Genomic DNA, 55602 nt, shown 5'->3' on the forward strand with positions numbered 1-55602 from the left:
TCAATAACCTTAATATGTTTTATATTTTTTTTTAAGAATAATTATTCAAATATTTTTAATATCTTAAATTCTAATAAAAGCTTTTATAAAATAACAAAAATTGATGATAAAGAATTTTTAGATAATGATTATCATAATTTTCTTGAGACTTACAAAAATTTAGTTAAAGATGAAAATTGTGTTCAACAGTTTACTGATGATAATGCAATACCTTACTTAGTTAACAAACCTACTTGCACAAAATATTATGTAAATGCTCATATAATCAAAAATTGGACAGAAAATAACTTTATCAACGAATTAAAATATTTTAATCCAACTTATGTTCTTTATTCATCCAAAGTTAATTGGTTCAAAAGTAGAGGTAATGCACCAAATGCCGATAAATTTATATTAAATAATTATTTTTTATATGAAGATCTTTCGCCTTGGATAATTTATAAAAAAAGATAATTTAAAATTAAATATGCTTTCAAATAAAGAAATTATTGTTCCAAATAATCTATTAAATGCTACTCTAAAGAATAAAGGAGTTAAAGCTGGAATTGTAAATGCTGGGAAACCATTACCAATGTTATCAGTTCGAGATGCAGTCAAAGAAAATTTAATTGATCCGATTTTTATAGGAGATGAAAAAGAAATTCTAAAATGTGCAAAAGACTTAAAGTGGGATATTTCTAAATATAAAATTATTAATGAACCAGTTGAAAATAATACTGCAGGTATAGCTGCAAAACTCGCTAGCGAAGGAAAAATAAGAATTATAGTCAAAGGACATATACATACAGATATTTTAATGAAAGAGGTTTTAAAAAGAGAATATAACTTGTTGGGAAAAACAAGGTTAAGTCATATCTGGCATATGACGTTAGGAAAAGACGATAAACCTCTTATAATTACTGATGGTGCTTTAAATGTGTTACCAAATGTAAAAACCAAAATGCATATCTTAAAAAATGTAATTAATTTTTCTCATAGAATTGGAATTGAAAGACCAAAAATTGCAGTATTGTCTGCCACAGAAGAAATTTTGGATAGTGTGCCAAGTTCTAAAGAAGCTGAAGAAATTACAAATCTTGCAAAAAAAGAAAATTTAAATGCCGATGTATTTGGGCCTTTGGCTTTTGACAATAGCATATCAAAAAAATCTGCAACTATTAAAGGTATCAAAAACGATGTTGCTGGAATTGCTGATGTTTTATTAGTGCCCAGTGTTGAGACAGGTAATGCATTGGTTAAGATGTTAATATATTTTAGTGGTGCATGTGCTGCAGGAGTAGTTGTAGGTGGCAAAGTGCCTGTGGTAATTACTAGCCGCTCTGATGAAGCACCTGCTAGACTAGCATCAATAGCTGCAGCTGTTGTTGCACTAGATTAAATGTTTGTTTGCAATAAAATTGAATTTGTCTTAAATAATTCATCAATTATAAAAATATATTAATGGCTATTACTTATTTAAAAAAGTCTCCAAAAACTTCGTCCACTGACGATAATAAGACAACAGGAATAGTTCAAGATTTGTTAAAAAATATCGAAACAACAAAAGAAAAAGGCTGCATCGATTTAACTAAAAAATTCGACATGTATGATGGGGAAATCATAGTATCAAAAGATAAAATTGAGGAAATTAAAAAAACGTTAGATCAAAAAACCAAAGATGATATTCAATTTTCATTTGAAAGGGTTAGAAAATTTGCTGAAGCACAACTTAAAAATTATGGTAAAGATTTTGAGGTAGAACTTTCTGATGGTTTGTATGCAGGTCAAAAATTAGTGCCTGTTAATACAGCAGGTTGCTACATCCCAGGTGGAAGATATGCTCACATTGCTTCTGCTGTAATGAGTGTAACGACAGCGAAAGTTGCTGGTGTTAAAAATATTATTGCATGTAGTCCTCCTAAAGAAGGTATAGGTGCCCATCCTACTATTATATATACAGCTGATCTTTGCGGTGCTGATGTTATTTTAAATTTAGGTGGAGTTCCTGCAATTGCAGCAATGACTAATGGATTATTTAAAAATCCTCCAGCAGATATTATAGTTGGACCAGGAAATCAATTTGTAGCTGAGGCTAAAAGAATTTTGTATGGAAAAGTTGGTATTGATTTATTTGCTGGACCAACTGAAATTGGAATTATAGCTGATGCTAAAGCTGATCCAGAAATTGTTGCGGTAGATTTAGTAGGACAAGCAGAGCATGGATATAACTCACCATGTTGGCTTTATACAACTAGTAAAGAATTAGCTGAAAAAGTGATGAAAAGAGTTCCAGAATTAATTGCAGAACTTCCAGAAGTTCCGAGAACAAGTGCTGAAGCAGCCTGGAGAGATTATGGTGAAGTAATTCTTTGTGACACTGATGAAGAAATAGTGAAAATTAGTGACGAATATGCACCTGAACATTTAGAAGTACAGACCGAAAACCTAGAATGGTTTCATGAAAGATTAACAAATTATGGATCATTGTTTGTGGGTGAAGAAACAACTGTTGCATACGGAGACAAATGTTCTGGTACAAATCATATCTTACCAACTAAAGGTGCAGGAAGATACACGGGTGGATTATTTGTTGGAAAATTTATTAAAACTTTAAGCTTTCAAAGAATGACAAAAGAGTCTACTAAATTAGTTGGTGCTGCTGCAGCTAGAATTTCTAGATATGAGGGAATGGAAGCTCATGCAAGAACAGGAGATGTAAGACTTAGAAAATATGGTTTTTCTAATTAATCCTCTGGTACAAAAATTAAACACAATCCATTATTACAAAATCTTTTTCCAGTAGCAGTAGGTCCATCTAAAAAAACGTGGCCATGATGTGCACCACAGTTTGCACAATGATATTCAATTCTTTTCATTCCAAAAGAATAATCAATCTTGGTTTTAAAAGCACCTGGCAAAGCTTCAGAAAAAGAAGGCCAACCCGTTCCACTATCGAATTTTGCTTTTGATGAAAATAACTTTGCTCCACAATTTGCACAATGATAAAATCCGTCTCTTTTTTCTTTGAGTAATTCACTGGTAAATGGTCTTTCAGTGCCCTCATTAAACATTATATCTTTTTGAGTTTTAGTCAGATCAGGATTAATAATTTTTTTTGTAGCTGATTTTAAGAATTGATAAGGTAATGACACAAAAAGTATAGAGAGACCTAACAATTTTAAAAACTTTCTTCTTAGTATCATCTAAAATAAATTAATTCAAAATTTTGTCAGCGCTTTTTTCTTCAACACTTTTTTCTCTAGCTTTGTTTTTTTTGTAAGCTAGTTTTGATTTCTTCAAATTAATTAAATCAGCAAATTTATGATTTACATCTCTATGACCTGCCTCATCATCTCTTATAACTCTAACAACATCTTTAAGCGTCGCATGAAGTGGTAAATTCCAATAATTTATAGCAATAAGAGGAGCTGGTTGATCTGGAATAGTTCCTGCTTCAAGTTCATTTAAATACTCAGTATAACTAATTACCGCCTCTTCTTCAAAATATCCAACAATCCTATGAGCAGTTCTTTGAGAGATTAGATATATAATGGCGTAAGTTACAATAAATATAAATTGAGCTACCATTATTATAAACCTTTCCAGAGTAGTTGGTTTTGCAACATGTATAAAAGTCATTAAATGCATTCGTTCATTTTCAGCTTCATCTAGTAAAGTTTTTATCCAACCTTTATCGTCCTCAATTTTTCTAAGTGATTTTAAGTGTAGTAACATTCCGGCTACCATTCCTGGCACTGCAGCAACTGTTTCTAATACAACAGCTCTATGGCCATATCTTTTTTTAAAAAAAGTGTCCGCCAGTAATCTTAAAAATTTAGTAAAAGATAAAGCAACCTTGTCACTAAAATTTTTTGGTTGAAAGTGTTTATTTAACTCATTCATAATTGTAAAATAATTACTAACAGAGATTTTAACATGCGTTATAATTGTCATTCAAATATGCTACTTTACTAAAGAAAATATGCCGTTTCTTTAATTATATAAATTGTCAGCAAAGACATGAAGGTGATAATAAAGCCATTAATATATTTCCATGTTTTATCACTTTGAGCATATCTTGAAAAATACACTGATGAATAACCCAGTAAAAAGAAAAATATGAAAGATGCTACAGAAGCGCCAATACCAAAATAAATTTTTTCATCAAATAAAAAATTTTTTGAGAAATTTCCTAAAAAGAAAACTGTATCGGAATAAACATGAGCATTTAGGTAAGTGAAACCAAGTGTCTTTAATATAATCTTAGCACTAGTGGTCTCTTTTTTTTCAATATTGAAATTAACAATAACACTAAAAGATTTAATTTTTGAATATATGAAATAAATTAAAAAAATTATTAAACAGATATTTAAAGTTAGCTCTACAAATATATTAAAATATTGATGAAAAAAGTGGAATAACAGAATGCCTGAAAATATTAAAATTAGGTCTGAGCAGGAACAAATTAAACAGACTAAAAAAACATACTGTTTTTTAAGCCCTTGCTCTATTACAAAGATATTTTGTGCACCAATCGCTAGAATTAAGCTAAGCCCGGTAATAAAACCTAATACCAGGTATTCCATCTAAACTGAAATTATTCTGGATTAGCTGTTAAAGTTTTAATCTCTAGAATATTTTCGTTAGGATCTTTTACAAAAAATGTTTCTTGCTCGTATTTTGTTCCTTTAAATCTAAGATAAGGCTCATCGTAGTACTTTGCACCTTTTTCTTTCAATCTATTTTTTAAAGTATCAAAATCTTTTCTTGATAAATGAACTCCAAAGTGTGGAACAGAAACGTTACCCATATCTACATCGTGTCTCTCGTTATCTAGTTTATGCTCACTTGCATGGAGAGTTAATTCATTTCCCCAAAAGTCAACATCAGCCCACTCTTGTGCTGAATTATCAAGTCGACAGCCCAAAGTTTCACTATAAAACTTTTTTGCTGTTTCTAGATCTCCGCATGGGATTGCTAGATGAAAACAATTAGTATTTTTGTACATTATTTCTCCTTATTTTTGTTTCTAACCTTTCAAGATCGCTAAAGCTTTGTTTAAAATGATTTCTGACATTTCATGATTACCCTCATCATGTGCTTTTTTACCTTCATCTCTTAATGTCTGAACTTCTTTAATTTGAGCTGCTGTTTTACCGCTATCTTTTGCAGTTTTTAAAAGTTCATCCACTTCTCCCCAAAGCATTGGGCAAGAATAAGAAAATGCTGATGTTGTATAAAGAACAAATGCTATTGATGCTATTATTTTTTTCATATCTTTCTCCTTTAAAAACTAATTAGAAGCACTATATAGACATTAACTATTTTTATCAAGCTGACAAAATTATATGACTGATTTTTTACAATCTATAATAGACAGAGATCCTGCGGCAAAATCTAAGTTAAGTCTTATCTTAACTTATCCAGGGATTAAGGCTATTTTTTTTCATAAAATTGCAAATTTTTTTGCAATAGCAAAATTTGATTTAGTTGCAAGAATCATTTCTCAATTTTCAAGATTTTTAACAGGAATAGAAATTCATCCAAAGGCAAAGATTGGAAAAAATTTATTTATTGATCACGGTATGGGAGTTGTTATCGGGGAGACGTCTGAGATTGGAAATAACGTTACTATTTATCATAATGTTACATTAGGTGGAATTGCTCCAAGTATAAATACTAATGATCAAAGAAATACTAAAAGACACCCAACTTTAGAAGATAATGTTGTTGTCGGATCTGGTGCACAAATTTTAGGACCAATAACAATTGGTAAAAATTCCTTAATAGGTGCAAACGCAGTGGTTACTAAAAATGTTCCTGAGAAATCAATAATGGTAGGAATTCCAGCAACAAGAGTTGGTGATGCTACAAAAGGATTTCAACCATATGCTGTTACTGATAAAGATAAAGATTAATGTCACAAATAAAAAATAATTTTATCGAGTCGGTTGGCAATACACCATTAATAAAATTAAAAGCAGCCTCTGAGATCACTGGATGTAATATTTATGGAAAAGCGGAGTACCTAAATCCAGGTGGATCTGTAAAAGATAGAGCTGCCCTAGCACTAATAAAAGATGCACAAGAAAAGAAACTAATCTCAGAGGGTGGAATTGTTGTTGAAGGTACTGCGGGTAATACTGGGATAGGTTTATGTCTTTTAGGAAATTCCTTAGGTTATAAGACGATTATTGTAATGAATGACAACCAAACCCAAGAAAAAAAAGATACTTTAAAAAATATTGGTGCAGATCTTAGACTAGTACCACCTAAGCCATACAAAGACGATGGTAACTATGTAAAAGTTGCGGGTCGTCTTGCTGAAGAATTAAAAAGTACAAATAACAAGGGTGTAGTTTGGGCAAACCAATTTGATAACACTGCTAATGCAAAAGGTCATTACGAAACGACTGGACCAGAAATTTGGGAACAAACTGATGGTAAAGTAGATGGCTTTGTCTGTGCGTCAGGAACCGGAGGCACCATCGGTGGTGTAAGTAAATTTCTAAAAGAAAAAAATAAGAATATTAAAATTTATTTATCAGATCCAACAGGCTCTGCACTCTATAATCATATTATGAATGGTGAACTTAAAGCTGAGGGTGGATCAATAACTGAAGGTATTGGTTCAAGCAGAATAACTAAAAACTTTGCTGAAGCTAAAATTGATGGTGCTTTTTCAATCAGTGATCAAGAGTCTTTACCCGTGCTTTATGATTTAATACAGCATGAGGGATTAAGTTTAGGAACTAGTTGCGGAGTAAATATTGCAGGTGCAATTAGATTAGGAAAAGAGCTAGGTCCAGGAAAAACAATTGTAACAATTCTTTGTGATAGATCAGATAAATACAACTCAAAGATGTTTAATAAATCTTTTTTAAAGGAAAAAAACCTCCCTATTCCTAGATGGTTATAATAACGCATACCAGGCATGTAACAAAACAGTTACATTTTTATAATAATATTATTTAACGTCGAGTAATTATGAAAAAAATTATAATAGTTTTATCTTTTTTCATTTTTACATCTGCAAATGCAGGAATGAGTGACAAAGATAAATCAAAAGCATGGGATTGTGTTGGTATTTATATGGCTAACTACTTTCTTCCATCAGGCGAAAAATTTGAGTACGGAATGAAAGAAAAATCCATTTCAACTGTTAAAGTTTTAAAAACCTATGCTCTTGAAATAGGTATTCCAGAAAAAGATTGGGATGCTGGAGTAAACAAAGCAGTAGATAAACATTACGGTTCCAAATACGACAAAGCTAAAACTGACAAATGTCATACATTTGTTGAAGCTTTAGTTCCTAATGGAGCTGAAAGAGTGAAAAAAGTAGTTCAAACTTTATATTAATTTAACAAAGGAGATAAAATGCCAAAAGCATACTTAGTAGCAGTTCCAAAAGTTATAAATCCAGATATGTTTGCAAAAGAATATGCAAGTAAAGTTGCAGACACACTGAAGCCTTTTGATGGAAAGTTTCTTGTAAGAACTCCAAATAAATTAGTCTTAGAAGGAGATGAGCCCACCCTTACAGTTGTGATGGAATTTCCAAACAAAGAAAAGGCATTAGGTTGGTATAATTCTGAAGCACATCAAAATATTGTTACTCATAGAAGAGCAGCCACAGATCCAAAAAGTACAATTATTATATGTGAAGAGTCAGACTCTTATTAAAAATGGAGAAAAAATGTTAGAAAAATTTAATGGGATATTTTATTTAATAATTTACTTAGTTCATTTTATTGGTGTCGGTGTTTACGCATTTCAAACTATTTTTGGCACTAAAAGCTTCATGGAAAGATTTGGTATAGATCCAAGTGGAGCAATAATGATTAGAATGGCAGGAGCATTTATGCTTGCTGTATTTTTAATGTCAATCTATGTAGGTTTTATAAGACCTGGAGGTTTGGAAAATACATGGGGATTCTTAAATTTAGTTTTTATAAATAATCTTTGTATTTTTTTATGTAATTTTTATTCTATCAAAATAAATAAAACAGGAGTTAACGAGAAAACTACAAATGAAGGTGTTATTGCACCATTTGTATTTACAGTTATGAGTGCAATTTTATGCTACGGTTTAGCTGATAAAATATACACATAAGGAGTAATAAAATGTCGATATTAAAAAGATATACTGATGCAATAGATAAAAAAGATGAGGCAACAATGAATGAACTTTTGCATGATGATTTTAAATTCACAATGCATAAATCTGGAAATTCTTTAGGAAAAGCTGATGTTATAAAATGGGCAATGAGTGGAGATATCAATCAAGATAAAACTAGGGTTGTATATGAAAATGATGAAGTTGGCGTACACCATTCTTTTGTTACATTTAATGACGGAAATGTTGAAGCTGTAATGGCGGTTTATAGATATAAAGACGGAAAAATTGTTAGTTTAGAAACTGGCGCTACTCCAATGTCTAAGTAAGTGAAAAAAATTTCATTCATTTTTATTTTTTTCTTATTTTCATCCTCTTTATTTGCTGATGATAAAAAAAAGGAAATTGACGAATTATTTGTTCAATTAAAAAATGCTTTAAATTTTGAAAATTCAAAAGAAATAGAGGATAAAATTTGGGATCTTTGGACTACTCACCCAACTAAAAATAATTTAACAAAGTTATTAGCTGATGGTTCATCTGCAATGATGGATAATAAACTTGATGCTGCATATGATAAATTTAGTGAAGTAATTAAACTTGATCCTAATTGGGCAGAGGCTTGGAATAAAAGAGCAACAGTATTATATTTAATGGGTAAATACGAGCTATCACAAGCTGATATTGACAAGGTACTTAAGATAGAAAAAAGACATTTCGGGGCATTAACGGGCCAAGGTTTAGTTCAAACAGCTTTAAAAAACTATCAAAAAGCTATTGATAGTTACATTGAAGCTCATAAAGTTCATCCGTTTATGAAGTCTCCTATGATTATGATGGAAAAGCTTCAAATTGAATTGCAGAAACAAAGTATTTAAAAATGTTTCCAAAAAAATATTCTAATCTTTTATTTATATTAGTCATGGGATTTGGAATGAGTCTTTTAATGACACTAATAATTACTTATATAAATACTGGAATGGATAACGGCTATGTCGACCGTTTTTTTAAAGCATGGTCAGTAAGTCTTCCAATTGCAATAATTGCTGCCCTTCTTGTAGGTCCCCCGATTAAAAAATTTGTAGATAAAATTACCAAATAAGAATATCTTTTATTTGTGAGTAACGTTATAGCTTTTCTAATTCTTATACTTGCTGTCATATTAGGAACTGCAGCAAATAGTTTTGCAAAAAGTGCAAATGGTTTCACATTGTTAGTTCCTAGTTTAATTACTGCAATCACAATAATTGGTTGCATGTTTACTCTTTCAATAGTGATGAAAACTATACCTGTTGGTATTACCTACGCATCTTTTGCTGGTTTATGCATAGTAGCGACTTCAATTGTTGGAATATATAAATTCAATCAAGTGCCTGATCTATTCACAATCATTGGTTTGATATTAATTATATCAGGAGTCTTAATTGTTAATCTGCTGGGTAAAACAGGATAATTTATGGCAAATTTATCTGGTTATATCTTTTTAGCTTTAGCGATCCTTCTTGGAATAACTTCAAATGGTTTTTTAAAATCAACTAATGGATTTACAATAATTGGGCCAACTATTTTTTGTATAATATCTATAGTTGCTTGTATTTTTTGTTTATCTAAAGCTATGAATATTATCCCAGTTGGTTTTACATACGCAACATATGGAGGTTTAACAATTACTGCAGTAACACTGTTTGGTGTTTTTAAATATCAGCAAATTCCAAACCTTTATGGGATTATTGGAATAAGTTTAATAATTATTGGTGTAATTCTTTTAAATACTTTGGGTAAAACTAGCTAGAAACTGGTTTTAAAATTTTAAGCATTTTTTTATGTAAATTGTTATTAGCTGAACAAATAATATTTCCAGCTTTCTTGGCATCATCATTTTTCCAAGTCGAGACAATTCCTTTTGCAGCCTCAATAATAGGTATTAAAGCATGAATATCCCAAATTTTATTTCCACATTGAATAACAACATCAAGTTTACCTTCGGCAAAATGAGAATAACTTAAAGCATCCGAACAGGGAAATTGCATTCTTTTTAAAATTTGAGGAATTTTTTTTTGTTTATTTAATGACAGGCTACCATGAAAAGCTGCAGACAATTTCATTTTAGAATAAGTTGCTTTTTGGTTAACAAGTATTTTCTTTTTCTTTCCATTTTCTGAAACATACGCAGAATTAAATGAGGTATTAAAGTAAAACTTTTTAAGAATTGGAAAATTAGCAAGACCTACGACTGGGTTACCTTTATAATTTAAAGATATCAAATTACTCCAAGTTGGATTTCCTATCACAAATGATCGAGTTCCATCTATGGGATCTATAACCCATGAATAATCACTCTTAGTTTTTTTATGGCCGAATTCTTCACCTATAATTTGGTGATTTGGAAACTTTTTTTTAATCTCATTTCTGATGAATCGTTCAAAAGCCTTGTCGGCAGTTGTTACAGGGTCATAACCGCTTCTAAGTTTATTCGATACTTTAAAGGGTTTGTTTAATTTAGAGTAATAAAATCTAGTTAATTTCTTAGCTAAACTTTCAATGAACTTAGAATAAAGTTTATAATCTGATGATTTTAAAATTTGCACAACGCTCTAATACTATTTTATTACTATTGATTAAAGTAAAATTTTAAATAATGATTTAAAAATAGATGAAATTAGAGTTAAAAGATAACAAAGTATTTTTTGAAAATAAGGGTCATAAAAAAGAGATCCACCCATTTTGGCTTAGAGAAAGAGTTAACGGAGAAAACTTTGTTGATAAGTCTACTCAACAAAGATTATTTGATCCAACTCAATTACCAGAAAACATTCAAATCAAAGATTTAAGCTTAAATAGTAATTTTTTAGAAATTAAATTCAATGACGGGGCTTCAACAAAAATTGCTATAGTTGATATTTTTAAAGAATTTTCAAATATTAATGATGTTAAACAAATTGAAAAAATAAAATGGGACTCCTCATTTAAAGATCAAAATACTTTCAAATTCAAAGAAAATTTATTTGAAACCGATGAAATGTACAAAGCCTTGATTAATTTTTATCAATATGGCTTTGTAATTTTTAAAAATGTTCCAACAAAAAATAATTTTATTATAAACTTTGCAAATTCTATAGGAAGTGTGAGACGTACAAACTTTGGTGAATTCTTTAATGTAAAATCAAAACCAAATCCAAATGACTTAGCTTACACCTCTTTGCCTTTGGCTCCTCATACTGATAATCCATATAGAAATCCTGTGCCATGTATTCAAATGCTTCATTGTATAGAAAATGAAGTTACTGGAGGTTTATCAACTCTAGTTGATGGATATACTGTTTCTGAAAAACTTAAAAAAGATTTTCCAGAATATTATAAAATTTTAACTGAGGTAAAAATACGTTTTCAATTTATTGATGAAAGTGTGATTTTAGAGGATTGGGCTGAAATGATTCAGTTAGATGAAAACAGCAATTTCAAACAAGTACGTTTTAGTCCAAGATTAGATTTTGTCCCATTAATTGATAAAGAAAAACTAGAATTATTTTATTCTGCAAGAAAAAAAATATCTGAACTTTATAATTCAAAAAATTATAGAATAGAATTTAAGCTTCTTCCAGGTGATCTGTTAATGATGGATAACTATAGGTTATTGCATGGCAGAACCACTTATGATGCTAATGAGGGAAATCGTTTTCTTCAGGGATGTTATATTGATTATGATAGTACTGAGGGAAGGCTTAAACATTTAAAAAGAAAATTTAATTATTAGGATAAATTTTCTATCTGTTTCTCGGCCTCTTTGATTGATTTTTCATAATCTAGCGACATTTGATCAGCACTTACTACCTCTACCCTTTCTATGCCAAAAAAATTTAAAATAAACTTCAACCAAGGAGTTAGAAAATCCTCATTGCTATTTAGCTTTGTCCCACCCGAGGTAATTACTAAATAAGCTTTCTTATTTTTTAGTAACCCTTCCCTTCTTCCATTGGGTTTAAATCTAAAAGTTTCTCCTACTCTTGCTGCAAGATCCGTCCAGGCTTTTAAAGTTGCTGGAGGTCCATAATTATAAATTGGGGCAGAAATAATTATAATATCACTCTCTTTTAATTCTTTTACAAGTGTATCTGAAAGTTTGAACATTTTTTTATGTGTCTCTGTTTGATCTTTTGGATCTATTTTCATCCCTGACTCTGTTAAATTAGACACAAAAACCATTTCATCATTTAGATCTCTATAAATAACTTCATCATCAGGTTTTTTTATTTTATCTAAAAGTTTTTTTGCTAAAGCTCTTGAAGTTGAACCATCTTTTCTAGCACTAGAATCTATTTGATAAATTTTCATAATCTAATTTACCCAAAATTTTGTAAGAATGGAAAAATATTTAACAAATAATATCCCAAGGCTTGCAATTGATTAGTTAATATAAAAATACCAGTAATTAGTAGAATTATTCCACCTATTTTTGATACTAAATTAATATTCTTTCTAAAATTTTTTGAAAAGATCAGGAACCTTTGTATTAAATAACCTGATAAAATAAACGGAATAGCTAATCCAATAGAATAAAAAGATAACAATAATATTCCTTGGCTTAAACTTTCCTCAGTTGCAGCTAAAACTAAAATAGATCCTAAAATAGGTCCAATACATGGTGTCCAACCAAATGCAAATGCCATTCCTATTAATATTGGGCTAAATACACTTTTGTTAATATTTGTTTGAATTCTCTTTTCATAATTTAAAAATTTTAAATTTATTATTCCAATTATATGAAGCGATAAGATTATTATAACTAGTCCTGCGGCTATTCTTAATTCATTAGAATTCTCCAGAAAAATTTGTCCAAGAAAAGTTGAAGCTGCTCCAAAAGTTATAAAGACTAAAGAAAAGCCAACTGTAAATAGAATAATTGGAAATAAATTGATGTTCTTTTTATCAACAAGTTCATCTATAGAACTTCCAGAAATATAAGAAATATAACCAGGTATGAGTGGTAAAACGCATGGTGATAAAAAACTTATCAATCCAGCTCCAAATGCAATAATTAATTCAATCATTACTTTTCTTTAACGACCTTCAATTTTTGTTCCCCAAGATTGTCTACTTTTAAAATCATTTCATCACCATCTTTTAAATAATCTGGTGGATTCATTCCCATCCCCACTCCTGCAGGTGTGCCTGTTGTGATAATATCACCTGGCATTAAAGTTATAAATTGACTGATATGTGAAATTAAGAAATTAAAATTAAATATCATTAAACTGGTATTTCCTGTTTGTCTTCTTTTTCCATTAAGATCTAAAGATAAATTTAAATTAAATAGATTATCAATTTCATCCTTTGTTACCAAATACGGACCCAATGGACCAAAAGTGTCTCCAGATTTACCTTTTACCCATTGACCACCTCTATCTTTTTGCCATTCCCTCTCACTTATATCATTACAAATACAATAACCTAGCACATGTTTCTGAGCTTCATTCTCTTTAACGTGTTTAGCTTTACTTCCAATAATCATTGCAATTTCAACTTCGTGATCTAAAGACTTTGAATTTTTTGGTATTACAATATTATCATTTGGTCCGACAATACAATTTGGAGATTTATTAAAAACAATTGGCTCTTTTGGAGCATCAGAATTTGTTTCCTCAGCATGAGCCTTATAATTCAAACCTATCGCGATAAAATTTGCTGGTTTTATTACACATGGTCCAATTCTTATGGTGCTTTCAATCAATGGAAGAGAATTTAAATCTAGCTTTTTTATTTTATCTAAATTTTCAAAATTCAAATTCTCTGGTGTAAAATCTTTTAAAATATTTGATAAATTTCGAAAATTATTTTGATTGTCAATAATTGCAGGTATTTCATTACCATACTCACCAACCCTTAAAAGTTTCATCAATTAACCTTTAATTCCAAGATGAGTATATTTAATGTTTAGATAATCTTTTATTGCCATTGACCCACCTTCACGTCCATAACCACTTTGTTTAATTCCTCCAAAAGGTGCTTCAGCAATAGCTACCATAGGTGTGTTAACAGCGACTGAACCTGTCTCTAATTGTTCTGATGCAAGATGTGCTGTCTCCATTGAGTTGGTACATACATAACTACATAAACCAAGCTCATGATTATTAGCTCTTTTAATTACATCATCGAAAGATTTAAATGATAACATTGGAACCAATGGCCCAAAAGGCTCTTGTTTCATTATCGTAAAATCATCTTTTACGTCATCAAATATTGTAGGTTCATAATAAAAACCTTTATTAAACCCTGAGGGTCTTTTTCCACCTAATAAAACTTTTGCACCTTCTTCTTTAGTTTTTTCAACTAATTCCTCTATTTCGTTTAGCCTCTTTTTTGTGGTTAATGGACCTAATTGAGTTAAGGGATCCATACCGTCACCTATTTTCAATTTTTTTGTTTTCTCAATAAATAAATTTACAAATTCGTCCTTTTTTCTTTCGTGAATATAAAATCTGTTTGGCGATATACAAACTTGACCATTGTTTCTAAATTTAGCAGCAATTGCTATATCAGCTGCTTTTTTTACATCAGCATCATCAAATACAATAAAAGGCGAATGACCTGACAACTCCATTGTTACTCTTTGAACTTTATCTGCAGCTTGTTTCAATATTAGCTTTCCAACTCTAGATGACCCGGTTATAGAAATTTTTTTAACTATATCTGAAGCTATCAATTGTTGAGCGATACTTGGTGGATCACCTGATAAAAGATTCACTACGCCTGGTGGGACACCACATTCTCTGCATATATCAACCATCTCCATTACAATTCCTGGAGTTATTACATCGGGTTTAACTATAACAGAACAGCCAGCAGCTAATGCAGTTGAAATTTTTCTAGCAGATAATACTGCAGGAAAATTCCAAGGTGTTAATGCTGCAACAACACCAACTGGCTGATAGTAAACATGTACTCTTGTATCCTCAAATCTACTTTCAACAGTTTGTCCATAAATTCTTTTTGTTTCTTCGGCATTCCATTCAAAAATATCTGCAGCACCTCCTACTTCACCTTTAGCTTCTGCGAAAGGTTTTCCAACTTCTAATGTCATCCATTTAGCAAGCACATCTTGTTTCTCTCTCATTTTGTCTGCTATTCTTCTGATGATGTAAGATCTTTGCCAAGGAGCAGTTTTTTTCCAGACTTCTAATCCTTTTGCAGCAGACTTTAATGCTCTATCAACATCCTCAGGCGTAGCTTTAGAGGCTTTTCCCAAAACTTCTTCATTTGCTGGATTAATTACTTCGTAAGTTCCTCCATCTGATGATTTTTGCCATTTACCGTTGATAAATTGTCCAAATTTTTCGTACATAAATTCAATTTAGCATTACTATAAGTTGTGTCTACTATGTAATTTTTACACATTAATTATCTCTGATTAGATGATACTCTTATTAAAAAAAGGAGTTCAAGATGAAAGCATATATAATGGGTAACTACACTGAAAAAGCTTTTCAGGGTTTTTTAAAAGATCCAACAAGTGATAGAAAAGCTGTTGTAGAACAATTAACAAAAGCTATGGGTGGAAAAATGCATAGCATGGATATCGTTAGAGGTTCTTATGATTTTGTAGTTGTTACTGACGTTCCAAGTTTTGATGATTTTGCAGCAATTAAATTGGTTGTTGAAGCATCTGGAGCTGTAAGAAATTTGACAATGCTTGAGGCAATTGACTTTACAAAAGCTACAACAAAAGCTAGTAAAATTGGTTACAAAGCCCCGGGTCAATAATCTTTTGGTATAACTTCCAGCTGCGGACTGGGAGTTATATTAATTTTTTTTTAATTTTGAGGAAAATTTAAGATTTTTGTTATTAAATTCTGAAGAATATTTTTGGATATAATCATCCATAATTTTTACTTTTTCATCTTCAAACTCAGAAACTTTTCTACTATTTAGGTCAACATATAAAGCGAGAACTTCTATAGTTGATGCGAGAAACTTTTTTTCTTTATGAATCATTTCCATTTTATATTGCAGTCTTTTTTTGTCGTGATCAAAATAAACTAAATTAACATCAACCTCATCATCAACTTTGAGCTCTTGATTGTAAGTAATATTTGACTCTACAATCATGGTGCTTTTGCCAGTTGTTTTTGCTGAGTGCTCTCCCATTTTGAATATATTATTTAAAGTGTCTGCTCCATATTTATCAAAGATCAAAAGATAATATGATACGTTCATATGATCATTATAATCTATCCAATCTTTAATGATTTTTTGAGAACTTAAGTAAACAGACATAAAAAATTAATGAATAATTAATTTTTCTTTGGGTCGTTATCTACAACCAGACAAATCTCAGATTTTGTCAAAAATCTTTTTCCAGTACCATTATCTAATGAAAACATTCCACCAATGCCATTAACAGCATCTATTGTCAAATCAGTATGTTTCCATTTTTCATATTGGTCATCGTTCATGTAAAAAGGCACTCCTCCAATTTCTCCAAGTTTCACATCGCTAGAACCAACCATATACTCATTTCTAGGATAACACATTGGCGCACTTCCATCACAACATCCACCAGACTGATGGAATAATAGCTCTTCACCATGTTGAGCTTTAAGCTCTTCAATCAATTTTAGTGCTGAACTTGTTGCTTTTACTTTCATAAAAAATATGGCCCGTGATTCCTCACGGACCATTATATATTAGATTGTTTTTAAAAGAAGCCTAATTTCTTTTCACTGTAAGACACGTGAAGATTCTTCACTTGTCTGTAGTGGTTAAGCATCATTTTATGTGTTTCTCTTCCGATACCAGATTGTTTGTATCCACCGAATGCAGCATGTGCAGGATAAGCATGGTAACAGTTAGTCCATACTCTACCAGCTTGTATTTCTCTACCCATTCTGTAAGCGATATTTCCATTTCTAGTCCAAACACCAGCACCTAAACCATAAAGTGTGTCATTAGCAATTTGTAATGCTTCTGCCTCATCTTTAAACTTAGTTACTGATACAACTGGTCCAAAAATTTCTTCTTGGAAGATACGCATTGAGTTATTACCCTCAAAAATAGTTGGTTCAATGTAGTTTCCTTTTTCTAAACCACTATTGATTTTTGCAACATTTCCACCACATAGAACTTTAGCACCTTCTTTCTTACCTAAATCTAGATAAGATTTGATTTTTTCCATTTGTTCTAATGATGCTTGTGCTCCAATCATTGTTTCCATTTTCAAAGGATTGTCTTGTTTTACAGCTTTTGTTCTAGCAATAGCCTTCTCCATGAACTTATCATAGATAGACTCTTGAACTAGTACTCTGCTTGGACAAGTACAAACTTCACCTTGGTTTAATGTGAACATTGCAAAACCTTCTAAGCATTTATCTAAGAAGTCATCATCTTTTGCCATGACGTCTTCAAAGAAAATATTAGGAGATTTTCCACCCAGCTCTAACGTAATTGGTATTAAGTTTTGAGATGCATATTGCATAATCAATCTACCAGTTGTTGTTTCACCAGTGAAAGCAATCTTTTTGATTCTTTTTGATGATGCTAGTGGTTTTCCAGCTTCTAAACCAAAGCCACTTACTACGTTAACTACTCCTGGAGGTAATAAATCTCCAATTAGTTCCATAAGTAACATGATTGATGCTGGTGTTTGCTCAGCTGGTTTTAGCACTACACAGTTTCCTGCTGCTAAAGCTGGAGCAAGTTTCCAAGTTGCCATTAGTAATGGAAAGTTCCATGGTATAATTTGTCCAACTACACCTAGTGGTTCAGGAATGTGATAAGAATATTCACTGTTACTGATTTCAGCAACTGAACCTTCCTCTGCTCTGATTACTCCAGCAAAATATCTCCAATGATCTATTACTAGTGGTAAATCAGCAGCCATACATTCTCTTATTGGCTTACCATTATCTAAACATTCAGCTGTTGCTAATACATTAAGATTTTTCTCAATGACATCTGCAATTTTAAGAAGAATGTTTGATCTTTCCGTAATTGAGGTTTTACCCCAAGTTGGGAAAGCTGCGTGAGCTGCATCTAATGCTGCATCTACGTCTTTTTCATTTGATCGTGCAACTGAACAGATTACTTCATTTGAAATCGGAGATGTATTATCAAAATACTTTCCAGATTTTGGTTCTACAAACTTACCGTTAATGTAGTTCCCGTATTTTGCTTTAAACGGGAATTTTACTTTCAAATGAGAAGTATCTAATACAGATGACACTTTCATAGCTTCTGCACTCATTTTTTTTACTCCTCTTGTTTTTTTTGTTTTTTTAAGCTTATTATTTTTTCTAGATTTTTTAGAACGCTTCTTAGTCGCAGACTTTTTTGTCCTAATTTTTTTTTTCGCTCTTATTTTTTTTCTAGAAGATTTAACCAATTTAGATTTTTTTTTATTGGTTTTTGGCTTAGCTTTTTTTTTTCTTTTAGTAGCCATAGCCAATTAAACTCGTAAATGAGGGTGGTGTCTATTTTTATAAAATTTTATTTACTACTTATAATTGAACAAAATACTATATGTTGTATCTATAGAAAATTAATTAATATTTGTAGGTATAATTAATAAAGATTTTTAATTAAAATTAAGTATAAAGGTCTTGCCGATTTGATCCTATTGCGGGCATTAACTGCTAAAACGGAATCCCATAATAATCAATCTGTAGGCATTTGAACTATATTGTGCGCCTTGCATAAAGCTAAAGCACTAAAAAAGTGAGGATTTTATGGATTTAAATTTTTTCAAACAAACAAGAATTTTAGATGGTGGTATGGGCCAAGAATTACTTGCAAGAGGTATGGAGCCTAATGGAACTTTGTGGAGTGCGAATGCGTTACTTCATGAAAAATATCATCAGTTATTATTGGATACACATTTAGACTTTATCAAGTCTGGTGCTGAGGTAATTGTAACGACTACATTCACAACTAGAAAAATAAGATTAAAAGATAATAATGTTGAAGATAAATACGATTATTTAAATATCAAAGCAGGTGAAATAGCTCAAAAAGCAAAAAAACGATATCCTAAAACTCTTGTTGCTGGTGGATTGCCGCCACAATATTTAACTTACGAGGCTGATACAAGATCAGAAAAAGAAATAGAGGATAATTTTTATAGTCAAGCAAAGCTATTAAACCCGTATATTGATTTTTTCTATTTTGATGTTTTAAGCAGTGTAAGAGAATTTAAAATTGCTATAGAAAGTATAAAAGAATTTGATAAACCATATTTAATTGGAGCTCATATATCAGAGGGTACAAACTTACCTAGTGGTGAAAAAATTTCTGAAATTATTAACAAAATTAATCATGAAAAATTACTAGGAATAATTTTATCATGTATTTCCCCAGAAAATTATGATTTAAATCTTAAAGAAATAAAAAGCTTAAATATTCCATTTGGTTTCAAACTAAATGGTTTTGTGAGAACTAATCCAAAACCAAATTATACTGGAGCATACAATAAAAGCAAAACAGGAAATCCAAATGAATTTCTTGGAGTAAGAAGAGATTTAACTCCGGAAAAAATGTTAGAATTTGCAAAAAAATTCAAAGATGCGGGGGCTACAATTATTGGTGGTTGTTGTGAAACTACTCCTTTACATATTAAAGCTTTTTCTAAACTTAAATAGTTTTTTTGTAATCAGCTTTTCTTACAAAATAAATTCCAACTGAAACAGCGATTAAAGAAATTAATACTTTTGTGGTAATTAATTCTTTTAGAAATATATAACTTAAAATTGTTCCAAAAATTGGAATTAGATATGAAACTTGTGATTGGAAAATTAAACCATTATTAACTAAAATTCTAAATCGTAACAACCAAGCAATACCTGTTGAAACAAGACCTAAATAAATAACGGAAATGGTCGAGTCTAATCTTGGTGTTAAATTCCAAGGCTGTTCTATAAAACTGACGAGTGGTATCAAAATAATTGTAGCCCAAATTAATATAGATCCTGTTACGTTTTCATTTTTTTTCTTACTAATTTTTAAAGTTAGTACACCACCAATTACATAACAAGTTGAGCCTAAGAGAATTAATAGAGCAGATAAAAAATTATTTTCATCGATTAACAAATTATCTGAAAATAAATATAGTATTCCTGAAAACCCTATTAAAATTCCAAATGTTTTAATAAAATTAAACTTTTCATTAGTTGTATAAAAATGACCTAGCACAGTTGAGCTTAAAGGTGTTGTTGACATTAAAATTGCTGCTAAGTTACTTTGAACTGATTGAACTCCATAAGCAATCAAATAAAAAGGTGCTACTAAGTTTATAAATCCAATCATAGCAAACCAATGCCAATCTTTTGAGAATGCTTCTATTTTTATATTTTTATAATAACAAAGTAATAAAACTGGAATAGCTCCAAAAAAAACTCTTAAAAATGCGATGGTAACTGGACCATATGAGTATGTTGCAATTTTAATATTAAAAAAGGCAGAAGCCCAAATTAATGCAAGCAAAATTAATAAAAGGTAATCTGTAATTTTAGCTTGTCTCATTCGGTAATCTCTTCAGTAATTCCATTTGTAATTTTTTTTAAATTTGTAAAATCTATTTTAAATACGCAGTTTGGATGACCAGCAGCAGCAAACAACAAATTAAATCTACTTAAAGATTTATCTATTAAAATTTCAATCTTTTTTAAATGACCAATGGGTGAAACTCCTCCAATTGTATAACCTGTAATATTTTTTACATCTTCAGATGAGGCCATAGATGCATCCTTTATTTTAAGTGCCTTCTTAATCCTGTTTAATGAAGCCCTTTTATCACCTGCAACCAAGCATAAAGTGTAACTATTCTCAGTTTTAAAGAGTAAACTTTTTACAATTGCCCCTACTTCACAACCTAAAGATGAAGCTGCCTCTAGGGCAGTCCTAGCAGAGGTTTCTAAAACAATTATATTTTGAGACTCATCAAAATCCTTAAGGATTTTTTCAACTCTTTGGACTGGCTCTTTGTCTAATAAACTCATTATTCAACTTTTAATTGTTAGTCAATTTGCAGATTACCTATTAAACTTATGTAAAAAATGCATAGGTGATATCAACTAAAAGAGCATTATCTATCAGTCTTTTTTTGTTATTACAACGACCAGTATTATAAAGGAGAGATTATGAGTTCAAGTGATGTGTTAAAGACTATTAAAGATAAAGATATTGAGTACGTAGATCTAAGATTTACTGATCCAAGAGGTAAACTTCAACATGTAACCATGGATGCGAAAATGGTGGATGAAGATATGTTGAACGAAGGAATCTTTTTTGACGGTTCTTCCATAGCTGGCTGGAAAGCTATTAATGAGTCTGACATGATCCTTAAGCCAGATAATTCTAGAGCGATCGTAGATCCATTCACATCTCATAATACATTAAATCTTTTTTGCGATGTTTTAGATGCAATTAAAAAAGATCCTTATGAGAGAGATCCAAGAGGAACAGCTAAAAAAGCTGAGGCTTACTTAAAAAGTTCAGGAATCGGAGATAAAGCATTTTTTGGTCCTGAGGCTGAATTTTTTGTTTTTGATGATGTAAGATTCAAAAATGACATGAATGAAACCGGATTTAAAATAGATAGTAAGGAAGGTCCTTACAATTCAGGAAGAGAATACGAAAACGGAAACATGGGTCACAGACCAGGAATTAAAGGTGGTTATTTCCCTGTTCCGCCTGTTGATAGTGAACAAGATATGAGAAGTGAATATCTTAAAGCTATGAAAGAAATGGGAATTAAAGTTGAAAAACACCACCATGAAGTTGCACCTAGCCAACACGAGCTTGGAATGTATTTTGGAACTCTAGTTGATCAAGCGGACAACTTACAGCTTTATAAATATGCTGTTCACATGGTTTCTAACTCGTTTGGTAAGACAGCTACTTTCATGCCTAAACCTGTTAAAGGTGATAATGGTTCAGGTATGCACGTTCACCAATCGATTTGGAAAGGTGATACTGCGTTATTTTCAGGCGATAAATATGCAGGTTTATCTGATACAGCTTTACACTACATAGGTGGAATTTTAAAACATGCAAAAGCAATAAATGCTTTTTCTAATGCTACAACGAACAGTTACAAAAGACTAATTCCAGGATTTGAAGCTCCAGTTTTATTAGCTTATTCAGCTAGAAACAGATCAGCATCATGTAGAATTCCTATCACTTTAAGTAAAAAAGCAGCTAGATGTGAAATTAGATTTGGTGATGCTGCTGGTAATCCATATTTAACTTTCTCTGCAATGTTAATGGCTGGTTTAGATGGAATTAAGAATAAAATTGATCCAGGTAAATCATTTGATAAAGATCTTTATGCTTTATCAGAAGATGAAGTTAAGAAAATTCCAACTGTTTGTGGATCTTTAAGAGAAGCAATGGAAAGTCTTGATAAAGACAGAGATTTCTTAAAACAAGGTAATGTATTTACTGATGATCAAATAGATGCTTATATTGCATTGAAGTTTGAGGAAATACACAATTTTGAACACACACCTCATCCAATAGAGTTTGAGATGTATTACAGTTGTTAATTTTTATTGTCTGGTTTTAGCAATTTTGTTTTTGCCAGAACCTTTTTTAACAATGTAATCCAGTGTTCCATTTGCTCCAGTATCAACAGACTTTATAAGAGATCTTAAAAAAGTTTTTCTCTTCTCTTTTCTGTTTTCGCTGTTTTGCAAATTTCTGATTTCAAAGATGTTCATAGGGAGATATTATCAATCTATGCGTTTATTGCAACTCTGGTATGTTCAAAATGGGATTATACTTTAAAAGACTCTCCGCAGCCACAACGCTCGGTTTCATTGGGGTTATTGAAGACAAATGATGATGAAAAATCCTCCTTTTTATAATCCATCTCAGTGCCCAGAAGATACATAACTGCCGCCGAATCAATATAAACTTTTACTCCTTTATCCTCGATCAACTCATCATTAGGATTTACCTCTTTTGAATATTCCATTACGTATGACATACCTGCACAACCACCTGATTTTACAGAAACTCTTACACCTATCGCATTTTTTTCAGCATTAGACATTATTTCTTTAATTCTTAAAGCTGCATTATCACTTAATTTAATAATAGGGTTCATTATAAGTTTAACTCCAATTTCGCTGCATCTGACATCATATCTTTATTCCAAGGAGGATCCCAAACCAATTCAAGATTTACATCATCTATTCCCTCTACTTGCATTGCACCCTCTTTTACCTCTTTTGGTAAACTTTCTGCAACGGGACAATTCGGTGTAGTTAATGTCATCTTAATTTCAGCCTTACGACCATTTACCTGTATATCATAAATTAAACCAAGTTCATATATGTTCACTGGTAATTCAGGATCATAAATTTTTCTAATTTCCTCAATTATTTTGTTTTTTACATCCATAACTAATTTTCTGTTGTTATTTCTTTTCCATCATTTTCCATTGCAGATACTAAAGTGTGCCAAGATAAGGTAGCACATTTAACTCTCATTGGATATTGTTTAACACCTGATAAACACATCAATTTCGTTTTATCGTCCTCTTTTAAAATATTATTTTTAAGTTCAGGATTTTCTTTAATCATTCCTAAAAAATCCTCAATTATTTCTTTAGCTTCATTATCACTTTTGCCTTTAATCAAATCAGTCATTATTGAAGCTGATGCCATTGATATTGCACATCCACTTCCTTCAAAAGAAATATCCTCTACTTTTCTTTGATCATTTAATTTAAGATATACGTGTACATTATCTCCACATAATGGATTATTGCCTTTTGCATCTTTATTAAAATTTTCTGTTTTACCCAAATTTCGGGGGTTCTTTCCATGCTCTAATATTATTTCTTGATATAATTCTTTTAAGTTCATTTTAAATCGAAAATTTTTTTACAATTGTTAATACCTTCATTTAACTTATCTAAATCATCTTTAGTGTTATAAACTCCTAATGATGCTCGCGCACTTGCAGGTATACCTAATTTGTCATGAAGTATTTGACAACAATGATGACCCGCTCTTATAGCAACTCCAGTTTCATCCAGAATAGTTGCAATGTCATGTGGATGAACTCCCTCTACCGTAAAAGATAGAACTCCACCTCGCTCTTTCGGATTTCCAATTAGTTTTACAGAATTATTCTTTTTTAAAATTTCTTGGCCGTATTCTATTAATTCTTTCTCATGTTTAATAATATTATCAATTCCAATACTTTCTAAAAATTTTATTGATTGATCAAACGCGATGACTTGAGCTGTAGCCATTGTTCCAGCCTCATACTTATTTGGAAGTTCACCATAAGAAATTCTATCTTTTTTAACTTCATTTATCATACCTCCACCTCCTTGATATGGTGGAAGTTGCTCTAACCATTTCTTTTTTCCATACAAAACTCCAAGTCCTGTCGGGCCATACATTTTATGACATGATATTGCATAAAAATCACAATCCAGGTCTTGCATATCTAATTTTAAATGTGGTCCTCCCTGACATCCATCTACTACAACAACTATGCCCTTTGAATGTGCTAATTGGGTTATCTCTTTGATTGGTAAAACTGCGCCAGTGACATTGGATAAATGAGTTATTGCTATTACTTTAGTTTTATCTGTAATTTCTTTTTCTATATTTTCAATCGGAATATCTCCGTCTTCATTTATCTCTGCAAACTTTATTTTTATATTTTTAGATTTTCTTAAAAAATGCCATGGAACATAATTTGAGTGATGTTCTAGCTCTGTAATCAAAATTTCGTCATTTGGCTCTAAGATCGCTTGACCTAAAGTGTTAGCGACCAAATTTAAAGCTTCTGTAGCACCTTTAGTAAATACAATTTCATTTTTATCTTTCGCATTTATATATTTTTGGACAGAAGTTCTTGTATTTTCATACAAATTAGTAGCTGCAACAGCTAAATAATGTATGCTTCTACCTACATTTGAAAATTGTTTAGAATAAAAATCATTTATTCTATCTAAAACTACCTTAGGTTTTTGAGATGAATTGGCGCTATCTAGATAAACTAAATCGTTATTCTGAATTTTTTCATCAAAAATCGGAAACTCTTTTCTAATGTTATTTATGTTCATTGTTTTAATCCAATAATATTTGTAATTAAGTTTTTTATTTCTACGTCTGTAATCTTTTCAACAACATCCATTAAAAAACCATTAATCAGAAGTTCTTTTGACTGTTGATAATTCAAACCACGAGACATTAAGTAAAAAATTGAATTTTCATCTAAGCTACCAGATGCTGATCCGTGAGAACATTTTACATCATCAGCATAAATTTCTAATTCTGGTTTTGCATTAAACTCTGATGTCTCATCGAGCAGTATTGCTTTACTCAATTGATATCCATCAGTTTTTTGAGCTTTTGAATTTACAAATATTCTTCCTTGATATGCAGATTTTGAATTTTTTCCAAGAACGCTTTTAATAAGCTGATAACTTTTTGTGTTTTCCACTAAATGATTTATTGTAGTTCTAATTTCGTGTTGTTGATTTTCCTTTAAGGAAAAAATACCGTTTATAAATGCTGATGAGTACTCACCATTTAAATTACAATTAATCTCATTTTTAAAATAATCTGAACCAGCAGATAATATAAATGTTTCTGATACACTGTTATTGTCCTGTTCAATATTGTTAAAAGAGTATTTTAAATTATTATTTCTAAATTTATCAATTTTATAGTTTTTAAGTATTGAATCTTTCTCTAAATTGAAGTTGTAAAAAATATTGATAAAGTTTTTCGATGTGGCATTACTAAAATAATCAATAAGCTTTAAACAACTATTTTCACCTAATTCAAAATCTAATCTCAAATTGATATTAGTTGACTTTGTTTTATTATTTATTGAATGATAAATTATCAAAGGTTTTTTTAGAGAATAATTTTTTTTAATCAAAATTTTAAAAACTTTATAAGTAAATGCACTATTCAAATCAATTAATGAATTATCATAATCAAATGATATATCTTTTTTAGTTTCATCAATTATTTCAATTTTATTTTGGTCTTCAAAATTAAAATCAATTTTTTCGATCCTTCCATTAATAAAAATAATTTTATTATGCTCCAAACCATTAACAAAAATTGATGGATCGATTTTATTAGATTGTGAATAATCATTGAAATAACTTAAATTACTAATATTCTTTTTGATGATCTGGCTAATATCTAAAAATTTCCAATCTTCTTGCTTTCTATTTGGAAAACCCTTTTTTATAAAATTATTTAAGAAATTTTTTTTAAACTGGATTTCTTCATTAGAAAATTTTGAAGTTTTTGTTAATTTATCAAAGTCTGACTGTAATTGCTCGCTCATTTAATTAAAATTTTCGTATCCTTTTTTTTCTAATTCGATTGCTAATTCTGGACCACCAGATCTTATTATCTTTCCATTCATTAAAACGTGAACAAAATCAGGTTTAATGTAATCTAATAATCTTTGATAATGAGTTATTATTAAAAAAGAATTATCTTTATTTCTTAAAGTATTAACTCCATCTGCTACTATTTTAAGCGCATCTATGTCTAGACCTGAGTCAGTCTCATCTAAAATGGATAATTTTGGGGCTAACATAGACATTTGCAGAATTTCATTTTTCTTTTTTTCTCCACCTGAAAATCCAACATTTAATTGTCTATTTAGTTTTTCTTCGTCAAATTTTAATTCTTTAGCTTTCTCTTTAACAAGTTTTAAAAATTCAATTGCATCTAATTCTTTTTCACCTCTTGCTTTTCTAATTGCATTTAAAGATGTTTTTAAAAAGATATTTGTATTAACACCTGGAATTTCTAACGGGTATTGAAAAGCCAAAAATATTCCTTTATGTGCTCTTTCTTCAGTCTCTAAATCAAATAAATTTTTATTTTCAAATAGAATATCACCTGATATCTCGTACCCTTTTTTACCTGAAAGGATATTAGATAATGTGCTTTTTCCTGATCCATTTGGACCCATAATTGCGTGAACTTCGCCAGGATTTATATTCAATGAAAAACCCTTTAAAATCGATTTATTCTCAACATTCGCATTCAAATTACTTATTTTAAGCATTAACCAACACTCCCTTCTAAGCTAATGCCTACAAGTTTCTGAGCTTCAACTGCAAACTCCATTGGTAATTGTTGTAATACCTCTTTACAAAAGCCATTAACAATTAATCCCACAGCTTCCTCAGCGTTAAGTCCTCTTTGTTGGCAATAATGTAATTGTTCTTCACTTATTTTTGATGTCGTAGCTTCATGTGCAATATTTGAGTCAAAATTTTTATTTTTTATATACGGGACTGTATGTGCGCCACATTTATTTCCCATCAATAAAGAGTCACATTGTGTATAATTACTAGAGTTTTTAGCTTTTGAATTAATATCTACTAAACCTCTATAAGTCATATCAGAAAATCCAGCACTTATACCTTTTGAAATAATTTTACTTTTAGTATTTTTTCCTAAATGAATCATCTTTGTCCCAGTATCTGCTTTTTGATGGTTGTTGGTTATTGCTATAGAATAAAATTCGCCAATTGAATTATCACCTTTTAATATGCAGCTTGGATATTTCCAAGTTATAGCAGAACCTGTTTCAACTTGTGTCCAAGAAATCTTAGAATTTTTTCCCTTACACAATCCTCTTTTAGTTACAAAATTATAAATTCCACCTTTACCATTTTCATCGCCTGGATACCAATTTTGCACTGTTGAATATTTTATTTCTGCATCGTCTAAAGCAATCAATTCGACATTCGCCGCGTGTAATTGATTTTCATCTCTCATTGGCGCAGTGCATCCCTCAAGGTAACTCACGTAACTTCCTTTATCAGCAATAATTAACGTTCTTTCAAACTGTCCTGTCTCTGATGCATTAATTCTAAAATAAGTTGATAGTTCCATAGGACACTTAACACCCTCGGGAATATAGACGAATGATCCATCTGTAAAAACAGCAGAGTTTAGTGTGGCAAAGAAATGATCTGTGACTGGTATAACTGTACCTAAATATTTTTTTACAAGATCAGGGTGTTTTTGAATTGCCTCTGACATTGAACAAAAAATTATTCCATGTTTAGTCAGCTCACCTTTAAAGGTAGTAGCAACTGAAACAGAGTCGAATACAGCATCAACTGCAATACCATTTAATCTTGCTTGTTCTTGTAATGGAATTCCAAGTTTTTTATATGTCTCTAAAAGTTTAGGATCAAGCTCATCCAAACTTTTTGGCTTATCCTTCATACTTTTTGGTGCTGAATAGTAATATAAATCTTGATAATCAATTTTTGGATATTTTGGTTTTTGCCAGTCAGGTTCTTTTAAAAGTTTTAATCGCTCATAAGCCTTCAATCTAAAGTCTAACATCCATTGTGGTTCTTTCTTGATATTAGAAATAAACTTGATTACATCCTCATTTAAGCCTTTTGGAGCTTTAATATTTTCAATATCAGTTGTAAAACCGTATTTATAATCTTTTAATTTTTCTATATCTTTTTCTCTAGTATCCATTTTTAAATTCTTCTCTCGATGTTATCTTGAATAAGATCTTCTAAACTCTTTTTTTCAAAAAAATCATTAATATGATTTTCAAGTTCATCCCATAAATTATGAGTTAAACATTTTGTAGATTTACCGTTACAGCCCTTTTTAGACTCTTTTTTACATTGAACAGTTTTAACTTTTTCATCAACAGCATCAAAAATATTTGTAAGTTTGATCTCTTTAGCTTTTTTATTTAAAACGTAGCCACCTTGATTTCCTCTTACACTTTGAACAATCTCTTTTTTTCTAAGTTTAGAAAAAATTTGCTCTAAGTAATCAAGCGAAATACCTTGTCTAAGCGAGATGTCTCTTAAAGATACTGGGTTAATATTGTTAAACCTTGCCAGATCCACTAAAGCCATTACCGCATATCTGCCTTTAGATGTTAATTTCATAAAACCTTTATTTTACTGGGGTATATATAAACCTGACTAAAATAGTCAAGTATCTAACAGAAAAAAATACTAACATTTTGTCACGTACATGTGTTAAACGTAATTTTTTTTTGAGAATAATTATCAATATCAATTATGGATAATAAAATTTTAGAAATATTCATACCTGGTCCTGCCGGGAGACTCGAAGCAAAATATTTTAAAAGTAAAAAAAGTACTTCACCTATCGCTTTGGTATTACAACCTCATCCTCAATATGGAGGAACAATGAATAATAAAGTTGTTGTAGAAACTTTTCATGCTTTTATGGAGAATGATTTTTCTGTATGTCGAGTAAACTTTAGAGGTGTTGGAAAAAGTGACGGAGAATTTGATAATGGACAAGGAGAATTAGCAGATGCTGCAGCTGCCCTAGATTGGTTAGAAAGAGAAAATTTTGACAATTCACAATGTTGGGTATCAGGATTTTCTTTTGGTTCTTTAATTGCTATGCAGTTGTTAATGAGGAGACCTGAGATAAATAGATTTATTGCAATTTCACCACAGCCAAATGTTTATGATTTTTCTTTTTTATCACCTTGTCCATCATCTGGCTTAATGGTTTATGGAAAAAAAGATGAATTAGTACCTTTTGAATTTATTAAAGATTTGGATAATAAACTTAGCGCACAGAAGGGAATAAAAGTAGAATTTCAAACTATATCCGAAGCAAATCATTTTTTTACAAAAAGTGAGACTGAATTAAATAAATGTTTGAACAAGTATATTAAAAAGGAAACTGCACTCTATTAAAAGTTTTGTAAAATATCACCACCTGAAATAGCTTTTTTACTTCTTGTAGTGCTTGGAAATGAAATTGGTAATTTTAAATATGATCTTATTGCTAGATATGCAAAAGCTTGCGACTCAATAAAATTTCCATCAAAGTTATAATCATCTATATCTTTTATAATTATATTCTTGTTTACTAAATAATTTTCAATCAATTGCATCAAAGATTTATTTTTTCTTCCACCTCCACAAAATATATATTGATTAGGATTAATATTATTTTGTTTATCAATTTTCCTCAAACCATCAGTAATTAAATATGCAGTAAATTTTGTTAAAGTTGCACACCCATCCTCAAATGACAAACCTTTTACAAATGATGTATCAAAATCTTTTATATCCAATGATGTTTCATAAGATTTTAACTCAAAGTTATCTATTGCTTGATTTAAAATGAGATCATCAACTTTTCCAATATTTGCATAATTTCCATCTTTATCAAACTTTAAATCTTTATTATTTCTGACCCAGTCATCTATTAAACAGTTTCCTGGGCCTACATCGTAAGCAAAAAATTTTATTGAATTATTGAGATCTTCTTTAATTTGAGTAATGTTAGTAATACCTCCAATATTAATTATGTTAATTGGTAATTTAACCTTAAAATTTTTTTGGATAATTTTTGAAATTAAACTATGAAATATTGGTGTAAGCGGAGCACCTTGGCCTCCATGATTTAAATCATTTTGTCTAAAATTATTGATTACAATTTTTTTAAATAAACTAGATAAAAGTCTTCCATCTCCTATCTGCTTTGAAATTTGAATTTTTGGATTATGAAAAATAGTTTGACCGTGGAGGCCTATTATATCAATATCTTCATCAATATCTTTAATGACTTCATTTATTAAGTGACTATTGAATAATGTAAATTTTTTTTCTAAATTGTTGATCTCTTTAGAATGAGTTTTTAGGTCTGTAGAATTGCTGATTTTATCTCTTAAACTAATTAATTGCTTGTAAAGTCCATCATCAAACTCTTTATAAGTATTATAAATACTAGAAAATTGATCATTACCATCAGATTTTATAACAGATAAATCTACTCCATCCATTGATGTACCACTCATCAAACCTATTGAGGTAAATATCTTTTTCTTCATTATTATTTTTTTTTAACAAAATTTGTATATTGTAGAATTATACGCTTATGAATAAATTTTTAAAAGAATTTAAAGACAGAGGTTACTTTTATCAATGTACCAATGAGAATGAGTTATCTTCTTTATTGGATAAAAAAAAGATTAAAGCCTACATTGGTTTTGATTGCACAGCTGAAAGTTTACACGTTGGCAGTCTCCTACAAATTATGTGTTTACGAATGCTTCAAAAACATGGGCACCAGCCAATTGTGTTATTAGGTGGGGGAACCACAAGAATTGGAGACCCATCTGGTAAAGATAAAACACGAAAAATTTTAAGTGAAGATGAAATTGAAAAAAACTCTCAAAATATTGAAAGAATTTTAAAAAAATTTTTAGATACAAATGATAAAAATATAAAACCAATATTTGTTAACAACTATGAGTGGCTTAAAGGTTTAAATTATATCTCTTTTTTGAGAGATATTGGAAAACATTTTACAATAAATAAGATGTTAACATTTGAAAGTGTAAAAACAAGATTGGATAGAGAACAATCTCTAAGTTATATGGAATTTAATTATATGATTTTGCAAGCTTATGATTTTTTAGAACTTAACAATAAAGAAAATTGTATATTACAAATTGGTGGATCTGATCAATGGGGTAACATAGTTAATGGTGTAGATTTAATAAAAAGATATTCCAATCAACAAACATATGGTTTAACCACTCCTTTAATCACGTTAGCGACTGGTGCTAAAATGGGAAAAACCGAAAATGGAGCAATATGGTTAGATGAAAAATTTTTGTCTCCATATGATTATTGGCAATTTTGGAGAAATATAGATGATAGAGATGTATCAAAATTTATGAAATTTTTCACAGATTTAAGTGTTGATGAAATAGAAAAAATTAAAGAAAAAAATATAAATGAACAAAAAATTGTTTTAGCAAATCAAACCACTTCTATGCTCCATGGTAAACAAGAAGCAAAAAAAAGTGAAGAAACAGCAAAAAAAACCTTTTCAGAAAATTCAATTGGCTCTGCACTACCTTCTATTGCAATTAAAAAAAACCAATTGAGTGATAAGCTAACTATCGTTGATCTAATAATTCTTTCCAAGTTAGAAAAATCTAAAAGTGAGATAAGAAGATTAATTAAAGGTAGTGGTGTTAAAATTAATAATCAAGTTATCAATGATGAAAAACTAATAATCAGTGAAAAATTATTTGAAGATAATACAATCAAACTATCCTTGGGGAAAAAAAGACATATCAAAGTTGAAATAAGCTAATTTTTTTTTATTTTTTCAAGAGTTCTGGTTATGAATCTTGGTGTAAGCGTTTTAACGGGATTTACAGTTGTTTTTAATTTTTTTGGTGAACCTTTAATTTTAAAGCTTACACCAAAAACACCTTCTCCAACTTTCTTTCCTACTAGAATATCTCCGAGAAGAGGGATCGATGATATAGTTCTATTAATTGTCGTTGCTGGTACCATTGTTCCTCTGAGGCTAACTAAATCATCACTTTCGATGTACCCTTCCATTAATAAAGAAATAGCAGGGCCGATGGCATATAGTTCCTCTATTTTCATCAACTCATCCTTGTTTGAAAATTTCATTTCAAAATCTGTAAATCTTATTCCCTCACCAGTTAATAGGTCAGCGATACCTTGAAGAGATGCTAATGTTAATAACTTTGCTAAAGCTGGTACCTCTTGTACTTTAAAATTATCTATTATTAATTTTGAATTAGAAACATTGTTTTGTCTTATAGAATGAAAATTTAAATTACCTTCTTCAAAACCTTTTATAAATTTGTATCTATTCACAAAAGGCTTGGCTAAATCAGAATAAAGAGTGGTAATTTTTTCATTTGAAGTAGATCTAACGGTGAAATTAATCCTCTTTTTATTTGAAAAATCTCCTAGTAAATTAGCATCAATTATTTCACTGTCGTTGAATTTTAGATATCCATTTAAATCCTCAATTAGATGATCTTTATCAAGGTATGCTTCTTTTATTTCAATATTTAGTCTGAAATTTTTAGAAAAAATTTTTTCACTTTCTGAATTTTTATCAGCTTTCAATAAATCATCTATAATTTTAGTGGCGTTGAAACTCTTAGAGTCTAATAAATAATCTTTATCTTTTTTTTTGATAGATAACTCATTTTTCAATAGGTCATTATCAAAATAATCCAAATTTACCATACTTATAGATTTAATCTTATAATTCTTTGATAATAATAAATTTTTTAGTTGAAATTTATTATTTTTTTCTTTTATTGAGATATCCTTTAAATTGATTTCATTAGATAAAAGATTTTTAACTCCGAGCATAACAATCTTTAATTTATTATCTTGATCTTTTTTATAATTCAAAAAATTAAGATGAAATGGATTTTTTTTGATTTCTAATGAGGTGTCAAATTTTAGTTTTGTTTTTGATTTTGAAAAATTATAACTAATATTATCTTTTTCTTTTTGGATAAGAATATTTCCATTGCCAATAATACTTAGAAGATCTTTTTTATATTCAATTTGTATTTGGTGATTTGATAACTCAATTATCTCATTTAATTCTGGAAAAAACTCTTTCAAATTTTTGGAACTTACAATTTTAGAACTCTTTAAATTCATTAAGGAATTTATCTTTAAATCATCTATCTTATATTTGTTATTTATTTTAAATGAAAAAGTATTTTCTAAATCAAACTCAGCAGACTCAAACTTTACATGAGAAAAGTCATTATTTAATAATTGATTTATTCTTTTATCATCTAAAACTAAATTTTTATTCTTGTTTATACCTGATATTAGAAATTCATTTTTTTGTTTAGTTAAAATTAATTCTGGAAACTTCAAATCATTATTATCATATGATAAATTTATATCTTTAAATCCAAATTCGTTATTTTGAATACTAAAAATAAAATTTATTTTTGATAAAGCTATTTTTTTAAAAGGTTTTACTTCGCCATCTTTTACAAATCCTTTTATAATAAAATCATCTTTGATATTACCTTTTTGATCAAATTTAAGATTTATATCTGCTATTAAATATCCCTTTTTAACAAACTTTTCTAATATGAATATTTGAGGATTATCTTCAATTGATCTTACAAATGAAATTAAATTTTTTATTTCTATAGTCCTAGTATTGATATCTAATTCAGATAATGAAAATTTTTTATTTATGAATGTCTTAATATTAATATTAGATTTAACACTTTCTAGTTTAATTAATTTATTTTTATTTTTAAGATTTGCCCCAATTGTTTTTAAAACTAATTTAAATTTGAAAGGGTCTAAAATGATACTAATTTTATCTAACTCTAATTCTAATTGATTGTTAATTTTTTTAACTTCATTAATTATTTGATCATTAAAAGCATTCGTTTTTATACCAATGGTGCTTAAATAAGTAATGAAACCAAAGATTAATAATAATATGAGGATTAAAAATCTAAAAATTATTTTTTTCATTTAATTTGATACAAAGATTTTTCTAAAAAAACATCAATGTCACCATCTAAAACTTTATCTGGGCTTGTGCTTTCAAAGTTTGTCCTATTGTCCTTAACTAATCTGTAAGGTTGAAGCACATATGATCTAATTTGATGACCCCACCCTATATCAGATTTAGATGCTTCATTGTTCTGATTTTCTTTATCTTTTTTTTTCATTTCAAAATCGTAAAGTCTTGCTCTTAACATATTCATACAGGTTTCTTTATTTTTATGTTGAGACCTCTCGTTTTGACATTGTACGACTATTTTTGATGGGATATGAGTTATTCTAACAGCACTGTCAGTTGTATTAACATGTTGTCCGCCGGCACCACTTGAACGATAGGTATCAATTCTTAAGTCCTTATCTAGTATTTCTATATTCAAGTTTTCATCGACGACCGGATAAACCCAAATACTTGCAAAGCTAGTATGTCTTCTTGCTCCAGAATCAAAGGGAGATATTCTTACAAGTCTGTGAATTCCAGACTCTTTTTTTAGCCACCCAAACACATAATCACCCTCAATCTTAATAGTTGAAGATTTAATTCCTGCTTCTTCACCTTTGTGTTCACTTATTAAATTACACTTATAATTCTTACCATCTGACCACTTCATATACATTCTTCTTAACATATCAGCCCAATCTTGACTTTCTGTGCCGCCAGCACCAGCATGAATTTCCACATAGCAATCAAATGAGTCTGCCTCCTTAGATAAAAAACATTTTATTTCATTCTTTTTAACTTTTGATCTCAATTCTCTAATATTTTCCATTACTTCTTTTTTCACATTAAGATTATTCTCATCTGTGGCCAAGGTATAAAGGTCATCTAAATCTTTAAGTTGTGTGGCTGAGTCTTTGAATGAATTTACTAAATCTTCGAAAAGTTTTTTTTCTTTAATGGTTTTTTGAGAATCTGACTTATCTTGCCAAAAATTGGCGCCAAGCATTTTTTTCTCTAGATCATCTAGTTTTGAGTAAATCTTATTTTTTTCAAAGATACTCCTTAACTCTGTGGTTAATTTTTTCAATTTCTTTTTTAAGATCTAAATATTTATCGTCCATTAATAAAACTTTAATATATTGTTTGTATCGATTCTATTGTTACCAGAATACAATACTTTTCCATTTAAAACATTTTTACTTTTGTAAGCTTCAATAATCGTATTTTTTGAATTAAATTTAGCCTTTTCTCCAGTCAACGGATCAACTACCATTAATGTCATATTTTCAGGCACCTTAAATGGCCTTGCTTCAGATTTTTTAACTGATTTTTCAATAAATTCTCTAAAAATTGGTAATGCTGCTTTTGATCCAGTTTCAAATTTACCTAATGATTTAGGGTTATCCATTCCAACATAAACTCCAATCACCAAATTAGATGTAAATCCAATAAACCATGCATCAGTATTTTCGTTAGTGGTTCCAGTTTTTCCAGCCAAGTTTAATTGTAAATCTCTCAATTTTTTACCAGTTCCTCTTTTTACAACTCCCTCTAATAAGGTTGTAACTTGATACGCAGTTTGTTCAGACATTACTTGATTATAGTTATCTTCAATTTGAGGATAATCTTTTCCAGTGAATGAAATTGTATCACAATTCATACACTTTCTATTTTCATTATTGATTATAGTATTTCCTTCACTGTCTTGAATTCTATCTATAATGATAGGGCTTATTAGTTTTCCACCGTTTACGAATGAGGAGTATGCTGAGGTTAAATTTAAAAGAGTTGTTTCAGCTGATCCCAGAGAAATTGATAATAATTCTTCAGGGTCCTCATAAATTTTTAGTTCTTTAGAAAATTTTGCTACTTTTTCAACTCCTAAATTTTGAGCTATTCTTACTGTCATTAAGTTTCGTGATTTCTCAAGCCCAACTCTTAATGTGGATGGTCCATAAAATTTTTTTCCATAATTTTCTGGTTTCCATTTTTTTAAATCAACCCCTTGGTCTAAAACTAATGGTGCATCAAGAACTAAAGATGATGGAGTGTATTTATTTTCTAATGCCAAAGCATACACAAATGGTTTAAACGCTGAACCAGGCTGTCTCAGTGCTTGAGTAGCTCTATTAAATTCACTTGATTTAAAACTAAATCCTCCACTTAAAGCTAAGACACGCCCGGTGTAAGGGTCCATTACTACGATACCGCCATTTATTTTTGGAAGTTGTTTTAAACTATAATAATTATCTTTGACTTTCTTAACATAAATTAAATCACCAACTTTGAATAATTCTTCAAACTCTTTTTTTGTCCACGAAATTTCATTATATTTTATTAAACCATTTGATTTATTTAAAGTTTCAATTTTTGTTTGAAATTGACTTATTTCTTTAATAATCGCGATTTCCCAATTGATAGAATTCTCTAATTTATATTTTTTATCTACATTTTTATGCCAATTATCATTATATTTTATCCTTGTAATTGGGCCACGCCATCCTTTTCTTTTATCATAAGCAATTAGACCGTTTCTTAAGGATTCGGTTGCAATTTTTTGAAGGTTTAAATTGATTGGTGTATTAATATTATACCCTTGTTTATAAACTTTCTCATAAGTAAGTTTATCTATAATATTTTTTCTAACATCCTCAATATAATACTGGGCGTCTTCTAAATAAATTTTTTTCTTTTTTTTTAATTTTATATTTAGATTTTTATATTCATTATATTTTTCAATACTTAAAAAATCATTTTGATACAAATTCTTTAAAACTAAATCTCTTCTAAATTTTGCTAAATCAATATTATTGTAAGGATTATATTTACTGGGCGCTTTTGGTAAAGCTGCTAATAAAGCTGCTTCAGCATAATTTAGTTCTTTAATTGACTTATCAAAGTATTCTAAACTTGCAGCAGCAACACCATAAGCTCCGCTACCTAAATATATTTGATTAAGATATAATTCTAATATTCTTTCTTTATTTAAAGCTCTTTCTATTCTAAATGCTAAAATTGCCTCTTTAATTTTTCTATTTAAACTAACTTCGTTAGTTAACAGAAAATTTTTTGCAACCTGTTGTGTGATTGTAGAAGCTCCCTCAAGTCTTTTTGAGGTCATTATATTGGTTATATTATTAAATGTTGCTCTAAGAACACCTTTTGCATCAACACCAGGATGAGTAAAAAAATTTTTATCTTCAGCAGACAAAAAGGCATTTATTACATTAGATGGAATAGCATTATAGGGAACAAAAATCCTTTTTTCTTTAGAAAAATCAGCAACCAAATCTCCATTTCCTGAATACATTTTGCTAGATACGGGCGGCTTATAATTTTTAAGAAATTTATAATCTGGAATATTGTTAGAAAAGGTCCATAAAATGCCAAAAATAACGATCACAGATAATAAGGAAATACTCAATAATAAAACTAAAAAATTTTTGAGTAACTTTGTCATTTTGATTTCATTATATATAGGAATTTGTTAAAGATAAGGCATTATATAATTAACAAAATTTTTAAAAAAATAAGTACTAAATGAAACACTTAAACTTAAAATTATGGAAAAAAATTTATATATCGATGCTTCGCATCCTAATGAAACTAGGGTTGTTCTTAAATCAAAAGATAATATTGAAGACTATGAATATGAGGGTTCAAAAAATAACCTCATAAAAAATAATATTTATCTTGGAAAAGTAAGTAGAATTGAGCCGTCTTTACAAGCGGCTTTTATTGATTTTGGTAGAGAGCGCCATGGTTTTTTATCTTTTAATGATATCCAATCAGATTATTATCAAATACCAAAAAGTGATCTTGAAAAAATAAAACAAGAGGAAGAAAAGTTAAGAGAAGAATTATCAAAAAAGGTTGAGGAAAAAGAGGAAGAAAATTTAGCTGAGGGTAAATTAGAAGTTGATGATCCTTTGGAAATAGAAAAGAAAGAAAATGAAGAAAAAGAAAAAGATAATATTGATAAAGAGAAAAAATTTGAAAGTAAAAATAAATTTAAAAGATATAAAATTCAAGAGGTAATCAAACCAAATCAAGTCATACTCGTTCAAGTTATTAAAGATGAAAGAGGTCAAAAAGGTGCAGCACTTAGTACTTTCATTTCTATTGCAGGTAAATATATTGTTTTAATGCCTAATACACCTAAAGGTGGTGGTATATCGAGAAAAATTTTTAATCCAGCAGACAGAAAAAAAATAAGAACAATTTTAAATGAGATTAAAATACCTAAGGAAATGGGATTAATTGTGAGAACTGCGGGAAGTAATAAAACAAAAAATGAAATTAATCACGATTTGGAAACTCTAATTAAGTCTTGGAACCAAATTAAAGATAATGCAATTAATGCAATTGCACCTTCACTAATTCATCAGGAAAGTGAGATAATAAATAGAACTTTAAGAGATATGTTCGATGAAAACACTAAAAGTATCGTAATAGAGGGAAACGAGGGCTATAAAAAAGCTCAAAATTTTATGAAAATGCTTATGCCGTCTCAAGTAAAAAAAATTAAAAAGTATAGGGGAAAAACTCCCCTATTTTTTGAAGAGGGTATTGAACAAAAATTAAATCAAATATTTGATACTGAGATAAAATTGAGCTCTGGTGGTTATTTAGTAATAAACCCGACAGAAGCTTTAGTTTCAATTGATATAAACTCAGGAAGCTCAATTAAACAAAAAAATGTTGAGAGTACTGCATTAGATACAAATTTAGAAGCAGCAGAAGAAATTGCGAGACAAATTAAGATTAGAGATCTATCAGGACTGATTATTATAGACTTTATAGATATGTTGAGTTTTGGGAATAGAAAAATGGTTGAAAGAAGACTTAAAGAAAAGTGTAGATCTGACAGAGCAAGAATTCAAATTGGAAGAATAAGTAATTTTGGGTTACTAGAAATGTCAAGACAAAGACTTAGAGAAAGTGCTGTTAAATGGAAAGTTACTTTAACAGACGAGTCTTTTGCTCAAAAAATATTAAAACTAGTTGAATTGAAAGCTGTTCTAAACAAAGCTAAATTTGTAGAACTAAGAGTATGCGAAAAAATTTCAGCATTTTTAAAAGAAAACTTTATTGAAAATCTTACTTATTTTGAAAAGAAAAATAAGATGAAAATAGATATAATTTCTGACAACAATTTAATTATTCCAGAATATATTATTGATATAAAAAATAAGTCAAAAAAAACTATTGAATTAATAGAGTATTTCGAAAAACTTAAAAATCTAGATGATTTAACTAAAAATAAAAAAATAATTGATATAAAAAAGAGAAAAAAAACTTATAGGAAAAGAAAGTTTTATAAAAAAACTAAATAGTCCCTTTTTTTGGAGAAGAAGCACTACCCATTAATTTCTTCTCAATTCTTCCAGATAAAAAAGATTGCCTTCCAGCTATGACTGCATTTTTAAATGCTTCTGCCATTTGAAATGGTTTTTTTGCTTTTGCGATTGCTGTATTTACTAGTACACCATCGCAACCTAATTCCATTGCGATTGTTGCGTCTGATGCTTGTCCTAGACCAGCATCTATAATCAAAGGTAATTTTGTTTGGTTTCTAATAATCTTTATATTAACTTTATTTAAAATTCCTAAACCAGATCCTATTGGTGCTGCAAGCGGCATTATAGCTACAGCTCCTGCATTTTCTAATCTTTTTGCCATTAAAGGATCATCATTACAATAAACCATAACTTTAAAACCTTCTTTTGTTAAAATTTCTGTAGATTTAAGTGTCTCTATCATCTCAGGAAATAAATTCTGTTTATCACCCAAAACCTCAAGCTTTACCAATTTCCATCCTCCGATTTCTCTTGCAAGCCTGAGTGTTCTTAATGCTTCTTGTGAATTAAAACAGCCAGCAGTATTAGGCAAATAAGTTATTTTTTTTGGATCTATATAATCCATTAATAAAGGTTTTTTTTTATCAGTAATATTTACTCTTCTAACTGCAACAGTCACAATATTAGCCCCAGATATTTTTATAGCCTTAGCACACTCTGACATATTTTTATATTTGCCAGTACCAACGATCAATCTCGAATTAAATTTTATCTTTGAAATTATTAGATTATCTTTTTTCAAAACTAACCACCTCCAATAAAGTGTACAATTTCAATTGTATCATTAACTTTTAAATTGATTTTATTTAGATTTTTTTTATCCACTATTTCTCTATTTAACTCAATGGCAACTTTTTTCAAAGGGACTTTTAATTTTTTAACTAAGTCAGATAATTTAGTTTTATCATCAATTTTATTTATTTTACCGTTTATTTTTATTTTTATTTTTTTTTTCATCGTATATAAATGTTAAATGAACAATAAGATAATTATAATTAATGGTCCAAATCTTAATCTATTAGGAGAAAGAGAACAATCACAATATGGATCTACTACATTTGAAGATTTAAAAGAAATTTGTTTAAAAAAATCAAAAGAATTAGGTTTAGTAGCTGATTTTTCACAATCAAATATTGAAGGCGAAATAGTTAGCTTAATACAAAACTCTAGAAAAAATTTTGATGGAATTATAATCAATGCTGCAGGTTTTACACATACCTCTGTGGCTATTAGAGATGCATTAAGTATTTTTAAAAAACCAATTATTGAGTTACATATTTCAAATATATATAAACGTGAAGAATTTAGACATAAATCTTTGATAAGTGACGTAGTTACAGGTGGTATTTTTGGTTTAGGTACTGATGGTTATATTTTAGCCATAATTTCAATGCAAAAGCTCTTACAAAATGAAAATTAATAAAAAGATCATCAAAGAACTTAGTGACTATTTAGAAGAATTTAATCTTACTGAGTTAGAGTATACCGAGAAAGATACTAAAATTAAAGTATCTAAAAATAATATTTCAGTAAATAGTCAGAATATTCCAAGTCCAAAAACTGATGTAAATAATTTGAATATTAATTTATCAGAGAAAACTAAAACAGGAGTTGAAGTTAAATCCCCAATTATAGGAACAGCATATCATGCACCTGAACCCGGTGCAAAAAAATTTGTTGAGATTGGAAAAAAAATTAAAAAAGGCGACACGGTAATGATCGTAGAGGCCATGAAAACCATGAACCATGTACCATCAACTGCAGATGGAGTTGTAAAAGAAATTTGTGTTGAAGATGGTCAACCTGTAGAATTTGGTCAAAATTTATTAATTCTTGATTAATGTTTAAAAAAATTTTGATAGCTAACCGTGGTGAAATTGCGGTTAGAATTATAAGAGCCTGTAAGGAATGGGGGATTTCAACTGTAGCTGTTCATTCTGATGTAGATAAAGAAAGTATGCATGTAAGAATGGCAGATGAGAGTGTTTGTATAGGCTCTCATCAACCGGCAAATAGTTATTTAAATATCCCAGCCCTATTATCTGCTATAGAAATTACCAATGCTGAAGCTGTACACCCTGGTTATGGTTTTCTCTCAGAAAATGCTAATTTTGCGAGAGTGCTTGAGGACAATAATATTAAATTTATAGGCGCATCATCAGAATTAATAGAGATGATGGGAGATAAGATTCAAGCAAAAAAAATTGCCAAAGAAAATGGTCTACCAGTTATTGAGGGATCTGAAGGTGGAGTTAAAGATGTTAAAGAAGCTAAAGAATTGTGCAAAAAAATTGGTTTTCCAGTTTTGATTAAAGCTTCTGGTGGTGGTGGTGGAAAAGGTATGAAAATCGTTTACAAAGAGGATGAATTTGAAACATTGTTTTCAACTGCAAAATCTGAAGCTCAAAAATATTTTGGAAATGATGAAGTATATATAGAAAAATTTTTTCAAAATCCGAGGCACATTGAAGTTCAAATTTTAGCTGGAAAAAATAGAACTATTCATCTTTATGAAAGAGATTGTTCTGTTCAAAGAAGACACCAAAAACTAATTGAGGAAACACCAAGCCCAGTTTTAACTGATGAGATAAGAACAGATCTTTTTGAAAAAACTGTAAATATGGTATCAAAAATTGGCTATATGGGTGCTGGAACCGTTGAATTTATTTATGAGGATGGCAAATTTTATTTTCTTGAAATGAATACAAGAGTTCAAGTTGAACATCCTGTTACTGAAATGGTAACCGGTATAGATATTATTAAAGAACAAATTTGGATAGCGTTTTCTGGAGAAACTGCTTTAAAACAAAGTGATATAAATCCAAGAGGGCATGCTATAGAATGCAGAATAAATGCAGAGGATGCTAGTAAAAATTTCCAACCATCGCCTGGATTGATTGGCATGTGTCATCAACCATCGGGCTTCAGAACTAGAGTTGATGGTGCAATATATCAGGGTTATAAAGTAACTCCTTATTATGATAGTATGATTTGCAAGCTAATTTGCCATGGTAGAAATAGATTAGAGGCTATTCAAAGGATGAACAGGTCTTTAGATGAGTTTGTTATAGAGGGAATTACCACAACAATCCCATTACATAAAAAATTGCTAAATCATAAGAAGTTTATCGAGTCTGATTTTAATGTTAGTTGGTTAGATAAAGATAAAATACTTTAGTAACAGCTGACAAGCCAAATATCGTAAACAGGATGATCGAAAGGTGCTATAGAGGGGCTTGATGAGAACATCCAACCATTAAAAACAAAAACGTTATTTCTATCTTTTTTTGTTAAATCTCTTACTTGGATATATGCCTTAACCTCAGGATTATCATCAAATTTAGAGTCAGTACATTTAATACTTTTTATAGCTAAATCTTTATAAATAAATTCCTCATTATTGACTAATTTTATCAACTCATTTTTGGAACTAATCTTATCTAATATTTTTATATCAGTTTTATTTCCATCAAGGTTGATTTCAGCACTAGTCTTAAGTGTTATAAATATAAAAAATAAATATATAAATAAAAATAAATTTAGTTTATTTCCAACTTTTATATTTTTTTTCAGTTGCATTTTTATTGTTCTTATTTGGATAGTAAGCTGAGTCAGTACCGGTCAAATTAGCTTGGTGAGGTTTTTGCCAATTATGCTTCTCTAATTTATGAATATTTTCAATTTTATTTGGCATAAAATGAATCCAAGAATACCATTCAACTGGAATTTTTGATGCATCAATTTCATTCGCATAAATTACCCACCTTTTTCCTTTTTTGCTTTGATAATATTTATTCCCATGTTCATCTGATCCGATCAATTTACCAAATAATATAGTTTTGATCCTAGTACCAATTGTATCTCGATTCCACCAGGTGAAAATTTTTTTTAAGAATGTCAACATGTAAAATTTAATAATTTCAATTTTAAATTGTATAATTTAAATTAGACTAAAATGTGTAAATGTATATAAGTAAAAAGATTCAAATTTCAAATTTAATTTAAGGATTATTAAAAATGGCAAAATATCTTGTAGAAACTTATTATACATGCACTTTTAAGGTAAATCATTATCTTGATGACATCAATGAAACTGAGCTAAAGAATCTCGAAAAAAGAGACGATGGGAAATTTGAAGTTCTAGACGTAAAATTAGACAATCGAAAGACGAAAAGTCTTGATCCTGATAGTAAAAAAGGTGATCAAAATAAAAAAATTGATTTAGTTCCAACTCAAAATGAAAATAAAACTAATAGTGTTGAAAAAATAGTTTCTCAATCTTTTGCGAAATCTGAAAATTCTGGAAAAAGATTTAGCATGCCTGATAGAAGGAAAGGATATATTCAAAAAGCAACAATTGGTGACCATAAAGTTTATTTACATACTGGAGAGTATGAGGATGGTAAAATTGGAGAAATCTTTATTGATACAAGTAAAGAGGGAGAGCTAGTTAAAGCTTTAATGAATAATTTTGCTATCGCTGTTTCACTTGGTCTTCAATATGGAGTACCGTTAGACGAGTTTGTAAATGCATTTATAGGAACTAAATTTGAGCCCTCTGGTAAAGTAAATGGTAATGACAGAATTTTAAGTGCTTCCTCAATTCTGGATTATATATTTAGGGAACTAGCGATCTCATATCTAAACAGAGAAGATTTAGCACATACTCCCTCAATAGGTAATTTAGATGCCTCATCTGCAGATGAAAAAGGCTCTGATGAACAAAACCAATTACTAAAAATAGTAAAAGATATAACGAGTAAAGGATTTGTAAGAAATAATTACAAAAAAAATCTGGTAGATTTATCAGATGTTAAAATTAGTCTTAAAGGTAAAAAATAATTATTTTTTACTTTTTATAGACAAATTTAACTCTTTTAGTTGATTTTCACTTACACTAGAAGGTGCATTCATCATTAAATCCTGTGCATTTTGATTCATTGGAAACATTGTAACTTCTCGAATATTTTTTTCATTTGCTAGTAACATAATTATTCTATCAATTCCTGGGGCAATACCTCCATGAGGTGGAGCACCATAACTTAAAGCGTTTATCATTCCACTAAATTTTTGATCAACTTCGGATCTAGAGTAACCTGCAACATCAAATAATTTATACATTAGATCTGGTATATGATTTCTAATCGCACCCGAAGATAATTCTATTCCATTACACACAATATCATATTGATATGCAAGTATATCTAATGGTTTTTCAAAATTAATTTTATTAATATCCCCTTGTGGCATAGAAAAAGGATTATGACTGAATTTAATTTTATTTGTTTGATTATCTATTTCATACATTGGATAATCTACAATCCAACAGAATGCGAAAACGTTTTCATCGATTAAACCCAAATCTTTTCCAATTTTATCTCTAGCTGACGCAGTTATCTTTTCTACCTCTTCTGATTTACCACAAGCAAGAAAAATACTGTCACCTACTTTTGCTTCAGTTTTAATCATTATTTCGTTTAGTGAGTCTTTTGAAAAAAATTTACCTACCGGCCCTTTCGCTGAAATTTCTTTCTCTTTTTCAATAGTAAAGTAAGCGAGTCCGGAAGCGCCTTGTTCTTTTGCCCATTTATCAATATTATCAAAGAAACTTCGCGGTTTATCTTTTGTATTTTTTGTAACAATGCACCTGACTTTAGATCCAGATTTAACAAGTTTTTTAAATATTTCAAAAGAAACATCTTCTCTCAAAAAAATTTCAGTAATGTCAGTTATAATTAATGGATTTCTTAAGTCTGGTTTATCTGTTCCATATTTAATCATTGATTCTTTATATGAGATTCTTGGAAACTGATTAAACAATAATTCTTTATTTGAAAATTTTTTAAATGTATTAACAAATAACTTCTCTACTACATTAAATACATCTTCTTGATCAACAAAAGACATTTCTAAATCTAATTGATAGAACTCCCCAGGACTTCTATCTGCTCTTGCATCTTCGTCTCTAAAACAAGGAGCAATCTGAAAATACTTATCAAAGCCAGAGACCATCACTAATTGTTTGAATTGTTGAGGTGCTTGTGGAAGTGCGTAAAATTTTCCTGGATTTAGTCTGCTCGGTACCAAAAAATCTCTTGCTCCCTCTGGACTTGATGAGGTCAAAATTGGTGTTTGAAATTCTAAAAATCCTAATTTATTCATTTCATTTCTAATAAATGAAATTACTTTTGATCTTAATATAATGTTTTCATGAATTTTTTTTCTTCTTAAATCTAAAAAACGATACTTCAATCTTATCTCTTCAGCATACTCTCTGTCAGAAAAAACTGGTAAAGGAAGTTCTTTACATTCACCAAGAACTTGAAAATTTTTGATTTCAACCTCAATTTCTCCAGTTTCAATATCCTTATTAATTGTGTCTTTTGATCTTTCAACTACTTTTCCATTAATTTTAATTACTGTTTCTAATTGTATTTTTTCCAGCTTTTTAAAATGAGAATTTTCTTTATCGATAATACACTGTGTTATTCCGTAATTATCTCTTAAATCTATAAATAAAAGATTTCCATGATCTCTTTTTTTATTTATCCAGCCTGAAAGAATTACTTCATCTCCAACTTTTTCTTTTCTTAATTCGTTGCATTTATGAGTTCTAAATTTGCTCAATTATTCTCCCAAAACTTCTTTAATAATTTTAAAATCAATTGATTTTTTTTTTTTTAAACTTAATTGATCGATCTTATATATGAAATCATAAATTTTACTATATGATCTCTCAATTCTTTTAATGATAAACCCAATGAATTTATCATCAAGAGAGATTTGTCGATCAGATAAATTTTTTAATATAATAGCAAATATCAACTCATCATCCGGTTTTTCGATATTTAATAAAATAAAATTTTTTGCTCTAGACTTTAAATCTTTTAAATCAAAAGGAATATTAACTATTGATTTTGTAGATGTTATAATAATAAATTTATTATCTTGTTCAACTAAATTAAAAAGACTGTAAAGTAATTTTTCATTAACTTCTGAAGACAAATTTTCAATTACAATGTTTTCATAAATCTTTATTTTTTTTAAATCATCATTCTGTAAAGATTTTCCCTCAAACTTGATACCTTTGTTTTTTTGTAAAAAAATATTCATGAGATGGGTTTTTCCAGAAAGCTTTTCCCCAGATACATTAATGAAATTTCTCTCCCATTTCGGCCATTTGTTTAAAAAATCAAAAACATGTTTATTACTTTTTGAGAGATAGAAATCTTCATTTTTAAAATTTTTGTCATGATCAAATTTGATTACTGTTTGATCTAAGTCTCTCATTCAATTATCCAAACTTTTTTTTGCGTATTAAGATTATATTTTTTATTTTTCATTATATTAATAAAATTTTGGACTGTTCCATTAAATAAAACTTCGTAAAATATGAATTCTTTGTCAAATTTTTGTATAGAATAATCGCTTACCATATCTATTTCATTTAAAAATAACTCAAAATTATTTGATTTTTTCAAATCTTCACTTTTAATCTTAATTGTAATTGGAACTTTTATTGAGGTATTTATTTCATTCAATTTTTTCCAAGTATCTTCATATAGATTTTTCAAATTCTGGATTAAGAAATTAAGATCTTTTTCATTATCGATATTTATATTCTTAAAAGTATTATTTTTTATTATCTCATTTTCGTGATTGTAAATTTTTGTTAAAATTCTTAATTCATTATTACCCCTAAAAATTAGGGAAATAATAGAATTCTTTAAAAAGTATTTTTTTGTAATCTCACTAAAATTATAAGTTTCTATAACGTCTAATTTTTTTTTTATAAGATTTAAGTCTTCAAGGTCCTCTGAGGGAAGTAAATAATTAATCAATTGATATCTTTTATTTATTTTATTCCAATTAGCATAAATTGGATTATCTGAAAAAATTGAAAGATCATTTCCGTTTTCATCTATTATGATTGGAATAAATAAAAATTGCTCTTTAACTATTTGTGATGGAAAAATATTTTTTTTTTCTAAATATCTAAAAATTTTTTTTTTATTAAACGAAACACCAAGATTTACGTAATATTTTTGATCTATAAATTTTTCCTCTTTAATCGAGAATGTTTCGATCATACCTTTGATTTCATTCAACCTTAAATTATCAATTTTTTTGAAGTCTTGGGATTTGATTAAAGAGTAGACTAATTCGAAAAAAGCTTTTTCAAACCCTAAATCAATTACCTTATTTTTATCAAAATTGATTTCAAATGGCTGAGTAATTTCAATACCATTGATTTCAAAAGATTTTGCTTTGACGGCCTCTGTGGAAAAAAAAAATATTATTAAAGCTAGAGTAGAAAAAAAAATATATAAACGTTTGATATAATACATACTTAAATTTAAAACCTATATTAATGAATAAAAATCTCTTTACCTATAAAAAAAGTGGGGTCAATATCAATGCTGCAGATAAATTTGTTAGTTTCATATCTAATATTTCATCAAAAAAAAGAGGCAATAAAAAGAATGCTAATATTGGAGGATTTGGTTCCATCTCAGATTTGCCTAAAGATATAAAAAATCCGAAAATAGTGGCTTGTACTGACGGTGTTGGAACTAAAATTGAAATCGCAAATCTACTGAATAAATATGACACTATAGGAATAGATCTGGTTGCTATGAGTGTAAATGATTTAATTGTACAAGGGGCAAAACCTTTATTTTTTTTGGACTACATTTCAATTAATAAAATTAACTTGAAAAAAATGAAATCAATAATTCGTGGGATAGTTAAGGGATGTGATATTTCACAATGTAGTTTAGTCGGTGGTGAGACTGCCGAAATGCCAGATACATACGAGAAAGGTAAATTTGATATAGCTGGTTTTGCAATTGGAATTGTAGATAAAAATAAAATACTTAATAAGAATAAAATAAAAAAAGGAGATCTAATTTTAGCTATTCCATCTAGTGGCTTACATTCAAATGGTTATTCACTTGTAAGGCATCTATTGAAAGTAAAAAAAATAAATATTAAAAAAAATACTTTTCTCAAAAAAGAACTAATAAAACCAACTAGAATCTATGTAAAAGAAATTTTAAATCTTGTAAAAAAAAATTTATTAAATGGTTGTGCAAATATTACTGGTGGTGGATTAGCCGATAATATTAGTAGAGTTATACCCAATAACTTGTGCGCAGAAATAGATTTGAATAAAATTAAACCTCTTAAGATTTTTAATTGGCTTAAGAAAAATAAGATAAGTGATAGGGAAATGCTTAAAACTTTTAATTGTGGAGTTGGATTTTGTTTAATAATAAATCCTAAAAATATAAAAAAAATTAATAAATTTTTTTTAAAAGAACATAAACCTTATATAATTGGAAAGATTTCTAAAAATAGAAAAAAAGTAAATCTTTATGGTAAAATTAACTGGCTATAAAAAAATTAAGACCGCAGTCTTTATTTCTGGCACCGGAAGCAATTTAAAGTATTTAATAAAATTTTCAAAAACAAAACAATCACCTATTTCTATTAATTTGATAATCTCAGATAACGCTAAAGCTAAAGGTTTAAAGCTAGGTAAAATATATAAAATAAAAAAAAAAGTGTTTAATTTTAGGAAAAAATATAAATTTGAAAATCAGATACTTTCTGTTTTAAAAGAGCATCAAATTAAGATGATATGCTTAGCGGGATTCATGAAAATTTTATCTAGGAATTTTATATCCAAATTTAAAGGTAAAATTTTAAATATTCACCCTTCATTACTTCCTAAATATAAAGGATTAAATACTCATAAAAGAGCCTTAGATAATCACGAAAAATATTCAGGCTGCACTGTTCATTTTGTTAATACAAGACTTGATTCTGGTAAAATAATACTTCAAAAAAAAATTAGAATTACAAAAAATGAAACCAAAAGCTCTTTGGCAAAAAAAATATTAAAACAAGAACATAAAATTTATCCAAGAGCTATTTTAAAAGTTTTTAGTCTTTAAAGAAAAAATCGATTTCAATTTTAGCATTTTCAATACTATCTGATCCATGTACAGAATTTTTATCAATTGAAATTCCATATTTTTTTCTTATTGTACCCTCAATAGCTTCTTTTGGATTTGTAGCTCCCATTAATTCTCTATTTCCTAAAACTGCATTTTCTCTCTCAAGAATCATAACAACTATTGGTCCTGAGGATAAATATTCACATAAATCATTATAAAACGGTTTAGTTTCATGAACTTTGTAAAATTTTTCTGCCTCTGATTTTTCGATTTGAATTTTTTTTTCTTTTAAAATTGAAAAACCTTTATTTTTAAATGTTTCCTTGATTTCATTTTCAAGATTTCTCTCTACTGCATCAGGTTTAATAATTGATAAAGTTTGCTCAATATTACTCATAATTATCCTCTATAAGTTTGTTTAACAGCCTCACCCCGTATCCTGTTGCACCACCAGAATTCAAGGCTCCACCATATTTAGAAAAAGCCATGCCAGCAATATCTAGATGGGCCCAAGGTGTTTTATCTAATATAAATCTTTGTAAAAATTGAGCAGCTGTGGTTGATCCTGCACCACCAACATAATTTATATTTTGCATATCTGCATTTTTAGAGTCAATTAATTTATCGTAATTTTTATTTAAAGGCATTCTCCAAACTTTTTCTTCAACTTTTTCACCAGCATCGATTAATTGTTTAGATAATTTATCATCATTAGAAAAAAGGCCTGCATATTCTGAACCAAGTGAAACAATAATTGCACCTGTCAAAGTTGCTAAATCTATAATAAACTTAGGCTTAAATTTTTTTTCTGTATAAGTAATTGCATCTGCTAGCACTAATCTTCCCTCTGCATCTGTATTTAATATTTCAACTGTCTTTCCGCTATAGGACTTTACAATATCTCCTGGTCTTTGCGCATTACCTCCAGGCATGTTTTCTACAAGACCAACAACTCCAACTGCATTCACTTTAGCTTTTCTTAATGCTAAATTTTTCATCAATCCTACAACAACTGCTGAGCCAGCCATATCATATGTCATGTCTTCCATAAATTTTGCTGGTTTCAAAGATATACCACCAGTGTCAAAACAGACACCTTTCCCGACAAAAGCTAGTGGTCTAGATTTATTTTTTAAACCATTCCACTCCATAGTTACAAGATATGAACCTCTAATACTTCCTTGTCCAACACCAAGTAGAGTATTCATGCCTAATTTTTTTAATTTTCTCTCATCATAGATATTTATTTTTAAACCAAATTTTTTTAGAGAATTTATTCTTTTAGCATATTCATCAGGATGTAGTACATTTCCAGGTTCTGATACTAAATCCCGTGCATAAAAAGTACCTTCTTCAATCGCATTGAATTTCGCCCAGTCTTTTGATTTTGATATGTTTTTACCAAATATGTTTATAGTTATATTCTTTGTATTTTTTTTTGATTTGTATTTTTCAAACGTGTAAGATTTTAATTTAATACCATGCAGAAAATGTCCAATAATATTTTTTGACCGATTGATTGCAGTATCTGAGTTTATACTAAAATCTAACCTTTTAAATTCCTTAATGATTTCATAACAATCTGCACCTAAATTTTCTACACCAGAATGAGTAAGATTTTTTCTTAAAGAAACTAAAATAATTTTTCTTTTTGAGCTTATGTCAAATGTAATAATCTTTTTTTTAAGATCTCTTGTTTTTAATAAGTCAGAAACATAAGAATAATCAGAACTTGAAATACTTTTTTTTAAACTTGAAATATTGAAGTTTTCATCAATAAACAATATCAAATTCTCGCTGGACTTATTAAAGACTTGTTTTTTAAAGTTTATTTTTATATTCATAATTTAAATACAATCTGTGCGAGATAATGCTATATATGAGTAAAACAATTATATTTCAATGGAAAAATTACTATTTAGAAAACTAATCGCAGACATTTCATTTAGAGCTCTGGCTATAGCTTTTACAATAGGTTTAATTGTATGGATTATTCAAGCAGTAAATTATCTAGATTTTGTTATAGACGATGGTCATAATTTCAAAATTTATTTTCTATACAATTTATACAATTTTCCTAAGATAATTCATAGAATTTTACCATTTGTGTTTGCTATCTCCATCTTTTTTGAATTAATTAAATATGAAAAAAATAATGAGCTACTAATTTTTTGGACTAATGGAGTTTCAAAACAGAAATTTATAAAAAATCTAGTCAGTTTCACTCTAATCATAATGTTTATTCAAGTTTTAATTGGAAGTTTTATTTCTCCAAATAATCAATTTAAAGCAAGACTTATTCTCAAAAATTCAAATATGGATTTTTTACCTAATCTAATCAAACAAGGAAAGTTTATAGATACTATCTCTGGATTAACAATTTTTATAAATCATAAAACAGATAATAATTCTTTTAAAAATATTTATATTCAAGAGGGTGAATTCGATGATTTTAAAGAAAATGATAGTCAAATAATTTATGCTAAAGAAGGTTTTTTAATAAATGAAGATAAAAAACTTTTTAGATTATTGAATGGAAAAATAATTAGTAACAATAATAATAAATTGATAAGCTTTACATTTGATAAGATAGATTATGATTTATCAAAATTTTCGTCTAGATCAATTAAAAGACCAAAAATTCAAGAGATATCATCTATTAAATTAATTAAATGTTCTATAAGTTTGATGTCAGGAAAAAAATATATAGATGATTTATTTAGTTGTGAAATGAATAAATTTAAAAATTTTAATCAAGAATTATACAAAAGGTTTATTAAACCATTTTACTTACCAATTCTTACACTGGTATGTTGTTTTTTATTAACATTTTCAAAAGAGCAACATAATTACATATTAAAAACTATCAAGATTTTTATTTATGTTTTTTTAATTTTAGTCGTGTCTGAAATTTTCATGAGATACATTCAGGGTTCTTTAATATACTTAATCTTGTTTTTAGGTATACCTATTTTATTCTTTTTATTGCTTTATAATTTTCTTATAAAGAAGGTCAATAATGCTTAGAACTTTTGATAAATATTTTGTGGGTTTATTTTTTAAAAAGTTGTTAATTCTTTCGCTTATTTTTTTTTCACTTATATTTATCCTCACTATTTTTGAAGAAATAACTTTTTTTAGCGATACTCAATCTTCCTTTTATATACCTTTCTTAGTTGCTGCACTTGATGTTCCCTCAGCACTACTTGAAATATTTCCTTTTATAATTTTAATAAGTACTCAACTCTTTTTTTTAGAAATAATTAAAAAAAAAGAAAATGAATTAATAAAAATTAATCAGCTGGATAATTTCTATCTAATTAAAATTTTAACATTAAGTGCATTCATTTTTGGGATTTTAATAATTTCAATTTATTATCCATTATCATCTAAACTTAAATTTATTTATTTTGACTTTAAAAATTTTTACTCAAAAGATGGTAAATATTTAAAACATCATGGAGAAAATGGATTGTGGATTAAAGATGAAATAGATAATGAAATTTATATTATCAATGGTGAACTTGGTAAAACAAACTTTTTAGAAAATGTTTTTATTTCAAAATTTGACGAAAATTTTGAATTAATTGAAAATATTTCCTCTAAAAGAGTTGATATTAGTAAAAATTCGTGGATTATTGAAAAACCATATTTATTTAAGAACAACTTACAAATAAAATTAGAAAACGACATAATCATATTAAGTCATTTTAATATAAATAAAATAAACAGTACATTTAGAAATCTAAACTCTTTTAATATTTTTCAATTAATTGATGCCAAAAAAGAAAGTGAATTTTTGGGATATTCTTCACAAGATATCGATCTTCATCTCTTAAAGATCGGTGCAATACCCATTTATTTTAGTATAATGGTTGTTATATCATCAATGATTATGTTGAATATAAAGAAAAATAAGCCTTATATATTTCATGTATTACTAGGAATAACTCTTTCTGTTGTAATTTACTATATTAATAATATTTTCAATATTTTTGGTTTAACTAATAAAATTCCAATTTACTTATCGGTATTTTTTCCAATAATTTTTTTAAGTGTTGTTTCAATAATAGGGTTGGTAAGAATAAATGAAGAATAAATTAATAATAATTTTAATAATTCTTTTTCAGTTTTTATTTATCAATCAAATATTTTCAGAAGAAATACAATTTAATGCAAAAGAAATTGAAATTATAGATGAAGGAAATGAAACTATTGCAAAAAATGGATCGGTATTTATTGAAAAAGATAAAATTTCTGTTGACGGTGCAATGATCAAGTATATCAAGAATAAATCTTTACTGATTGTTAATGAAGGTAAAATTAAAAGAATTGAAGATAACTTAGAAATAACGTCTGAGATTATTGAATATAGTGTTGATCAATCAGATTTGTATTTAAAAAATAATGTAAAGATTAATGACTTTACAAATAATCTGAAAATTAGCACTAATGAAATAAATTATAATCTGGAGAAGCAAAAAATTGAGAGTTCAAGTAAGTCTGAAATAAAAGATAACTTTGATAATATTTACCAAGTGAGTCAATTTGAATATGATATAAAGAATAAAATCGTTAAACTCAGAGATTTAGAAATTTTAGATGTCAGTAAAAATATATTTAAGATTGATCAAGCATTTCTTGATTTAGAGAAAAAAGAATTAATTGCAAAGGATGTTGGGTTAAACTTTAAAATTTTCAATGAATCAGAAAATGAACCCAGATTAAAAGGAAGAAGTTTGATTAGTAATAACGAAAATACAATAGTGAAAAAAGGAACTTTTACATTTTGTAAAAAAAGAGAGAAATGCCCTCCTTGGGAAATGAGCGCAGAAGAAATTAAACATGATAAAAAGAAAAAAACTATTTACTATAAAAATGCTAGTCTAAAAATATATGATAAAAAAGTATTTTATTTTCCAAAATTCTTTCATCCTGATCCGACTGTTGAAAGACAATCTGGATTTTTAATACCTAAAATTCAAGATAATAGTACTACTGGTTTATCCCTCAATTTGCCGTATTTTATTGCCTTGGCAGAAAATAAAGATATCACATTAAGTCCAAGATTTTTTGCTGAGGATAAATTATTAATTCAATCAGAGTTTAGGCAAAAAAATAAAAATTCAAATCATCAAATTGATTTAAGTCAATATGTTTCAAATAAAGAAAATACTAAAGGACATTTCTTTTATGATTTTAATAAAGATTATAAAAATGACATTTTTGATGAAATTGAATTTAATATTCAATTAGAGCAAGTTTCGGATGAAACATATTTGAAAGCCTATAAAATTGAAAGTCCAATAATAAATAATACATCTAATCTTACAAACTCAGTAAACATTAATTTTGTAAACGAGAACGCATCATTAAATACAAATTTGGATATTTATGAAGATTTAAGCAAAGAGGATAGTGACAAGTATGAATACGTACCAAATTTTAGTTTGTCAAAAATTATAAATGAAAATAACGCATTATACTCTAAAGGATATTATAAAAACTATGATACAAATATTACAGAAAAAGTTTTAATCAATAATTTTGAATTTGAGTCAAATCCAAGGTATTTGGATAATGGTATAGTAAATAATAACAAAATTTTAGTTAAAAATATAAATTCAAATGCAACTAATTCAAAAAATTTTAAAAATAAAAGTTCTTTTAATTTAACTCCCTCTTTTCAATCAAATTATTCTCTTCCATTAATTAAAGAAACTATTAAATCAAATAATACTCTAACACCAAGGGTATCTCTTAGATTAAGTACACCTTACACAAAAGATGTTCGTAAAACAGATAGAAAAATTAGCTATGACAATATTTATGATTTAAATAGATTAGGGATAGATGAAGCTAATGAAGGAGGAATTTCATTAACA

General features: G+C 28.6%; 66 protein-coding genes and 1 riboswitch (1 of these 67 only partly in view). Of the genes, 29 read left to right on the top strand and 37 right to left on the bottom strand.

Going from position 1 to position 55602, the window contains the following annotated elements:
- The 3 genes from ACTT9C_RS00005 to hisD form a co-directional block, all read left to right on the top strand.
- The coding region (locus tag ACTT9C_RS00005) for a hypothetical protein (protein ID WP_440922459.1) at positions 1–453 on the top strand (453 nt) is incomplete at its 5' end.
- 13 nt (positions 454–466) lie between these two features.
- Positions 467–1378 (top strand): bifunctional enoyl-CoA hydratase/phosphate acetyltransferase, encoded by a 912-nt coding sequence (locus tag ACTT9C_RS00010; protein WP_440922460.1) that lies wholly within the window; start codon positions 467–469, stop codon positions 1376–1378.
- A gap of 62 nt (positions 1379–1440) precedes the next feature.
- The gene (gene hisD, locus ACTT9C_RS00015) at positions 1441–2727 is read left to right on the top strand and encodes a histidinol dehydrogenase (RefSeq protein WP_440922461.1); all 1287 of its coding nucleotides are present in this window, start codon (positions 1441–1443) and stop codon (positions 2725–2727) included.
- Here the strand turns inward: hisD and msrB are convergent.
- The 5 genes from msrB to ACTT9C_RS00040 form a co-directional block, all read right to left on the bottom strand.
- Positions 2724–3182: a peptide-methionine (R)-S-oxide reductase MsrB gene (gene msrB, locus ACTT9C_RS00020; RefSeq protein WP_440922462.1), complete on the bottom strand. Its 459-nt coding sequence runs from the start codon at positions 3180–3182 to the stop codon at positions 2724–2726. The genes hisD and msrB overlap by 4 nt on opposite strands.
- A 10-nt stretch (positions 3183–3192) precedes the next feature.
- Positions 3193–3882 (bottom strand): alternative oxidase, encoded by a 690-nt coding sequence (locus ACTT9C_RS00025; RefSeq protein WP_440923108.1) that lies wholly within the window; start codon positions 3880–3882, stop codon positions 3193–3195.
- Between the two features lie 68 nt (positions 3883–3950).
- Positions 3951–4565 carry a LysE/ArgO family amino acid transporter gene (locus tag ACTT9C_RS00030; protein WP_440922463.1) on the bottom strand — a complete coding sequence of 205 codons (615 nt, stop codon included), beginning with the start codon at positions 4563–4565 and terminating at the stop codon, positions 3951–3953.
- An 11-nt stretch (positions 4566–4576) separates the two neighbouring features.
- Entirely contained in the window at positions 4577–4987 is a 411-nt protein-coding gene (locus ACTT9C_RS00035) for a VOC family protein (protein ID WP_440922464.1), read from the bottom strand.
- A 21-nt stretch (positions 4988–5008) separates the two neighbouring features.
- Positions 5009–5254, bottom strand: coding sequence for a hypothetical protein (locus ACTT9C_RS00040; protein WP_440922465.1), 246 nt, complete (start codon positions 5252–5254; stop codon positions 5009–5011).
- A gap of 73 nt (positions 5255–5327) precedes the next feature.
- Here ACTT9C_RS00040 and epsC point away from each other — a divergent pair, with 73 nt between their 5' ends.
- The 10 genes from epsC (at position 5328) to ACTT9C_RS00090 (ending at position 9887) form a co-directional block, all read left to right on the top strand.
- Positions 5328–5897 carry a serine O-acetyltransferase EpsC gene (gene epsC, locus ACTT9C_RS00045; RefSeq protein WP_440922466.1) on the top strand — a complete coding sequence of 190 codons (570 nt, stop codon included), beginning with the start codon at positions 5328–5330 and terminating at the stop codon, positions 5895–5897.
- Positions 5897–6898, top strand: coding sequence for a cysteine synthase A (locus tag ACTT9C_RS00050; RefSeq protein ID WP_440922467.1), 1002 nt, complete (start codon positions 5897–5899; stop codon positions 6896–6898). Before epsC ends, ACTT9C_RS00050 begins: the two co-directional genes overlap by 1 nt.
- 68 nt (positions 6899–6966) lie before the next feature.
- The gene (locus ACTT9C_RS00055) at positions 6967–7338 is read left to right on the top strand and encodes a hypothetical protein (RefSeq protein ID WP_440922468.1); all 372 of its coding nucleotides are present in this window, start codon (positions 6967–6969) and stop codon (positions 7336–7338) included.
- Positions 7339–7356: 18 nt separating this feature from the next.
- Entirely contained in the window at positions 7357–7662 is a 306-nt protein-coding gene (locus ACTT9C_RS00060; protein ID WP_440922469.1) for a DUF1330 domain-containing protein, read from the top strand.
- A 13-nt stretch (positions 7663–7675) separates the two neighbouring features.
- Positions 7676–8092, top strand: coding sequence for a hypothetical protein (locus ACTT9C_RS00065; RefSeq protein WP_440922470.1), 417 nt, complete (start codon positions 7676–7678; stop codon positions 8090–8092).
- An 11-nt stretch (positions 8093–8103) separates the two neighbouring features.
- Positions 8104–8424, top strand: a complete 321-nt coding sequence (locus tag ACTT9C_RS00070) for a nuclear transport factor 2 family protein (protein ID WP_440922471.1) — start codon at positions 8104–8106, stop codon at positions 8422–8424.
- Positions 8425–8973 carry a tetratricopeptide repeat protein gene (locus ACTT9C_RS00075; protein WP_440922472.1) on the top strand — a complete coding sequence of 183 codons (549 nt, stop codon included), beginning with the start codon at positions 8425–8427 and terminating at the stop codon, positions 8971–8973.
- 2 nt (positions 8974–8975) lie between these two features.
- Positions 8976–9197, top strand: a complete 222-nt coding sequence (locus ACTT9C_RS00080) for a DUF2798 domain-containing protein (protein WP_440922473.1) — start codon at positions 8976–8978, stop codon at positions 9195–9197.
- A 15-nt stretch (positions 9198–9212) separates the two neighbouring features.
- On the top strand, positions 9213–9548 hold the full coding sequence (locus ACTT9C_RS00085) for a DMT family transporter (RefSeq protein ID WP_085148528.1): 336 nt from the start codon (positions 9213–9215) through the stop codon (positions 9546–9548).
- A 3-nt stretch (positions 9549–9551) separates the two neighbouring features.
- Positions 9552–9887: a DMT family transporter gene (locus ACTT9C_RS00090; protein ID WP_440922474.1), complete on the top strand. Its 336-nt coding sequence runs from the start codon at positions 9552–9554 to the stop codon at positions 9885–9887.
- On the opposite strand, the gene ACTT9C_RS00095 is transcribed toward ACTT9C_RS00090, so the two are convergent.
- On the bottom strand, positions 9880–10683 hold the full coding sequence (locus ACTT9C_RS00095; protein ID WP_440922475.1) for an inositol monophosphatase family protein: 804 nt from the start codon (positions 10681–10683) through the stop codon (positions 9880–9882). The genes ACTT9C_RS00090 and ACTT9C_RS00095 overlap by 8 nt on opposite strands.
- A gap of 65 nt (positions 10684–10748) precedes the next feature.
- Here ACTT9C_RS00095 and ACTT9C_RS00100 point away from each other — a divergent pair, with 65 nt between their 5' ends.
- Positions 10749–11849 carry a TauD/TfdA family dioxygenase gene (locus ACTT9C_RS00100; RefSeq protein WP_440922476.1) on the top strand — a complete coding sequence of 367 codons (1101 nt, stop codon included), beginning with the start codon at positions 10749–10751 and terminating at the stop codon, positions 11847–11849.
- Here ACTT9C_RS00100 and ACTT9C_RS00105 read toward each other — a convergent pair.
- Genes ACTT9C_RS00105 through ACTT9C_RS00120 form a run of 4 tightly spaced genes read right to left on the bottom strand, consistent with a single transcriptional unit; the run spans position 11846 to position 15434 of the window.
- Positions 11846–12427, bottom strand: coding sequence for an FMN-dependent NADH-azoreductase (locus tag ACTT9C_RS00105; protein ID WP_440922477.1), 582 nt, complete (start codon positions 12425–12427; stop codon positions 11846–11848). The genes ACTT9C_RS00100 and ACTT9C_RS00105 overlap by 4 nt on opposite strands.
- 8 nt (positions 12428–12435) lie before the next feature.
- Entirely contained in the window at positions 12436–13143 is a 708-nt protein-coding gene (locus ACTT9C_RS00110) for a cytochrome c biogenesis CcdA family protein (RefSeq protein ID WP_440922478.1), read from the bottom strand.
- Positions 13143–13988, bottom strand: coding sequence for a fumarylacetoacetate hydrolase family protein (locus tag ACTT9C_RS00115; RefSeq protein ID WP_440922479.1), 846 nt, complete (start codon positions 13986–13988; stop codon positions 13143–13145). Before ACTT9C_RS00115 ends, ACTT9C_RS00110 begins: the two co-directional genes overlap by 1 nt.
- 3 nt (positions 13989–13991) lie before the next feature.
- The gene (locus tag ACTT9C_RS00120) at positions 13992–15434 is read right to left on the bottom strand and encodes an NAD-dependent succinate-semialdehyde dehydrogenase (protein WP_440922480.1); all 1443 of its coding nucleotides are present in this window, start codon (positions 15432–15434) and stop codon (positions 13992–13994) included.
- A gap of 101 nt (positions 15435–15535) precedes the next feature.
- On the opposite strand from ACTT9C_RS00120, the gene ACTT9C_RS00125 reads away from it, so the two are divergent.
- Positions 15536–15853, top strand: a complete 318-nt coding sequence (locus ACTT9C_RS00125) for a GYD domain-containing protein (protein WP_440922481.1) — start codon at positions 15536–15538, stop codon at positions 15851–15853.
- 39 nt (positions 15854–15892) lie between these two features.
- Here ACTT9C_RS00125 and ACTT9C_RS00130 read toward each other — a convergent pair whose 3' ends face one another.
- The 3 genes from ACTT9C_RS00130 to ACTT9C_RS00140 are packed head-to-tail and all read right to left on the bottom strand — an operon-like array spanning position 15893 to position 18317.
- Positions 15893–16366, bottom strand: a complete 474-nt coding sequence (locus ACTT9C_RS00130) for a thioesterase family protein (RefSeq protein ID WP_440922482.1) — start codon at positions 16364–16366, stop codon at positions 15893–15895.
- Between the two features lie 17 nt (positions 16367–16383).
- Complete coding sequence (locus tag ACTT9C_RS00135) at positions 16384–16737, bottom strand: DUF779 domain-containing protein (RefSeq protein WP_440922483.1); 354 nt, start codon at positions 16735–16737, stop codon at positions 16384–16386.
- A gap of 50 nt (positions 16738–16787) precedes the next feature.
- Positions 16788–18317 (bottom strand): aldehyde dehydrogenase family protein, encoded by a 1530-nt coding sequence (locus ACTT9C_RS00140; RefSeq protein WP_440923109.1) that lies wholly within the window; start codon positions 18315–18317, stop codon positions 16788–16790.
- 425 nt (positions 18318–18742) lie between these two features.
- Positions 18743–18806, top strand: a riboswitch (SAM riboswitch).
- 7 nt (positions 18807–18813) lie between these two features.
- Between ACTT9C_RS00140 and ACTT9C_RS00145 the strand changes: the two genes are divergently transcribed.
- Complete coding sequence (locus ACTT9C_RS00145) at positions 18814–19722, top strand: homocysteine S-methyltransferase family protein (protein WP_440922484.1); 909 nt, start codon at positions 18814–18816, stop codon at positions 19720–19722.
- Here ACTT9C_RS00145 and ACTT9C_RS00150 read toward each other — a convergent pair.
- The gene (locus tag ACTT9C_RS00150) at positions 19715–20602 is read right to left on the bottom strand and encodes a DMT family transporter (RefSeq protein ID WP_440922485.1); all 888 of its coding nucleotides are present in this window, start codon (positions 20600–20602) and stop codon (positions 19715–19717) included. The genes ACTT9C_RS00145 and ACTT9C_RS00150 overlap by 8 nt on opposite strands.
- Positions 20599–21078 (bottom strand): YbaK/EbsC family protein, encoded by a 480-nt coding sequence (locus ACTT9C_RS00155; RefSeq protein ID WP_440922486.1) that lies wholly within the window; start codon positions 21076–21078, stop codon positions 20599–20601. The genes ACTT9C_RS00150 and ACTT9C_RS00155 overlap by 4 nt, the downstream gene beginning before the upstream one ends.
- Positions 21079–21219: 141 nt before the next feature.
- On the opposite strand from ACTT9C_RS00155, the gene glnA reads away from it, so the two are divergent.
- Complete coding sequence (gene glnA / locus ACTT9C_RS00160) at positions 21220–22626, top strand: type I glutamate--ammonia ligase (RefSeq protein WP_440922487.1); 1407 nt, start codon at positions 21220–21222, stop codon at positions 22624–22626.
- 3 nt (positions 22627–22629) lie between these two features.
- Here glnA and ACTT9C_RS00165 read toward each other — a convergent pair whose 3' ends face one another.
- From ACTT9C_RS00165 to ACTT9C_RS00205, 9 genes are read right to left on the bottom strand one after another with little or no spacing between them, the layout of a single operon-like run.
- The gene (locus ACTT9C_RS00165; RefSeq protein WP_440922488.1) at positions 22630–22800 is read right to left on the bottom strand and encodes a hypothetical protein; all 171 of its coding nucleotides are present in this window, start codon (positions 22798–22800) and stop codon (positions 22630–22632) included.
- Between the two features lie 56 nt (positions 22801–22856).
- Entirely contained in the window at positions 22857–23189 is a 333-nt protein-coding gene (locus tag ACTT9C_RS00170) for a HesB/IscA family protein (RefSeq protein ID WP_440922489.1), read from the bottom strand.
- Positions 23189–23485 carry an iron-sulfur cluster assembly protein gene (locus tag ACTT9C_RS00175; protein ID WP_440922490.1) on the bottom strand — a complete coding sequence of 99 codons (297 nt, stop codon included), beginning with the start codon at positions 23483–23485 and terminating at the stop codon, positions 23189–23191. Before ACTT9C_RS00175 ends, ACTT9C_RS00170 begins: the two co-directional genes overlap by 1 nt.
- 2 nt (positions 23486–23487) lie before the next feature.
- Positions 23488–23952 carry a Fe-S cluster assembly sulfur transfer protein SufU gene (gene sufU / locus ACTT9C_RS00180; protein ID WP_440922491.1) on the bottom strand — a complete coding sequence of 155 codons (465 nt, stop codon included), beginning with the start codon at positions 23950–23952 and terminating at the stop codon, positions 23488–23490.
- Positions 23949–25169, bottom strand: a complete 1221-nt coding sequence (locus ACTT9C_RS00185; protein ID WP_440922492.1) for an aminotransferase class V-fold PLP-dependent enzyme — start codon at positions 25167–25169, stop codon at positions 23949–23951. Before ACTT9C_RS00185 ends, sufU begins: the two co-directional genes overlap by 4 nt.
- Entirely contained in the window at positions 25166–26413 is a 1248-nt protein-coding gene (locus tag ACTT9C_RS00190; protein ID WP_440922493.1) for a SufB/SufD family protein, read from the bottom strand. Before ACTT9C_RS00190 ends, ACTT9C_RS00185 begins: the two co-directional genes overlap by 4 nt.
- Positions 26414–27148, bottom strand: coding sequence for a Fe-S cluster assembly ATPase SufC (gene sufC, locus ACTT9C_RS00195; RefSeq protein ID WP_440922494.1), 735 nt, complete (start codon positions 27146–27148; stop codon positions 26414–26416).
- A complete protein-coding gene (sufB, locus tag ACTT9C_RS00200) occupies positions 27148–28590 on the bottom strand; it encodes a Fe-S cluster assembly protein SufB (RefSeq protein WP_440922495.1) in 1443 nt (480 codons plus the stop codon). Before sufB ends, sufC begins: the two co-directional genes overlap by 1 nt.
- A 2-nt stretch (positions 28591–28592) precedes the next feature.
- On the bottom strand, positions 28593–29018 hold the full coding sequence (locus ACTT9C_RS00205) for an Rrf2 family transcriptional regulator (protein WP_440922496.1): 426 nt from the start codon (positions 29016–29018) through the stop codon (positions 28593–28595).
- A 147-nt stretch (positions 29019–29165) separates the two neighbouring features.
- On the opposite strand from ACTT9C_RS00205, the gene ACTT9C_RS00210 reads away from it, so the two are divergent.
- Positions 29166–29810, top strand: coding sequence for an alpha/beta hydrolase (locus ACTT9C_RS00210; protein WP_440923110.1), 645 nt, complete (start codon positions 29166–29168; stop codon positions 29808–29810).
- On the opposite strand, the gene ACTT9C_RS00215 is transcribed toward ACTT9C_RS00210, so the two are convergent.
- Positions 29807–30952, bottom strand: coding sequence for an anhydro-N-acetylmuramic acid kinase (locus tag ACTT9C_RS00215; protein ID WP_440922497.1), 1146 nt, complete (start codon positions 30950–30952; stop codon positions 29807–29809). The two genes, ACTT9C_RS00210 and ACTT9C_RS00215, sit on opposite strands and share 4 nt — an antisense overlap.
- Before the next feature lie 47 nt (positions 30953–30999).
- Between ACTT9C_RS00215 and tyrS the strand changes: the two genes are divergently transcribed.
- The gene (tyrS, locus tag ACTT9C_RS00220; RefSeq protein WP_440922498.1) at positions 31000–32229 is read left to right on the top strand and encodes a tyrosine--tRNA ligase; all 1230 of its coding nucleotides are present in this window, start codon (positions 31000–31002) and stop codon (positions 32227–32229) included.
- Here tyrS and ACTT9C_RS00225 read toward each other — a convergent pair.
- Genes ACTT9C_RS00225 through ACTT9C_RS00235 form a run of 3 tightly spaced genes read right to left on the bottom strand, consistent with a single transcriptional unit; the run spans position 32226 to position 37705 of the window.
- Complete coding sequence (locus ACTT9C_RS00225) at positions 32226–34424, bottom strand: hypothetical protein (protein ID WP_440922499.1); 2199 nt, start codon at positions 34422–34424, stop codon at positions 32226–32228. The two genes, tyrS and ACTT9C_RS00225, sit on opposite strands and share 4 nt — an antisense overlap.
- Complete coding sequence (gene prfB, locus ACTT9C_RS00230) at positions 34421–35497, bottom strand: peptide chain release factor 2 (protein WP_440923111.1); 1077 nt, start codon at positions 35495–35497, stop codon at positions 34421–34423. The genes ACTT9C_RS00225 and prfB overlap by 4 nt, the downstream gene beginning before the upstream one ends.
- 18 nt (positions 35498–35515) lie before the next feature.
- Positions 35516–37705, bottom strand: a complete 2190-nt coding sequence (locus ACTT9C_RS00235; protein WP_440922500.1) for a penicillin-binding protein 1A — start codon at positions 37703–37705, stop codon at positions 35516–35518.
- Positions 37706–37958: 253 nt separating this feature from the next.
- Between ACTT9C_RS00235 and ACTT9C_RS00240 the strand changes: the two genes are divergently transcribed.
- A complete protein-coding gene (locus ACTT9C_RS00240; RefSeq protein WP_440922501.1) occupies positions 37959–39731 on the top strand; it encodes an Rne/Rng family ribonuclease in 1773 nt (590 codons plus the stop codon).
- Here ACTT9C_RS00240 and ACTT9C_RS00245 read toward each other — a convergent pair.
- Both ACTT9C_RS00245 and thiS read right to left on the bottom strand, forming a co-directional pair.
- A complete protein-coding gene (locus tag ACTT9C_RS00245) occupies positions 39724–40497 on the bottom strand; it encodes a thiazole synthase (protein ID WP_440922502.1) in 774 nt (257 codons plus the stop codon). The genes ACTT9C_RS00240 and ACTT9C_RS00245 overlap by 8 nt on opposite strands.
- Before the next feature lie 2 nt (positions 40498–40499).
- Positions 40500–40712, bottom strand: coding sequence for a sulfur carrier protein ThiS (thiS, locus tag ACTT9C_RS00250; RefSeq protein ID WP_440922503.1), 213 nt, complete (start codon positions 40710–40712; stop codon positions 40500–40502).
- Positions 40713–40728: 16 nt separating this feature from the next.
- Here thiS and aroQ point away from each other — a divergent pair, with 16 nt between their 5' ends.
- The 3 genes from aroQ to accC are packed head-to-tail and all read left to right on the top strand — an operon-like array spanning position 40729 to position 42933.
- Positions 40729–41175: a type II 3-dehydroquinate dehydratase gene (gene aroQ / locus ACTT9C_RS00255; protein WP_440922504.1), complete on the top strand. Its 447-nt coding sequence runs from the start codon at positions 40729–40731 to the stop codon at positions 41173–41175.
- Positions 41165–41596, top strand: coding sequence for an acetyl-CoA carboxylase biotin carboxyl carrier protein (locus tag ACTT9C_RS00260; protein WP_440922505.1), 432 nt, complete (start codon positions 41165–41167; stop codon positions 41594–41596). The genes aroQ and ACTT9C_RS00260 overlap by 11 nt, the downstream gene beginning before the upstream one ends.
- Positions 41596–42933 (top strand): acetyl-CoA carboxylase biotin carboxylase subunit, encoded by a 1338-nt coding sequence (gene accC / locus ACTT9C_RS00265; RefSeq protein ID WP_440922506.1) that lies wholly within the window; start codon positions 41596–41598, stop codon positions 42931–42933. Before ACTT9C_RS00260 ends, accC begins: the two co-directional genes overlap by 1 nt.
- Here the strand turns inward: accC and ACTT9C_RS00270 are convergent.
- The gene (locus tag ACTT9C_RS00270) at positions 42930–43334 is read right to left on the bottom strand and encodes a DUF2155 domain-containing protein (protein ID WP_440922507.1); all 405 of its coding nucleotides are present in this window, start codon (positions 43332–43334) and stop codon (positions 42930–42932) included. The genes accC and ACTT9C_RS00270 overlap by 4 nt on opposite strands.
- A complete protein-coding gene (locus ACTT9C_RS00275; RefSeq protein ID WP_440922508.1) occupies positions 43300–43659 on the bottom strand; it encodes an NADH-ubiquinone oxidoreductase subunit NDUFA12 family protein in 360 nt (119 codons plus the stop codon). Before ACTT9C_RS00275 ends, ACTT9C_RS00270 begins: the two co-directional genes overlap by 35 nt.
- Before the next feature lie 113 nt (positions 43660–43772).
- Between ACTT9C_RS00275 and ACTT9C_RS00280 the strand changes: the two genes are divergently transcribed.
- Positions 43773–44597 carry a TSCPD domain-containing protein gene (locus ACTT9C_RS00280; protein ID WP_440922509.1) on the top strand — a complete coding sequence of 275 codons (825 nt, stop codon included), beginning with the start codon at positions 43773–43775 and terminating at the stop codon, positions 44595–44597.
- On the opposite strand, the gene aspS is transcribed toward ACTT9C_RS00280, so the two are convergent.
- The 3 genes from aspS to ACTT9C_RS00295 are packed head-to-tail and all read right to left on the bottom strand — an operon-like array spanning position 44598 to position 48103.
- Positions 44598–46382: an aspartate--tRNA ligase gene (gene aspS, locus ACTT9C_RS00285; protein ID WP_440922510.1), complete on the bottom strand. Its 1785-nt coding sequence runs from the start codon at positions 46380–46382 to the stop codon at positions 44598–44600.
- Positions 46383–47045, bottom strand: coding sequence for an HdaA/DnaA family protein (locus ACTT9C_RS00290; protein ID WP_440922511.1), 663 nt, complete (start codon positions 47043–47045; stop codon positions 46383–46385). It lies immediately after the preceding gene.
- A complete protein-coding gene (locus ACTT9C_RS00295) occupies positions 47042–48103 on the bottom strand; it encodes a hypothetical protein (RefSeq protein WP_440922512.1) in 1062 nt (353 codons plus the stop codon). Before ACTT9C_RS00295 ends, ACTT9C_RS00290 begins: the two co-directional genes overlap by 4 nt.
- 23 nt (positions 48104–48126) lie before the next feature.
- Between ACTT9C_RS00295 and purM the strand changes: the two genes are divergently transcribed.
- Both purM and purN read left to right on the top strand, forming a co-directional pair.
- Positions 48127–49155, top strand: a complete 1029-nt coding sequence (purM, locus tag ACTT9C_RS00300; RefSeq protein WP_440922513.1) for a phosphoribosylformylglycinamidine cyclo-ligase — start codon at positions 48127–48129, stop codon at positions 49153–49155.
- Positions 49133–49714 (top strand): phosphoribosylglycinamide formyltransferase, encoded by a 582-nt coding sequence (gene purN, locus ACTT9C_RS00305; RefSeq protein WP_440922514.1) that lies wholly within the window; start codon positions 49133–49135, stop codon positions 49712–49714. Before purM ends, purN begins: the two co-directional genes overlap by 23 nt.
- Here the strand turns inward: purN and ndk are convergent.
- Together ndk and ACTT9C_RS00315 are read right to left on the bottom strand one after the other, a co-directional pair.
- Positions 49704–50114, bottom strand: a complete 411-nt coding sequence (gene ndk, locus ACTT9C_RS00310) for a nucleoside-diphosphate kinase (RefSeq protein ID WP_440922515.1) — start codon at positions 50112–50114, stop codon at positions 49704–49706. The two genes, purN and ndk, sit on opposite strands and share 11 nt — an antisense overlap.
- A complete protein-coding gene (locus tag ACTT9C_RS00315; RefSeq protein ID WP_440922516.1) occupies positions 50107–51561 on the bottom strand; it encodes a leucyl aminopeptidase in 1455 nt (484 codons plus the stop codon). The genes ndk and ACTT9C_RS00315 overlap by 8 nt, the downstream gene beginning before the upstream one ends.
- Before the next feature lie 58 nt (positions 51562–51619).
- Here ACTT9C_RS00315 and ACTT9C_RS00320 point away from each other — a divergent pair, with 58 nt between their 5' ends.
- The 3 genes in view from ACTT9C_RS00320 to ACTT9C_RS00330 are tightly spaced (each overlapping or abutting the next) and all read left to right on the top strand, a layout consistent with a single transcriptional unit that may run on beyond the window.
- Positions 51620–52744: an LptF/LptG family permease gene (locus ACTT9C_RS00320; RefSeq protein ID WP_440922517.1), complete on the top strand. Its 1125-nt coding sequence runs from the start codon at positions 51620–51622 to the stop codon at positions 52742–52744.
- Positions 52737–53816 (top strand): LptF/LptG family permease, encoded by a 1080-nt coding sequence (locus tag ACTT9C_RS00325; protein ID WP_440922518.1) that lies wholly within the window; start codon positions 52737–52739, stop codon positions 53814–53816. The genes ACTT9C_RS00320 and ACTT9C_RS00325 overlap by 8 nt, the downstream gene beginning before the upstream one ends.
- Positions 53806–55602, top strand: partial view of a hypothetical protein gene (locus tag ACTT9C_RS00330; protein ID WP_440922519.1) — the 5' portion only. It continues 564 nt past the right edge of the window; 1797 of the gene's 2361 nt are visible here — the first part of the coding sequence; the start codon lies at positions 53806–53808; its stop codon lies off the right edge, out of view. The genes ACTT9C_RS00325 and ACTT9C_RS00330 overlap by 11 nt, the downstream gene beginning before the upstream one ends.

Origin of the sequence: Candidatus Pelagibacter sp. (assembly GCF_052049575.1) — a bacterium.
Lineage (GTDB): Bacteria > Pseudomonadota > Alphaproteobacteria > Pelagibacterales > Pelagibacteraceae > Pelagibacter.

What these genes read in the sequence shown, in the direction of transcription:
- ACTT9C_RS00010 (WP_440922460.1), top strand. Translation starts at nt 467, where the DNA reads ATGCTTTCAAATAAAGAAATTATTGTTCCAAATAATCTATTAAATGCT.
- hisD (WP_440922461.1), top strand. Translation starts at nt 1,441, where the DNA reads ATGGCTATTACTTATTTAAAAAAGTCTCCAAAAACTTCGTCCACTGAC.
- msrB (WP_440922462.1), bottom strand. Translation starts at nt 3,182, where the DNA reads ATGATACTAAGAAGAAAGTTTTTAAAATTGTTAGGTCTCTCTATACTT.
- ACTT9C_RS00025 (WP_440923108.1), bottom strand. Translation starts at nt 3,882, where the DNA reads ATGAATGAGTTAAATAAACACTTTCAACCAAAAAATTTTAGTGACAAG.
- ACTT9C_RS00030 (WP_440922463.1), bottom strand. Translation starts at nt 4,565, where the DNA reads ATGGAATACCTGGTATTAGGTTTTATTACCGGGCTTAGCTTAATTCTA.
- ACTT9C_RS00035 (WP_440922464.1), bottom strand. Translation starts at nt 4,987, where the DNA reads ATGTACAAAAATACTAATTGTTTTCATCTAGCAATCCCATGCGGAGAT.
- ACTT9C_RS00040 (WP_440922465.1), bottom strand. Translation starts at nt 5,254, where the DNA reads ATGAAAAAAATAATAGCATCAATAGCATTTGTTCTTTATACAACATCA.
- epsC (WP_440922466.1), top strand. Translation starts at nt 5,328, where the DNA reads ATGACTGATTTTTTACAATCTATAATAGACAGAGATCCTGCGGCAAAA.
- ACTT9C_RS00050 (WP_440922467.1), top strand. Translation starts at nt 5,897, where the DNA reads ATGTCACAAATAAAAAATAATTTTATCGAGTCGGTTGGCAATACACCA.
- ACTT9C_RS00055 (WP_440922468.1), top strand. Translation starts at nt 6,967, where the DNA reads ATGAAAAAAATTATAATAGTTTTATCTTTTTTCATTTTTACATCTGCA.
- ACTT9C_RS00060 (WP_440922469.1), top strand. Translation starts at nt 7,357, where the DNA reads ATGCCAAAAGCATACTTAGTAGCAGTTCCAAAAGTTATAAATCCAGAT.
- ACTT9C_RS00065 (WP_440922470.1), top strand. Translation starts at nt 7,676, where the DNA reads ATGTTAGAAAAATTTAATGGGATATTTTATTTAATAATTTACTTAGTT.
- ACTT9C_RS00070 (WP_440922471.1), top strand. Translation starts at nt 8,104, where the DNA reads ATGTCGATATTAAAAAGATATACTGATGCAATAGATAAAAAAGATGAG.
- ACTT9C_RS00080 (WP_440922473.1), top strand. Translation starts at nt 8,976, where the DNA reads ATGTTTCCAAAAAAATATTCTAATCTTTTATTTATATTAGTCATGGGA.
- ACTT9C_RS00090 (WP_440922474.1), top strand. Translation starts at nt 9,552, where the DNA reads ATGGCAAATTTATCTGGTTATATCTTTTTAGCTTTAGCGATCCTTCTT.
- ACTT9C_RS00100 (WP_440922476.1), top strand. Translation starts at nt 10,749, where the DNA reads ATGAAATTAGAGTTAAAAGATAACAAAGTATTTTTTGAAAATAAGGGT.
- ACTT9C_RS00105 (WP_440922477.1), bottom strand. Translation starts at nt 12,427, where the DNA reads ATGAAAATTTATCAAATAGATTCTAGTGCTAGAAAAGATGGTTCAACT.
- ACTT9C_RS00110 (WP_440922478.1), bottom strand. Translation starts at nt 13,143, where the DNA reads ATGATTGAATTAATTATTGCATTTGGAGCTGGATTGATAAGTTTTTTA.
- ACTT9C_RS00115 (WP_440922479.1), bottom strand. Translation starts at nt 13,988, where the DNA reads ATGAAACTTTTAAGGGTTGGTGAGTATGGTAATGAAATACCTGCAATT.
- ACTT9C_RS00120 (WP_440922480.1), bottom strand. Translation starts at nt 15,434, where the DNA reads ATGTACGAAAAATTTGGACAATTTATCAACGGTAAATGGCAAAAATCA.
- ACTT9C_RS00125 (WP_440922481.1), top strand. Translation starts at nt 15,536, where the DNA reads ATGAAAGCATATATAATGGGTAACTACACTGAAAAAGCTTTTCAGGGT.
- ACTT9C_RS00130 (WP_440922482.1), bottom strand. Translation starts at nt 16,366, where the DNA reads ATGTCTGTTTACTTAAGTTCTCAAAAAATCATTAAAGATTGGATAGAT.
- ACTT9C_RS00135 (WP_440922483.1), bottom strand. Translation starts at nt 16,737, where the DNA reads ATGAAAGTAAAAGCAACAAGTTCAGCACTAAAATTGATTGAAGAGCTT.
- ACTT9C_RS00140 (WP_440923109.1), bottom strand. Translation starts at nt 18,317, where the DNA reads ATGAAAGTGTCATCTGTATTAGATACTTCTCATTTGAAAGTAAAATTC.
- ACTT9C_RS00145 (WP_440922484.1), top strand. Translation starts at nt 18,814, where the DNA reads ATGGATTTAAATTTTTTCAAACAAACAAGAATTTTAGATGGTGGTATG.
- ACTT9C_RS00150 (WP_440922485.1), bottom strand. Translation starts at nt 20,602, where the DNA reads ATGAGACAAGCTAAAATTACAGATTACCTTTTATTAATTTTGCTTGCA.
- ACTT9C_RS00155 (WP_440922486.1), bottom strand. Translation starts at nt 21,078, where the DNA reads ATGAGTTTATTAGACAAAGAGCCAGTCCAAAGAGTTGAAAAAATCCTT.
- glnA (WP_440922487.1), top strand. Translation starts at nt 21,220, where the DNA reads ATGAGTTCAAGTGATGTGTTAAAGACTATTAAAGATAAAGATATTGAG.
- ACTT9C_RS00165 (WP_440922488.1), bottom strand. Translation starts at nt 22,800, where the DNA reads ATGAACATCTTTGAAATCAGAAATTTGCAAAACAGCGAAAACAGAAAA.
- ACTT9C_RS00170 (WP_440922489.1), bottom strand. Translation starts at nt 23,189, where the DNA reads ATGAACCCTATTATTAAATTAAGTGATAATGCAGCTTTAAGAATTAAA.
- ACTT9C_RS00175 (WP_440922490.1), bottom strand. Translation starts at nt 23,485, where the DNA reads ATGGATGTAAAAAACAAAATAATTGAGGAAATTAGAAAAATTTATGAT.
- sufU (WP_440922491.1), bottom strand. Translation starts at nt 23,952, where the DNA reads ATGAACTTAAAAGAATTATATCAAGAAATAATATTAGAGCATGGAAAG.
- ACTT9C_RS00185 (WP_440922492.1), bottom strand. Translation starts at nt 25,169, where the DNA reads ATGAACATAAATAACATTAGAAAAGAGTTTCCGATTTTTGATGAAAAA.
- ACTT9C_RS00190 (WP_440922493.1), bottom strand. Translation starts at nt 26,413, where the DNA reads ATGAGCGAGCAATTACAGTCAGACTTTGATAAATTAACAAAAACTTCA.
- sufC (WP_440922494.1), bottom strand. Translation starts at nt 27,148, where the DNA reads ATGCTTAAAATAAGTAATTTGAATGCGAATGTTGAGAATAAATCGATT.
- sufB (WP_440922495.1), bottom strand. Translation starts at nt 28,590, where the DNA reads ATGGATACTAGAGAAAAAGATATAGAAAAATTAAAAGATTATAAATAC.
- ACTT9C_RS00205 (WP_440922496.1), bottom strand. Translation starts at nt 29,018, where the DNA reads ATGAAATTAACATCTAAAGGCAGATATGCGGTAATGGCTTTAGTGGAT.
- ACTT9C_RS00215 (WP_440922497.1), bottom strand. Translation starts at nt 30,952, where the DNA reads ATGAAGAAAAAGATATTTACCTCAATAGGTTTGATGAGTGGTACATCA.
- tyrS (WP_440922498.1), top strand. Translation starts at nt 31,000, where the DNA reads ATGAATAAATTTTTAAAAGAATTTAAAGACAGAGGTTACTTTTATCAA.
- ACTT9C_RS00225 (WP_440922499.1), bottom strand. Translation starts at nt 34,424, where the DNA reads ATGAAAAAAATAATTTTTAGATTTTTAATCCTCATATTATTATTAATC.
- ACTT9C_RS00235 (WP_440922500.1), bottom strand. Translation starts at nt 37,705, where the DNA reads ATGTATTCAGGAAATGGAGATTTGGTTGCTGATTTTTCTAAAGAAAAA.
- ACTT9C_RS00240 (WP_440922501.1), top strand. Translation starts at nt 37,959, where the DNA reads ATGGAAAAAAATTTATATATCGATGCTTCGCATCCTAATGAAACTAGG.
- thiS (WP_440922503.1), bottom strand. Translation starts at nt 40,712, where the DNA reads ATGAAAAAAAAAATAAAAATAAAAATAAACGGTAAAATAAATAAAATT.
- aroQ (WP_440922504.1), top strand. Translation starts at nt 40,729, where the DNA reads ATGAACAATAAGATAATTATAATTAATGGTCCAAATCTTAATCTATTA.
- ACTT9C_RS00260 (WP_440922505.1), top strand. Translation starts at nt 41,165, where the DNA reads ATGAAAATTAATAAAAAGATCATCAAAGAACTTAGTGACTATTTAGAA.
- accC (WP_440922506.1), top strand. Translation starts at nt 41,596, where the DNA reads ATGTTTAAAAAAATTTTGATAGCTAACCGTGGTGAAATTGCGGTTAGA.
- ACTT9C_RS00270 (WP_440922507.1), bottom strand. Translation starts at nt 43,334, where the DNA reads ATGCAACTGAAAAAAAATATAAAAGTTGGAAATAAACTAAATTTATTT.
- ACTT9C_RS00275 (WP_440922508.1), bottom strand. Translation starts at nt 43,659, where the DNA reads ATGTTGACATTCTTAAAAAAAATTTTCACCTGGTGGAATCGAGATACA.
- ACTT9C_RS00280 (WP_440922509.1), top strand. Translation starts at nt 43,773, where the DNA reads ATGGCAAAATATCTTGTAGAAACTTATTATACATGCACTTTTAAGGTA.
- ACTT9C_RS00290 (WP_440922511.1), bottom strand. Translation starts at nt 47,045, where the DNA reads ATGAGAGACTTAGATCAAACAGTAATCAAATTTGATCATGACAAAAAT.
- ACTT9C_RS00295 (WP_440922512.1), bottom strand. Translation starts at nt 48,103, where the DNA reads ATGTATTATATCAAACGTTTATATATTTTTTTTTCTACTCTAGCTTTA.
- purM (WP_440922513.1), top strand. Translation starts at nt 48,127, where the DNA reads ATGAATAAAAATCTCTTTACCTATAAAAAAAGTGGGGTCAATATCAAT.
- purN (WP_440922514.1), top strand. Translation starts at nt 49,133, where the DNA reads ATGGTAAAATTAACTGGCTATAAAAAAATTAAGACCGCAGTCTTTATT.
- ndk (WP_440922515.1), bottom strand. Translation starts at nt 50,114, where the DNA reads ATGAGTAATATTGAGCAAACTTTATCAATTATTAAACCTGATGCAGTA.
- ACTT9C_RS00315 (WP_440922516.1), bottom strand. Translation starts at nt 51,561, where the DNA reads ATGAATATAAAAATAAACTTTAAAAAACAAGTCTTTAATAAGTCCAGC.
- ACTT9C_RS00320 (WP_440922517.1), top strand. Translation starts at nt 51,620, where the DNA reads ATGGAAAAATTACTATTTAGAAAACTAATCGCAGACATTTCATTTAGA.
- ACTT9C_RS00325 (WP_440922518.1), top strand. Translation starts at nt 52,737, where the DNA reads ATGCTTAGAACTTTTGATAAATATTTTGTGGGTTTATTTTTTAAAAAG.